At 71.8% G+C, this 56,932-nt stretch carries 56 protein-coding genes and 1 riboswitch (2 of these 57 cut by a window edge); of the genes, 41 read left to right on the forward strand and 15 right to left on the reverse strand.

Going from position 1 to position 56,932, the window contains the following annotated elements; translation table 11 throughout:
- Both BLR90_RS12880 and BLR90_RS12885 read left to right on the forward strand, forming a co-directional pair.
- Positions 1-182 carry the 3' portion of a DUF3263 domain-containing protein gene (locus tag BLR90_RS12880; protein WP_091025633.1) on the forward strand. 115 nt of this gene lie to the left of the window's left edge, so only the last 182 of its 297 coding nucleotides appear in the window; its start codon lies beyond the left edge, outside the window; the stop codon is at positions 180-182.
- Positions 183-184: 2 nt separating this feature from the next.
- Entirely contained in the window at positions 185-676 is a 492-nt protein-coding gene (locus BLR90_RS12885; protein WP_245715299.1) for a LytR C-terminal domain-containing protein, read from the forward strand.
- Here the strand turns inward: BLR90_RS12885 and BLR90_RS12890 are convergent.
- The gene (locus BLR90_RS12890; RefSeq protein ID WP_091025634.1) at positions 673-1,464 is read right to left on the reverse strand and encodes a hypothetical protein; all 792 of its coding nucleotides are present in this window, start codon (positions 1,462-1,464) and stop codon (positions 673-675) included. The two genes, BLR90_RS12885 and BLR90_RS12890, sit on opposite strands and share 4 nt — an antisense overlap.
- Before the next feature lie 64 nt (positions 1,465-1,528).
- On the opposite strand from BLR90_RS12890, the gene otsB reads away from it, so the two are divergent.
- Positions 1,529-2,374, forward strand: coding sequence for a trehalose-phosphatase (gene otsB, locus BLR90_RS12895; protein WP_091025635.1), 846 nt, complete (start codon positions 1,529-1,531; stop codon positions 2,372-2,374).
- On the opposite strand, the gene BLR90_RS12900 is transcribed toward otsB, so the two are convergent.
- Positions 2,371-3,372: a hypothetical protein gene (locus BLR90_RS12900; protein WP_091025636.1), complete on the reverse strand. Its 1,002-nt coding sequence runs from the start codon at positions 3,370-3,372 to the stop codon at positions 2,371-2,373. The two genes, otsB and BLR90_RS12900, sit on opposite strands and share 4 nt — an antisense overlap.
- 161 nt (positions 3,373-3,533) lie before the next feature.
- Between BLR90_RS12900 and BLR90_RS12905 the strand changes: the two genes are divergently transcribed.
- From BLR90_RS12905 to groL, 10 genes are all read left to right on the forward strand, one after another.
- Positions 3,534-4,226 (forward strand): hypothetical protein, encoded by a 693-nt coding sequence (locus BLR90_RS12905; protein ID WP_091025637.1) that lies wholly within the window; start codon positions 3,534-3,536, stop codon positions 4,224-4,226.
- Positions 4,227-4,298: 72 nt separating this feature from the next.
- Positions 4,299-6,629, forward strand: a complete 2,331-nt coding sequence (gene lon / locus BLR90_RS12910) for an endopeptidase La (protein ID WP_091025638.1) — start codon at positions 4,299-4,301, stop codon at positions 6,627-6,629.
- A gap of 57 nt (positions 6,630-6,686) precedes the next feature.
- A riboswitch (SAM riboswitch) is annotated at positions 6,687-6,818 on the forward strand.
- A gap of 9 nt (positions 6,819-6,827) precedes the next feature.
- The gene (gene thrC / locus BLR90_RS12915) at positions 6,828-8,120 is read left to right on the forward strand and encodes a threonine synthase (protein ID WP_091025639.1); all 1,293 of its coding nucleotides are present in this window, start codon (positions 6,828-6,830) and stop codon (positions 8,118-8,120) included.
- A gap of 40 nt (positions 8,121-8,160) precedes the next feature.
- Complete coding sequence (locus BLR90_RS12920; protein WP_091025640.1) at positions 8,161-8,439, forward strand: MoaD/ThiS family protein; 279 nt, start codon at positions 8,161-8,163, stop codon at positions 8,437-8,439.
- A 65-nt stretch (positions 8,440-8,504) separates the two neighbouring features.
- Positions 8,505-9,329 carry a TylF/MycF family methyltransferase gene (locus BLR90_RS12925; RefSeq protein ID WP_091025641.1) on the forward strand — a complete coding sequence of 275 codons (825 nt, stop codon included), beginning with the start codon at positions 8,505-8,507 and terminating at the stop codon, positions 9,327-9,329.
- Positions 9,326-9,622 carry a hypothetical protein gene (locus tag BLR90_RS12930; RefSeq protein WP_091025642.1) on the forward strand — a complete coding sequence of 99 codons (297 nt, stop codon included), beginning with the start codon at positions 9,326-9,328 and terminating at the stop codon, positions 9,620-9,622. Before BLR90_RS12925 ends, BLR90_RS12930 begins: the two co-directional genes overlap by 4 nt.
- 55 nt (positions 9,623-9,677) lie before the next feature.
- Complete coding sequence (locus tag BLR90_RS12935; protein ID WP_091025643.1) at positions 9,678-10,520, forward strand: ATP-grasp domain-containing protein; 843 nt, start codon at positions 9,678-9,680, stop codon at positions 10,518-10,520.
- A 180-nt stretch (positions 10,521-10,700) separates the two neighbouring features.
- Entirely contained in the window at positions 10,701-11,198 is a 498-nt protein-coding gene (locus tag BLR90_RS12940) for a SigE family RNA polymerase sigma factor (RefSeq protein WP_091025644.1), read from the forward strand.
- Entirely contained in the window at positions 11,198-12,352 is a 1,155-nt protein-coding gene (locus BLR90_RS12945) for a hypothetical protein (RefSeq protein WP_091025645.1), read from the forward strand. Before BLR90_RS12940 ends, BLR90_RS12945 begins: the two co-directional genes overlap by 1 nt.
- 196 nt (positions 12,353-12,548) lie before the next feature.
- Positions 12,549-14,177 (forward strand): chaperonin GroEL, encoded by a 1,629-nt coding sequence (groL, locus tag BLR90_RS12950; RefSeq protein ID WP_091025646.1) that lies wholly within the window; start codon positions 12,549-12,551, stop codon positions 14,175-14,177.
- A 107-nt stretch (positions 14,178-14,284) separates the two neighbouring features.
- Here groL and BLR90_RS12955 read toward each other — a convergent pair whose 3' ends face one another.
- A complete protein-coding gene (locus BLR90_RS12955; protein ID WP_245715300.1) occupies positions 14,285-16,867 on the reverse strand; it encodes a multicopper oxidase domain-containing protein in 2,583 nt (860 codons plus the stop codon).
- Complete coding sequence (locus BLR90_RS12960; protein WP_245715301.1) at positions 16,864-17,562, reverse strand: helix-turn-helix transcriptional regulator; 699 nt, start codon at positions 17,560-17,562, stop codon at positions 16,864-16,866. Before BLR90_RS12960 ends, BLR90_RS12955 begins: the two co-directional genes overlap by 4 nt.
- A 60-nt stretch (positions 17,563-17,622) precedes the next feature.
- Here BLR90_RS12960 and BLR90_RS12965 point away from each other — a divergent pair, with 60 nt between their 5' ends.
- From BLR90_RS12965 to BLR90_RS13040, 17 genes are all read left to right on the forward strand, one after another.
- Entirely contained in the window at positions 17,623-18,396 is a 774-nt protein-coding gene (locus tag BLR90_RS12965) for a DUF2249 domain-containing protein (protein ID WP_091025647.1), read from the forward strand.
- A 28-nt stretch (positions 18,397-18,424) separates the two neighbouring features.
- Positions 18,425-18,877: a hemerythrin domain-containing protein gene (locus tag BLR90_RS12970; RefSeq protein ID WP_170254398.1), complete on the forward strand. Its 453-nt coding sequence runs from the start codon at positions 18,425-18,427 to the stop codon at positions 18,875-18,877.
- Between the two features lie 12 nt (positions 18,878-18,889).
- On the forward strand, positions 18,890-19,444 hold the full coding sequence (locus tag BLR90_RS12975) for an RNA polymerase sigma factor (RefSeq protein WP_091025649.1): 555 nt from the start codon (positions 18,890-18,892) through the stop codon (positions 19,442-19,444).
- Entirely contained in the window at positions 19,441-20,082 is a 642-nt protein-coding gene (locus tag BLR90_RS21480; RefSeq protein WP_245715302.1) for a hypothetical protein, read from the forward strand. Before BLR90_RS12975 ends, BLR90_RS21480 begins: the two co-directional genes overlap by 4 nt.
- Positions 20,079-20,639: a nucleotidyltransferase family protein gene (locus BLR90_RS21485; protein WP_245715303.1), complete on the forward strand. Its 561-nt coding sequence runs from the start codon at positions 20,079-20,081 to the stop codon at positions 20,637-20,639. Before BLR90_RS21480 ends, BLR90_RS21485 begins: the two co-directional genes overlap by 4 nt.
- Before the next feature lie 94 nt (positions 20,640-20,733).
- A complete protein-coding gene (locus BLR90_RS12985; RefSeq protein WP_091025650.1) occupies positions 20,734-21,606 on the forward strand; it encodes an AAA family ATPase in 873 nt (290 codons plus the stop codon).
- A gap of 2 nt (positions 21,607-21,608) precedes the next feature.
- Entirely contained in the window at positions 21,609-22,703 is a 1,095-nt protein-coding gene (locus tag BLR90_RS12990) for a vWA domain-containing protein (RefSeq protein WP_091025651.1), read from the forward strand.
- Complete coding sequence (locus BLR90_RS12995; RefSeq protein ID WP_091025652.1) at positions 22,696-23,835, forward strand: XdhC family protein; 1,140 nt, start codon at positions 22,696-22,698, stop codon at positions 23,833-23,835. The genes BLR90_RS12990 and BLR90_RS12995 overlap by 8 nt, the downstream gene beginning before the upstream one ends.
- Positions 23,832-24,893 (forward strand): alpha/beta hydrolase family protein, encoded by a 1,062-nt coding sequence (locus BLR90_RS13000; RefSeq protein WP_091025653.1) that lies wholly within the window; start codon positions 23,832-23,834, stop codon positions 24,891-24,893. The genes BLR90_RS12995 and BLR90_RS13000 overlap by 4 nt, the downstream gene beginning before the upstream one ends.
- A gap of 43 nt (positions 24,894-24,936) precedes the next feature.
- Positions 24,937-25,272 (forward strand): cupin domain-containing protein, encoded by a 336-nt coding sequence (locus BLR90_RS13005; protein ID WP_091025654.1) that lies wholly within the window; start codon positions 24,937-24,939, stop codon positions 25,270-25,272.
- Positions 25,273-25,321: 49 nt separating this feature from the next.
- Positions 25,322-26,554, forward strand: coding sequence for a helix-turn-helix domain-containing protein (locus tag BLR90_RS13010; protein ID WP_091025655.1), 1,233 nt, complete (start codon positions 25,322-25,324; stop codon positions 26,552-26,554).
- A 179-nt stretch (positions 26,555-26,733) separates the two neighbouring features.
- Positions 26,734-27,204, forward strand: coding sequence for a (2Fe-2S)-binding protein (locus BLR90_RS13015; protein ID WP_091025656.1), 471 nt, complete (start codon positions 26,734-26,736; stop codon positions 27,202-27,204).
- Positions 27,201-29,702, forward strand: coding sequence for a xanthine dehydrogenase family protein molybdopterin-binding subunit (locus tag BLR90_RS13020; RefSeq protein WP_245715304.1), 2,502 nt, complete (start codon positions 27,201-27,203; stop codon positions 29,700-29,702). The genes BLR90_RS13015 and BLR90_RS13020 overlap by 4 nt, the downstream gene beginning before the upstream one ends.
- A complete protein-coding gene (locus BLR90_RS13025; protein WP_091025657.1) occupies positions 29,699-30,553 on the forward strand; it encodes an FAD binding domain-containing protein in 855 nt (284 codons plus the stop codon). The genes BLR90_RS13020 and BLR90_RS13025 overlap by 4 nt, the downstream gene beginning before the upstream one ends.
- A 4-nt stretch (positions 30,554-30,557) precedes the next feature.
- Positions 30,558-31,244 (forward strand): SRPBCC family protein, encoded by a 687-nt coding sequence (locus tag BLR90_RS13030; RefSeq protein WP_091025658.1) that lies wholly within the window; start codon positions 30,558-30,560, stop codon positions 31,242-31,244.
- 56 nt (positions 31,245-31,300) lie between these two features.
- Positions 31,301-33,052, forward strand: coding sequence for a DUF2207 domain-containing protein (locus BLR90_RS13035; RefSeq protein WP_091025659.1), 1,752 nt, complete (start codon positions 31,301-31,303; stop codon positions 33,050-33,052).
- 49 nt (positions 33,053-33,101) lie between these two features.
- Positions 33,102-33,662, forward strand: a complete 561-nt coding sequence (locus BLR90_RS13040; RefSeq protein WP_091025660.1) for a LemA family protein — start codon at positions 33,102-33,104, stop codon at positions 33,660-33,662.
- 517 nt (positions 33,663-34,179) lie between these two features.
- Here the strand turns inward: BLR90_RS13040 and BLR90_RS20710 are convergent.
- Entirely contained in the window at positions 34,180-34,725 is a 546-nt protein-coding gene (locus BLR90_RS20710; protein WP_143016211.1) for a hypothetical protein, read from the reverse strand.
- Positions 34,726-35,485: 760 nt separating this feature from the next.
- Positions 35,486-36,205 carry an SDR family NAD(P)-dependent oxidoreductase gene (locus BLR90_RS13050; RefSeq protein ID WP_170254397.1) on the reverse strand — a complete coding sequence of 240 codons (720 nt, stop codon included), beginning with the start codon at positions 36,203-36,205 and terminating at the stop codon, positions 35,486-35,488.
- A gap of 293 nt (positions 36,206-36,498) precedes the next feature.
- Between BLR90_RS13050 and BLR90_RS13055 the strand changes: the two genes are divergently transcribed.
- A complete protein-coding gene (locus BLR90_RS13055; RefSeq protein ID WP_091025663.1) occupies positions 36,499-36,750 on the forward strand; it encodes a hypothetical protein in 252 nt (83 codons plus the stop codon).
- 151 nt (positions 36,751-36,901) lie between these two features.
- Here BLR90_RS13055 and BLR90_RS13060 read toward each other — a convergent pair whose 3' ends face one another.
- Positions 36,902-37,516 carry an alpha-ketoglutarate-dependent dioxygenase AlkB gene (locus BLR90_RS13060; protein WP_091025664.1) on the reverse strand — a complete coding sequence of 205 codons (615 nt, stop codon included), beginning with the start codon at positions 37,514-37,516 and terminating at the stop codon, positions 36,902-36,904.
- A 145-nt stretch (positions 37,517-37,661) separates the two neighbouring features.
- Between BLR90_RS13060 and BLR90_RS13065 the strand changes: the two genes are divergently transcribed.
- From BLR90_RS13065 to BLR90_RS13075, 3 genes are all read left to right on the forward strand, one after another.
- A complete protein-coding gene (locus BLR90_RS13065; RefSeq protein WP_091025665.1) occupies positions 37,662-38,435 on the forward strand; it encodes an ABC transporter ATP-binding protein in 774 nt (257 codons plus the stop codon).
- A 5-nt stretch (positions 38,436-38,440) separates the two neighbouring features.
- Complete coding sequence (locus BLR90_RS13070; protein WP_091025666.1) at positions 38,441-40,978, forward strand: ABC transporter permease; 2,538 nt, start codon at positions 38,441-38,443, stop codon at positions 40,976-40,978.
- 96 nt (positions 40,979-41,074) lie between these two features.
- Positions 41,075-41,779, forward strand: a complete 705-nt coding sequence (locus BLR90_RS13075; protein ID WP_281245402.1) for a GntR family transcriptional regulator — start codon at positions 41,075-41,077, stop codon at positions 41,777-41,779.
- Here the strand turns inward: BLR90_RS13075 and BLR90_RS13080 are convergent.
- Positions 41,776-42,126 (reverse strand): hypothetical protein, encoded by a 351-nt coding sequence (locus BLR90_RS13080; RefSeq protein WP_174812394.1) that lies wholly within the window; start codon positions 42,124-42,126, stop codon positions 41,776-41,778. The genes BLR90_RS13075 and BLR90_RS13080 overlap by 4 nt on opposite strands.
- 232 nt (positions 42,127-42,358) lie before the next feature.
- Between BLR90_RS13080 and BLR90_RS13085 the strand changes: the two genes are divergently transcribed.
- A complete protein-coding gene (locus BLR90_RS13085; RefSeq protein ID WP_091025669.1) occupies positions 42,359-43,066 on the forward strand; it encodes a copper homeostasis protein CutC in 708 nt (235 codons plus the stop codon).
- Positions 43,063-43,323: a DUF4031 domain-containing protein gene (locus BLR90_RS13090; RefSeq protein WP_091025670.1), complete on the forward strand. Its 261-nt coding sequence runs from the start codon at positions 43,063-43,065 to the stop codon at positions 43,321-43,323. Before BLR90_RS13085 ends, BLR90_RS13090 begins: the two co-directional genes overlap by 4 nt.
- 26 nt (positions 43,324-43,349) lie before the next feature.
- On the opposite strand, the gene BLR90_RS21050 is transcribed toward BLR90_RS13090, so the two are convergent.
- Genes BLR90_RS21050 through BLR90_RS13105 form a run of 3 tightly spaced genes read right to left on the reverse strand, consistent with a single transcriptional unit; the run spans position 43,350 to position 45,797 of the window.
- On the reverse strand, positions 43,350-43,970 hold the full coding sequence (locus BLR90_RS21050; RefSeq protein ID WP_371863185.1) for an HD domain-containing protein: 621 nt from the start codon (positions 43,968-43,970) through the stop codon (positions 43,350-43,352).
- 17 nt (positions 43,971-43,987) lie between these two features.
- Positions 43,988-44,860: a hypothetical protein gene (locus BLR90_RS13100; protein WP_091025671.1), complete on the reverse strand. Its 873-nt coding sequence runs from the start codon at positions 44,858-44,860 to the stop codon at positions 43,988-43,990.
- A 58-nt stretch (positions 44,861-44,918) separates the two neighbouring features.
- Positions 44,919-45,797 (reverse strand): oxygenase MpaB family protein, encoded by an 879-nt coding sequence (locus BLR90_RS13105; protein WP_091025672.1) that lies wholly within the window; start codon positions 45,795-45,797, stop codon positions 44,919-44,921.
- A gap of 117 nt (positions 45,798-45,914) precedes the next feature.
- Here BLR90_RS13105 and BLR90_RS13110 point away from each other — a divergent pair, with 117 nt between their 5' ends.
- Positions 45,915-48,647: an alpha/beta hydrolase gene (locus BLR90_RS13110; protein WP_091025673.1), complete on the forward strand. Its 2,733-nt coding sequence runs from the start codon at positions 45,915-45,917 to the stop codon at positions 48,645-48,647.
- A 4-nt stretch (positions 48,648-48,651) separates the two neighbouring features.
- On the opposite strand, the gene BLR90_RS13115 is transcribed toward BLR90_RS13110, so the two are convergent.
- On the reverse strand, positions 48,652-49,848 hold the full coding sequence (locus tag BLR90_RS13115; protein WP_091025674.1) for a carboxypeptidase-like regulatory domain-containing protein: 1,197 nt from the start codon (positions 49,846-49,848) through the stop codon (positions 48,652-48,654).
- Between the two features lie 73 nt (positions 49,849-49,921).
- On the opposite strand from BLR90_RS13115, the gene BLR90_RS21055 reads away from it, so the two are divergent.
- The gene (locus BLR90_RS21055) at positions 49,922-50,167 is read left to right on the forward strand and encodes a hypothetical protein (RefSeq protein WP_091025675.1); all 246 of its coding nucleotides are present in this window, start codon (positions 49,922-49,924) and stop codon (positions 50,165-50,167) included.
- Here BLR90_RS21055 and BLR90_RS13125 read toward each other — a convergent pair.
- The 3 genes from BLR90_RS13125 to BLR90_RS13135 form a co-directional block, all read right to left on the reverse strand.
- Complete coding sequence (locus BLR90_RS13125) at positions 50,164-51,816, reverse strand: DNA repair helicase XPB (protein ID WP_091025676.1); 1,653 nt, start codon at positions 51,814-51,816, stop codon at positions 50,164-50,166. The genes BLR90_RS21055 and BLR90_RS13125 overlap by 4 nt on opposite strands.
- A gap of 96 nt (positions 51,817-51,912) precedes the next feature.
- Positions 51,913-52,443: a CGNR zinc finger domain-containing protein gene (locus BLR90_RS21490; protein WP_091025677.1), complete on the reverse strand. Its 531-nt coding sequence runs from the start codon at positions 52,441-52,443 to the stop codon at positions 51,913-51,915.
- Between the two features lie 9 nt (positions 52,444-52,452).
- The gene (locus BLR90_RS13135; RefSeq protein WP_091025678.1) at positions 52,453-54,717 is read right to left on the reverse strand and encodes a helicase-associated domain-containing protein; all 2,265 of its coding nucleotides are present in this window, start codon (positions 54,715-54,717) and stop codon (positions 52,453-52,455) included.
- Positions 54,718-54,759: 42 nt separating this feature from the next.
- Here BLR90_RS13135 and BLR90_RS13140 point away from each other — a divergent pair, with 42 nt between their 5' ends.
- The 3 genes in view from BLR90_RS13140 to BLR90_RS13150 are tightly spaced (at most 19 nt apart) and all read left to right on the forward strand, a layout consistent with a single transcriptional unit that may run on beyond the window.
- A complete protein-coding gene (locus BLR90_RS13140; RefSeq protein ID WP_091025679.1) occupies positions 54,760-55,581 on the forward strand; it encodes a PP2C family protein-serine/threonine phosphatase in 822 nt (273 codons plus the stop codon).
- Positions 55,578-56,759: an FHA domain-containing protein gene (locus BLR90_RS13145; RefSeq protein WP_091025680.1), complete on the forward strand. Its 1,182-nt coding sequence runs from the start codon at positions 55,578-55,580 to the stop codon at positions 56,757-56,759. Before BLR90_RS13140 ends, BLR90_RS13145 begins: the two co-directional genes overlap by 4 nt.
- Before the next feature lie 19 nt (positions 56,760-56,778).
- A protein-coding gene (locus BLR90_RS13150; protein ID WP_091025681.1) for an RDD family protein crosses the window boundary here: on the forward strand, positions 56,779-56,932 show its start. 977 nt of this gene lie beyond the right edge of the window; 154 of the gene's 1,131 nt are visible here — the first part of the coding sequence; the start codon lies at positions 56,779-56,781; its stop codon lies beyond the right edge, outside the window.

Below are 56,932 nucleotides of genomic sequence, written 5' to 3' on the forward strand. Positions count from 1 at the left end.
AGGAGACCGCGGTCCGCGAGAAGTTCGACATGAGCTCCACGCGCTACTACCAGGTCCTCAACGCGCTGATCGACCGTCCCGAGGCCCTCGAGGCCGACCCCCTGCTCGTCCGTCGGCTCCGCCGGCTGCGCTCGCAGCGCCAGCGTCAGCGCTCCGCGCGCCGCCTGGGCTTCGAGGTCTGACCGTGCGCTCCGGACGCCTCGACGAGCGCGGTGTGGTGCTGCCGTCGCCGGTCGTGATGCTCAGCGTCGTCGCCGTCGCGATGGCGAGCGTGGCGTTCGTGGCCACCCGCGGGGGAGAGCCCACCGAGCGCGAGGTGGTCACCCCGACCGCCCAGACGCAGCCGTCGGCCACCCCGACCCCGACCGACAAGCCCAGCAAGCCGACGCCCCCGCCGATCAAGCGCGGCAAGACCTACGTCGAGGTCTACAACAACTCCGGCATCACCGGTCTGGCCGGTCGCGTGGCCACCCGCGCCACCGAGGCCGGCTGGAAGGTCGTCGGCACCGACAACTGGTACGGCTCCGTGCCGACCTCCACCGTCTACTACCCCAAGCGGCTCAAGGCCGAGGCCGAGCTCCTGGCGCTCGACCTGGGCATCGAGCGCACTGCCCGGGCCGTCGACCCGATGCGGCTCGACCGGCTCACCGTCGTCCTCACCGGCGAGCTGCGCTAGAAGTCCCTCCGGACCTGGATCCGCAGCTGGCTGGTGTCGCCGGTGGCCTCGAAGAACATGTCGAACCCGTCGACCACGAGGTGGTCGCAGACGGAGTCGGGTGCGCAGCCCTCGGCGGCCTCGCTGACGACCGGGCTCAGGGCCAGCACCCGGGTGGCCGCCGCCAGTGCCTTCGGGGTCGGCGCGGTCACGACGACCTCCACCTGGTCGCCGCGTACGACGGTGCCGTCGCGACCCGGCGGTCGGCAGTCGACGGTGAGCTCCTCGAGGCAGGTCCAGCCGGCGCGCGTCAGGCCGCGGTTGAGCAGGTCGACCTCGAGCTGCCTCAGGTAGGGCATGCCCTGACCCAGGGCGATCCCGGTGCTGGTGCCGGGGGCGCACGGCTGGAGCCGGACCCCGTCGAGGGTGGGGATCTCCGTCAGCAGGTCGGGGGAGCCCACCTCGCCGAGGAACGCGTCCGACACGGCGGTCACGACCCGCTCCTCCGGTCCGCAGTAGGCCAGCCGGGTGACAGTTGCGCCGTCGGGGGTGCTGGAGAGGCGCACGGTGTCGTCGGCCGCCTCGGGGTAGGCGCCGGGCCGCGTGCACGCGACATGCCGGTCGGTCTCGGGGACCGCGTCGCGGCAGGTGAAGCCGAGGTCCTCGACCTCCGCCACGAACGCGTCGCGCTCCTCACCGGTCAGGGTGACGGTGGTCGGCTCGTCAGGTCGCTCGGGCTCGTCGTCGGAGGTGCAGCCGGCGGTGAACGCGAGCGCGGCAAGGCAGAGCAGGGCCGGCAGGGTGCGCATGGCCTGGATCCTGCCGCATGGGCCACCCGCGCAAACCCCGCACCGGACATGGTTGGGTTGGCGTGTGGAGTTCACCTCGGCGGCAGGCGAGCAGAAGTACGCCGCACTCGTGCGTGTGGCGGCCGAGACCATCGTCGGGCTCGACTTCGACGGCACGCTGTCGCCGATCGTGGACGACCCGGCGGCGGCGCACATCCACCCCGACGCGGGTGAGGTCCTGCTCGAGCTGGCGTCCCAGGTCGCCGCGATCGCCGTCATCACCGGTCGCCCGGCGCGCGCGGCCCTCGACCTCGGCGGTCTCGAGGAGGTCGGCAACGCGATCGGCGACGCCGGCAAGGAGCTCTACCTCTTCGGCCAGTACGGCAACGAGCGCTGGAGCTCGACCAACCGCCGGGTCATCGGCCCCCGGCCGCCCGTGGGGCTCGCGAGCTTCGAGCGTGAGCTGCCGCGGCTGCTGCGCCGCCTCGACGCCGCCGCCGCCCACGTCGAGGACAAGGTGCTCTCGGTCGCGATCCACACGCGTCGCCTGCCCGACCCCGAGGCCGCGTTCGCGCGGCTGCTGCCCGAGCTGGAGTCGCTGGCGGCGCGCCACGATCTGGTGGTCGAGCCCGGGCGCAACGTGGTCGAGGTGCGTTCGGCCGGAGTCCACAAGGGCCTGGTCGTCGAACGCCTGGTCGAGGACCTGCACGCCGGCGGCTTCCTCTTCGCCGGCGACGACCTCGGTGACCTCGAAGCCTTCGACGCGGTCGACGCGCTGGCCAAGGACGGACTGCCCACGCTGCTGGTCTGCTCGGCCTCCGACGAGGAGAGCGCCCTGGTCGCGCGCGCCGACGTCGTCGTCCACGGCCCGGAGGGCGTGCTCGCCCTGCTGCGCCAGCTCGCCGCCGACGCCCGCGACCTGCGCGCCTAGCGCTTGACGGTCACCGTGTCCTGGGCACGAGAACCGCTGACCGTGGTGCGCAGGTCCGGGCGCGGCGTGAAGACCGCCCGGTAGGTGTGCCGGCCCGGGGTGGTCTTGATGACGTCGTGCCCGACCCGACCCGCGGGCAGGTACTTGAACACCGCGACGACCTTGTTGGTGGCGGTGTCCCTGACGGTGATCGTGCCGGTGGACTTCTTGGGGTAGTAGACGCCGGTGAAGGTCTCGACCAGGACCTCGCCTCGCTTGGTCGAGGACAGGTAGAGGAAGGTCATGCTCACGTGCTTCTTCTTGGACAGTACGGCGGTCGCCCGGTCGGACGAGCCGGCCCAGGTCGGGCCGGCCGCGAGGGTGGCGGTCACGTCGTAGCTGCCCATGGCCAGGCCCCCGACGTCGACGACCGCCTCGTAGGCGGGTCTCCTGCCGCTCCAGCCGTCGAGCCCGATGAACCTCCCCCGCTCCCCGACCACGGGGGGATGCCCGGCGATCTCGAAGAGCACCTGGTCCTGGTCCTCCACACCGTCGACGACGGCGGAGAGCCGCAGGACCCCGCCGCCGAGGTCCTCGGTGCTGAGCACGATCTCGGTGGGGTGGCCAGCCACCACGGCTGTGCCCGCGCCCTCGGACGGTGCCCACAGCTCGGGGATCGAGGGCACGTACGTGACCCTCCACGTGGTCTCGCCCGAGGTCGGGACCCCCCACTCGAAGACGGCGCTGCCGTCCGAGACGGAGTGGTCGAGCAGCCAGTTGCCCTGCGCGTCGTACACCTGGAGCATCCCGGACGGCGCCGAGCCGTCGGCCGCGGTGACCGTGACCTCGACGTGGGCGGCCATCGGGCGGGGCGCCGTCATCGCGACGGACGTGGTGGTGACGACCGGGTCGGGGGCGGCCGAGGCGGCGGCCGAGGTGGCGGTCGCGAACCCGAGCATGCCGACGAAGAGCAGCAGCGCGGCGGTGAGGGCGGTGACGCGGGTGCGGGTGGTCGACATGGCGTCCTTCGAGACGGGCGGGACCGGAGCTGGACAGGCGACGGCCGTGATCCTCGCCCCCGCGGCCCCAGTAGAACCCGCGCCGACGATCCGCGTGGGGGTTTTGGGGACAATGGTGGCGACGCACCAGCAGCCGACGGCCGGGACGTAGTCTCCGGGCCATGTCACCGGCCCTCCTGAGCGCCTGGGCCCGGTTGGCTCTCGGGCTCGGATGGGTCGCGTTGCTGGTGCTCACGTTCGGGTTCGGTGAGCGGGAGTCGTCCCTGGCGGAGCTCGAGGACGCCGTGCGCGCGGGCGAGGTGAGCGACATCGTCGTGTCCGGGGGTCTCAGTGCCCGCGGTCGAGGGATGGCGACCGTCGAGCTCCACTGGCGTGAGGGGATCACGCGCTACTCGGCCACGGTCATCGAGGCGCGTCCTCGGAGGTCGGCGCCCCCTCCGCAGCGGCTCGACGGGGCCGACGTCGTGGTCGGCGACGTGGAAGATCGGCTGGCCAGGATGCAGCCCGGTCTGACGTTCCACCGTGAGGACTACGACCCACCTGGGGTGTCCACGAGCCTGCTGGGTACGCCGGTGCACGACGGGGCGGCGATGGCGCTGCTCGGGCTGTGGGGGAGCACCGTGCTGCTCCTGGTGCTCTCCCCGCAACCGTGGCGCGCGACGCGCTGGGCGTGGTTCTGGCTCATGTGGGTGCCGGTCCCCCTGGGGCAGCTGGCTTACCTGCTCCTGTCCGGACCGGCGCCGGGCATGTCGCCGCCGCGCGAGGGGAAGCGACTCACCGGTGGCCAGGGCTTCCTGCTGGCCATTGCCGCCGGGCTCGCGGCCAACCTGATGATCGCGGTCCTGCGAGGCTGACTCGGGTCACGCATGGTGTTCGCCCAAGACGAACACCGGAACACCCGCCGCTGCGCCCGGCGTTGAGCCGACATGTCCCTGGCCCGTCTTCCTGTTCTCTTCCTCACCGACCTCGTCGTGCTGCCCGGCATGGTCGTGCCCGTCGAGCTCGACGAGGCCGCCCAGGCCGCCGTCGACGCCGCGCGCGCCGGCAGCGACAACCAGCTCCTCGTCGCCCCGCGGCTCGAGGACCGCTACGCGTCGTACGGCGTGGTGGCGACCGTCGAGCGGGTCGGCAAGCTCGCCGGTGGCGCACCGGCCGCGGTGCTGCGCGCGGAGACGCGCGCCCGGATCGGCAACGGCGTCACCGGGCCCGGAGCCGCCCTGTGGGTGGAGGTCGAGACCGTCGACGAGGCGGTGAGCGACCACGCCCGTGAGCTCGCCGAGGACTACCGGCGCCTGGTGGTCGCCGTGCTCCAGCGCCGCGAGGCGTGGCAGGTCATCGACTCCGTCAACCGGCTCACCGACCCCAGCGAGCTGGCCGACGCGGCCGGCTACGCGTCGTACCTCTCGCCCGAGCAGAAGCGTGAGCTCCTCGAGACGCCCGACGTCGAGCAGCGGCTCGAGACGCTGGTCGCCTGGACCCGCGACCACCTCGCCGAGGCCGAGATCGCCGACAAGATCGGCACCGAGGTCCGCGAGGGAATGGAGAAGACCCAGCGTGAGTACCTGCTGCGCCAGCAGCTCGCCGCGATCCGCAAGGAGCTGGGAGAGGGTGAACCTGAGGGCGCCGACGACTACCGCGGCCGGGTCGAGGCCCTGATCGAGTGGGGCGTGCCCGACGCTGTGGGCCAGGCACTGCTGCGCGAGGTCGACAAGCTCGAGCGCTCCAGCGACCAGAGCCCCGAGACCCCCTGGATCCGCACCTGGCTCGACACGGTGCTCGACCTGCCGTGGGCCGTGCGCACCGACGACTCGACCGACGTCGTCGCCGCCCGGGCGGTCCTCGACGCCGACCACCACGGGCTGGACGAGGTCAAGGAACGGATCGTGGAGTACCTCGCGGTCCGCGCCCGGCGTGCCTCGCGCGGCCTCGATGTCGTGGGCGGCCGCGGCTCCGGTGCCGTGATCCTGCTGGCCGGCCCTCCGGGGGTCGGCAAGACCTCGCTCGGGGAGTCGGTCGCGCACGCGCTCGGCCGCAAGTTCGTCCGGGTCGCGCTCGGCGGCATCCGCGACGAGGCCGAGATCCGCGGCCACCGCCGGACGTACGTCGGAGCCCTGCCGGGCCGCATCGTGCGCGCGGTCAAGGAGGCCGGGTCGATGAACCCGGTCGTGCTGCTCGACGAGGTCGACAAGGTCGGCGCCGACTACCGCGGCGACCCGGCCGCGGCGCTCCTCGAGGTGCTCGACCCGGCGCAGAACCACACGTTCCGCGACCACTACCTCGAGCTCGACCTCGACCTGTCCGACGTGCTGTTCATCGCCACCGCCAACGTGGTCGAGCAGATCCCGAGCGCGCTGCTCGACCGGATGGAGCTGGTGACCCTCGACGGCTACACCGAGGACGACAAGGTCGCCATCGCCCGCGACTTCCTGCTCCCGCGCCAGCTGGAGCGGGCCGCGCTGACGCCCGACGAGGTCACGGTGACCGACGACGCCCTGCGCGAGCTCGCGGCGCGGTACACCCGCGAGGCCGGCGTCCGGCAGATGGAGCGGCTGCTCGCCAAGGCGCTGCGCAAGGCGGCGACCCGGCTGGCCACCACGGACGCCACGACGGTCACGGTCGACACCCCCGGCCTCAAGGACCTGGTCGGCCGCCCGCGGTTCACCCCCGAGGCGCACGAGCGCACCTCGGTGCCGGGCGTGGCCACCGGCCTCGCCGTCACCGGCCTCGGCGGCGACGTGCTGTTCATCGAGGCCTCCGCCTCCGACGGGAAGGCAGGGCTGACGCTGACCGGTCAGCTCGGCGAGGTGATGAAGGAGTCGGCGCAGATCGCGCTGTCCTTCGTCCGCGCGCACGCCGACCAGCTGGGCGTGGACCCGGCGTTCTTCGACCAGGCGATCCACGTGCACGTGCCGGCGGGCGCCGTACCCAAGGACGGGCCGTCCGCGGGCATCACCATGGTCACCGCCCTGGCCTCGCTGGCCACCGGTCGTCCGGTGCGCGGCGACGTGGGCATGACCGGCGAGGTCACGCTCAACGGCCGGGTGCTGCCGATCGGGGGGCTCAAGCAGAAGCTGCTCGCGGCCCAGCGCGCCGGGCTCACCGACGTGTTCGTGCCGCTGCGCAACGAGCCGGATCTCGACGACGTACCGGCGGACGTGCTCGAGGCAGTCACGGTGCACCCCGTCGCCGACGTCCTCGACGTCGTGGCGGGGGCCCTGGAGCCGCTCGCCCAGGGCGCCGCGGGCGCCGCTGCCTGAGTCCGTATGGCGGACACGATGTGCACATCGTGAGACGGGCCCCGTACTGTTTCCACCAGCTCATCAAGAGGGACTGAGGGTACGGCCCAGTGAAGTCCCGGCAACCGCCGCGTGCCCCCTGCCATTGGCAGTCGCGGAAACGGTGCTAATTCCGTCCCGGTGCGAGGTACGCGCCGGGGAAGATGAGAAGGAGGACTCATGAGCACTGTCGTCGCCGAGAAGGTCGACCTCACCCCCACCACCGCCGGCCCCGCGATCCGCGAAGGTGCCTTCGGCAACGCGCGGGCGCTGGCCTGCCGCGAGTGCGGCCACGAGATCGAGCTGGGCCCCCACTACGCGTGCTCGGAGTGCTTCGGCCCGCTCGAGATCGCCTACGACTTCCCGGTCGTCACGCGTGAGGAGATCGAGGCCGGTCCCCGCAACATCTGGCGCTACAAGGCGCTGCTGCCGGTGCCGACCGACATCGAGCAGAGCCCCAACATGGAGCCCGGGTTCACCCGGCTTCTCAAGGCGGGCAACCTCGGCCGCGAGCTCGGCATCGACAACCTGTGGGTCAAGGACGACAGCACCAACCCCACCAACTCCTTCAAGGACCGGGTCGTCGCCTGCGCGCTGAGCGCCGCGACCGAGTTCCACTCGAAGGTCTTCGCGTGTCCGTCCACCGGCAACCTGGCCAACGCGGTGGCCGCGGCCGGCGCCCGCGCCGGCATCAAGACCGTGGTGTTCATCCCCAGCAACCTCGAGACGCCCAAGCAGGTCAACTCGGCGGTCTTCACCGAGTCGCTGGTCGCCGTCAACGGCAACTACGACGACGTCAACAAGCTGGCCTCCGAGATCGCCGGCGAGGAGGAGGGCTGGGCGTTCGTCAACGTCAACGTCCGTCCCTACTACGCCGAGGGCTCCAAGACGCTGGGCTACGAGATCGCCGAGCAGCTCGGCTGGCGGCTGCCCGACCAGATCGTCATCCCGGTCGCGTCCGGCTCGCAGCTGACCAAGGTGCACAAGGCGTTCCAGGAGCTGATCAAGCTCGGCCTGGTCGAGGACAAGCCCTACAAGGTCTTCGGTGCGCAGGCCGAGGGCTGCTCGCCGGTGTCCGCCGCCTACAAGACCGGCACCGACGCGATCCGTCCGGTCAAGCCCGACACGATCGCCAAGAGCCTCGCGATCGGCAACCCGGCCGACGGCATCTACGTGCTCGACATCTGCCGCCAGACCGGCGGCGCTGTCGAGGACATCACCGACGACGAGGTCCGCGCCGGCATCGTCCTGCTGGCCCGCACCGAGGGCATCTTCACCGAGACCGCCGGCGGCACCACGGTCGGCGTCCTGAAGAAGCTCGTCGAGACCGGCCAGCTCGACACCACGCTCGAGACCGTCGTCATCAACACCGGTCACGGCCTCAAGACGCTGGACGCGATCGCCGGTCAGGTGGGGCCCGCGGCCACCATCGACCCGTCGTACGCCGCCTTCCGCGCCACCGGCCTGGCCTGACCCCGCAACCCACGCAAGCCGTCGAGAAGAGGAACCACCCGTGAGCGTCTCCGTCCGCGTCCCCACCATCCTGCGCACCTACACCGGCGGCGAGTCCGAGGTCACCGCGTCCGGGTCGACCCTGTCCGAGGTGCTGGACGACCTGGACTCGAGCTACGCCGGCATCAAGGCGCGGATCCTCGACGACAACGGTGCCCTGCGCCGCTTCGTCAACGTCTACGTCGGCAACGACGACGTGCGCTTCCTGGACGACCTCGCGACGCCCACGCCCGACGGCACCCAGATCTCCGTGATCCCGGCCGTCGCCGGAGGCTGCTGACCGTTGGCCCGCGGTCGCCCGCCGGTACTGTGCTCCGAGCCCGACCCGGACCCAGAGGAGCACGTGTGACCACCAGCCCCGCCGTCGACCTGTATCTCGACGTGATGGCCAAGATGCTGACCCGCTACGGGTTCGAGGGTCGCAACGTGACCGTCAAGCTGCCGTCCCGCTCCTACGAGTCCTACCTGTGGGACCTCACCCGGGGCGCGATGAAGGGCCGCGACATCCGGATGGTCGAGGCGGCTGAGTTCGACCGCGAGGCCCGCGAGGTCGGCCGCGACTGGCCCGCCGACGCCGAGACGATGATCGGCCTCAAGCGGCTGGCCAACGTGCGGGCCTGCGTCGGGAGCGTGATCGCCGACGGCGTGCCCGGCGACCTGATCGAGACCGGCGCCTGGCGCGGCGGCTCCACCATCTACATGCGCGCGATCCTCAAGGCTCACGGCGACACCGACCGCACCGTGTGGGTGGCCGACTCCTTCCAGGGCCTGCCGGAGTACGACGGTCGCTACGAGGCCGACGCCGGGGACCAGCACCACACCCGCGACGAGCTCGCGATCTCGGTCGAGAGCGTCGAGGAGAACTTCCGCCGCTACGACCTGCTCGACGACCAGGTCAAGTTCCTCGTGGGTTGGTTCAGCGACACCCTGCCGACCGCGCCGATCGAGCGGCTCGCGGTGCTGCGCCTCGACGGGGACATGTACTCCTCGACGATGGACGCGCTCGACGCCCTCTACGACAAGGTCTCGCCCGGCGGCTACGTGATCGTCGACGACTACGGCGCGGTGCGCGCGTGCGCGCAGGCGATCCACGACTTCCGCGACGCACGGGGCATCACCGACCCGATCGAGGAGATCGACTGGGCCGGCGTGTTCTGGAGGAAGTCGTGAGCGAGAGCAGCGAGGGCTACGTCCGGCTCGAGCAGGAGCTGCGGGTCTCGCGGCGCTGGGGGCAGCGAGCCGTCAAGGAGATGCACGCGGTCATGCTGAAGGACCTGCGGGCCGCCGAGGGACGCGCGCGCCGCGCGGAACGACGTACGGAAGAGGCGCGCAAGCGCGCCAAGCGGGCCGAGCAGCGCGCCACCCGCGCCGAGCGCGAGCTGGCCGAGCTGCGGCAGAGCGCGACCTGGCGGGCCGGGCGGGCCCTGCTCGCCGTCCCGTCGCGGCTCAAGCGGCGCTCCTAGCGCTGACGTCCGCGTCTCGCCACAATTGGCGCTGACGTCCGAAAACGGGGGACCAATGACGACCGCACCACAGGTACTGCTGGTGACCGACCGCGAGCACGAAGAAGGCGAGCCCGGCCACGAGGTGCTCGACGAGGCGCTGGCCGAGCGGGGGATCCCGAGCCGCTGGGCGGTGTGGGACGACCCGTTCGTCGACTGGAGCGAGCCCAAGATCGTGGCCGTCCGCTCGACCTGGGACTACGACACCCGGCTCCCCGACTTCCTCGGCTGGGCGGGCTCGATCGGGCCGAGCCTGCTGCACGGGGTCGAGGTCTTCCGCTGGAACACCGACAAGTCCTACCTGCTGGACCTCGTCCAGCTCAGCAACGTGCCGGTGGTGCCGACCACGCTGGCCGACAACCTGGTCAACCTGCGCGCCGCGATCGGCCGGGTCCGTCCGGCGGTGGTCAAGCCGCGGGTGGGTGCGGGTGGCCGCGGCATCGTCGTGGTCTACGACTCCGAGACCTGGCTGCCGGTCGACAAGGGCCCGTGGGTGGTCCAGCCGCTGGTCGAGTCGGTCATGACCGACGGCGAGGAGTCGGTGTTCGTGATCAACGGCCACCCGGTCAGCCAGCTGCGCAAGGTGGCCGGCTCGCAGGACTTCCGCGTGCACGAGGAGTACGGCGGCACGTCGTACAACACCCCGCTCATGCACGACACCGCCCTGCTCGCCGCCGAGGCGGTGGCCGCCACGACCGAGATCCTGGGCTGCGAGATCGTCTACGCCCGCGTCGACATGATGCGGCTCGAGGGCCGGCTCGTCGTGAGCGAGGTCGAGGTTACCGAGCCCGGTCTCTACCTCGACCTGATGCCCGAGAACGCCGCACTCTTCGCCGACGCCATCGCCGCCCGCCTCTAGGTCTGCCGGGATAGTCCCCAACCCCAGGGCGACTAAGAGGGCTCTCATTCGCTCTGGTGTTAGGGACTATCCCGACGACGGGCTCCCTGGTGACTGACCGCACCCTCCAACCTTTCGGGCCGGCCGGGCGTTTGATGGGGTGCGGGGCCGACCCGAGCGGGGCGACCGGAGGGAGGGGCGGTGGACGAGCGAGAGACGTTCACGCGCTGGGCGGGCGAGCGGCAGCTCGCGCTGCTGCGGACCGCCGTACTCCTCACCGGCGACCACCACCGGGCCGAGGACCTCGTGCAGGACGCGCTCACCAAGGTGGCGGTGCGCTGGCGCCGGCTGCGTGACGGCAACCCGGAGGCGTACGCGCGGCAGGTGATCGTGCGCGGCAACATCTCGTGGTGGCGCAAGCATCGCCGCGAGCAGGTCGCGGAGGTGCCCGACCGCACCGACGTCACGGACGGGTACGGCGTCGCCGACACCCGCCGCCTGCTCAACGACGCACTCGCCGCCCTCACCCCGCGGCAGCGCGCGGTGGTCGTCCTGCGCTACTACGACGACCTGTCCGAGCGCGACACCGCCGACGTGCTCGGCGTCAGCGTCGGAACCGTCAAGAGCCAGACCCACCTGTCCCTGCGCCGGCTGCGCGAGGCCGCGCCCGAGCTCGCCGACCTGCTCCAGGAGCTGTGATGACCACCGAGAAGCTGCGCGACCTGCTGCACGAGCAGGTCTCCGACGTGACCATGACCGACCTGTCCGTCACCGCCTGGCGTGACGGCCAGCGGATCCGGCGGCGCCGCAGCGTCGCCGTGGTGGGAGGTACGGCGGCAGCGGCCCTGGCCGTGACCGCCGGGGTCAACATGCTGCGTGAAGACCCCGACCGCTCCTCGTCCGAAACCCTCACTTCAAGCCCGACTCCTGAGATAGACCCCTTCCACGAACAGCCGATCTTGACGGAGCCCGACGGGAAGTACGCCGGGGTGCCGCTCTGGGTGGCCCCGCGGGTGGCCGAGGAGGCCGCGCTGCCCGTCCTCGAGGGCACCGGCCTGCCCGCCGAGATCGACCTGTCGCCCGGAGCGCCCCCGGCGGTCGGGATCGGACGGGCCGTGGCCGTCCTCGGGGTCTGGCCCGACGGTGACCTCTCGCGCGTCGTCGCGGTCGGGGCGGACGGAGGCTCCTACTCCGTCGAGATCGACGGCAGGGTCGGTCACCTCACCGACGAGCAGGGCAACGTGATCTCCTCGCTCACGTGGGATGGCCTCTCGCCGCGGGGTCGCCGGGTGTTCTTCGTCCAGGAACGCTCGCTGGAGGTCTACGACTTCCAGAGCGGCGAGTGGACCAGTATCGCGACCCCGCCGTGGCTGGCCGAGGGCGCCCGCTGGATCACCGACACCGAGATCTGGGTGCCCGAGCGGCTCGGCGAGACCGGCAGCGGCACGTCGTACTACGTCGACGGGGGCGATCCCGTCGTCTCGATGGTCCGCTGGCTGGGCATGAGCTGGCCGGGAAGCGACTCGAGCGAGGCGTTCGGGCCGCTGAAGTCGACCTCCGACGGCCTGGCCCAGAGCCACTTCCTCTCCGACGGGACCGACGCCGTGGTCGCGGTGGTCGCCGACAAGCCGAGCGTGCTCGGCTTCGACGGTCTCGACGAGCGGTGGAAGGGCTGCTGCCCGGTGGTGGGCTGGTCGGACGCCGGCACCGTGCTCTTCGAGTCCCGGACCGCCGACGCCCGGGTGCTGGCCTGGCGCGTGGGCAGCCACGACGTACGTCGGGTCTCGACCATCGTGGGCTGGGTCCCGGGCGAGGAGTCCTTCGTCGCCTCGTGGTCGCTTCCCGAGGCCTGAGCACTGTTTGCACTCGCCTTGCCCGAGTGCTAAACATGAGGCTGGCACTCTCGTCAGGAGAGTGACAACATCCCCGGTCCGGGGAGCTGAGGTCCGAAGCGTCGGTGAGAAGGGTTCGCCGAGTCAGCCTGACCGTCCGTCGCGGGCAGCGCACCCGGACCGTCCACAGTTCTGAATGCGAAGGATCGCAGCCGTTATGTCGAAGCTGATCGCTTTCAACGAGGAGGCCCGGCGCGGCCTCGAGCGTGGCATGAACACGCTCGCAGACGCCGTCAAGGTCACCCTCGGTCCCAAGGGCCGCAACGTCGTGCTCGAGAAGAAGTGGGGTGCTCCCACCATCACCAACGACGGTGTGAGCATCGCCAAGGAGATCGAGCTGGAGGACCCGTTCGAGAAGATCGGGGCCGAGCTCGTCAAGGAGGTCGCCAAGAAGACCGACGACGTCGCCGGTGACGGTACGACGACGGCGACCGTCCTGGCCCAGGCAATGGTCCGCGAGGGCCTGCGCAACGTCGCCGCCGGTGCCAACCCGATGGGCCTCAAGCGGGGCATCGAGGCAGCCGTCGAGGCCGTCTCCGAGCAGCTCTCCAGCATGGCCGTCGAGATCGAGACGAAGGCGCAGATCGCGTCGACCGCCTCGATCTCCGCCGCTGACCCCGTCGTCGGCGAGATCATCGCCGAGGCGATGGACAAGGTCGGCAAGGAAGGCGTCATCACGGTCGAGGAGTCGAACACGTTCGGCCTCGACCTCGAGCTGACCGAGGGCATGCGGTTCGACAAGGGCTACATCTCGGCCTACTTCGTCACCGACCCCGAGCGCATGGAGACCGTGCTCGAGGACCCCTACATCCTCATCGCCAACCAGAAGATCTCCAGCGTCAAGGACCTGCTGCCGCTCCTCGAGAAGGTCATGCAGTCCGGCAAGCCGCTGCTGATCCTGTCCGAGGACGTCGACGGTGAGGCCCTGTCCACGCTGGTCGTCAACAAGATCCGTGGCACGTTCAAGTCCGTCGCCGTCAAGGCGCCGGGCTTCGGCGACCGCCGCAAGGCCATGCTCCAGGACATCGCGATCCTGACCGGCGGCCAGGTCATCTCGGAGGAGGTCGGCCTCAAGCTCGAGTCGACCGGCATCGAGCTGCTCGGCCAGGCCCGCAAGGTCGTCATCACCAAGGACGAGACCACCATCGTCGAGGGTGCCGGTGACGCCGACCAGATCGCCGGTCGCGTCAACCAGATCCGCGCCGAGATCGAGAAGTCGGACTCCGACTACGACCGCGAGAAGCTGCAGGAGCGCCTGGCCAAGCTGGCCGGCGGTGTTGCGGTGATCAAGGTCGGCGCGGCCACCGAGGTCGAGCTCAAGGAGCGCAAGCACCGCATCGAGGACGCCGTTCGCAACGCGAAGGCGGCCGTCGAGGAGGGCATCGTCGCCGGCGGCGGCGTGGCGCTCGTGCAGGCTGCTGTCGTCGCTTTCGACAAGCTCGACCTGACGGGCGACGAGGCGACTGGTGCCAACATCGTGCGCGTCGCGACCGAGGCCCCGCTCAAGCAGATCGCGATCAACGCCGGCCTCGAGGGCGGCGTCGTGGCGGAGAAGGTGCGCAACCTGCCCTCGGGCCAGGGTCTCAACGCGGCCACCGGCGAGTACGTCGACATGATCGCCGAGGGCATCATCGACCCGGCGAAGGTCACGCGCTCCGCCCTGCAGAACGCCGCCTCCATCGCGGCGCTGTTCCTCACCACCGAGGCCGTCGTGGCCGACAAGCCGGAGAAGGCGGCGCCCATGGGCGGCGACCCGTCCGGTGGCATGGGTGGCATGGACTTCTGAGCACCACAGCACCACAGCACCACAGGAAAGCCCCCGGTCTCCGACCGGGGGCTTCTCCCTTTGCGCGTGAGGCAGTGCCCTCCCCAGCCCGCGGCGCCCCGCCCGCCCTACCGAACGACGGCGAAGATCCCGTGGGCGCCGCGTTCGGCGTCGACCATCACGTGCGAGACGAACGGGTAGCGGCCGGGCTCGTCGAACGTCAGTTCCACGAACCCACCCTGCGACGGCGCGAGTGCCAGGGCCTGGCTGCCGCCGGACGAGCCGGGACGCAGCAGCCACGCCCCTTCGGCGTACGTCGCGTCGAACTGGCCGCCGACGACGTGGAACGACGTGGCCCGGCTCGGGCCGGCGTCGAGCACCCAGATGCGCACCCGCTCGCCCACCCGGGCGGGGAGCGGCTGGTGGTCGTACTGGTTGGCGTAGCCGTTGAAGACCACGTGGTCGGGCGTCTCGGCGTTGACCTTGTCGGCATCGACCTCGCCGCCCTCCGGGCCGAGGTAGAGCTCCGACTGGAGCAGCACGTAGGTCCGGTCCACGGGCGGCAGGCCGGGTGGGTCGATCACGACCGCGCCGAACAGGCCGTTGGCGATGTGCGCGGACATCGGCATCGTCGAGCAGTGGTACATCCAGATCCCGGCCCGGGTGGCCGTGAACCGGTAGACCAGGCGCCCGCCCGGCGGGATCGTGCGCATCACCCGATCGGGTGCGCGCGACCCGGCGTGGAAGTCGATGGAGTGCCCCACGGACGCCTCGTTGACCAGCGTGACCACGAACCGGTCGCCGACCCGGCCGTGAAGGGTGGGGCCGGGCACCGAGCCGTCGAAGGTCCACGACGTCTGGGTGACGCCGGGCGCCACCTCGCGGACGGTGTCCTGCACCGTGATCGTCCGCCGGTGCACCCGGCCGGGAGGTACGGCGGGCAGTCGCGCGTCGTGCGCGACGAACCCGGGGGCGGGGCCGTCGGGGTCCGAACCGTGGTGGTGGCTCCCGTGTACGTCGTCAGCGGCCGGGGAGGCCTCGGGGCCGGGCGTCGCTGACGCGGGCGCCCCGATCGCCCGGATCGTCAGGACCATCCCCATCTGGTGGTGGCCGATCACCGAGCACCAGCCGGCGACGTCACGCCCGACGATCCCGACCTCCATCGTCGTCGAGTCGCCGGGTGCCAGCCGGCCGCTGTCCGTCTCGTCGTCGAGGACCAGGTCGTGCACGTCCTCGTCGTCGGTGTTGGTCAGCTCGATCACCAGGGCGTCGCCGGCGGGCACGTCGACGGTGTCGGGGAAGAAGCGCATGTCGTGCGCCTCGATCTCGACCACGGTGGTGTGGCCGGTCGGGGTCACGCCGGCGGCCACGGGCTCCTCGCGGAAGCTGGCCAGGCCGGCCTGCTCGGTCACGGCTCCGGCGGTCACGGCGACCAGGACGACGGCGAGGGCCAGGGCCGCCTGGCGGGGCCGGTGAGCCGGTCGCGCCGGAGGAGGCTCGGCGCCGCCGCGGACCTTGCGGGAGGCGCGCAGCCCCCGCACGAGCAGCGGCAGGAAGGACGCGAGGGCCACGAGCACCACGGCGGAGGCGAGCACCCGGACCGGGACCGGCACGGGCAGCAGGCACACCAGGAGCCCGGCGTTGGTGGCGACCACGCGGGCCGCGGCGCCGCGGTCCAGCTCGGCGGTGGCGGCGCGCACCGGCGCCGGCCCGCCGCCGAGGGCCACCGGCACCAGGTAGGACAGCGCGCCGAGGAGCAGCTGTGCCCCGAACCCGGCCGCGAGGTAGGGCGTGAGCCAGGTGAAGCGCTCGTCGGCCCGGGCCCACGACCCCGCGGATGCGATGGCCACGACGAGGACGAGCAGGCAGCCGGTGAGCCACAGGGCCGCCGCCCCCACGGAGTACGTCGCGAAGCCGTTCGGCGGGTGCTGGCGGGCGGCGGTGACGAACGGCCGGGCCATCAGGGCCAGTCCGGCCAGGTAGAGCGCGAACCCGGCCGCCGCCAGCAGCCGTACGTCGGCCAGGGCGCCGCCACCGGCGACCAGGACTCCGAGCACGAGGAGCGGGAGCGCCCGGGCCGCGGCGCGCTCGCTGCCGGGTGCCACCCGGGTGCGCAGCATCGTCGGCCAGAGCGTCACCAGGGTGCCGACGGCCGTGATGCCGATCCAGCCCAGCAGGTTGACCGACGCGTGAGCGACCAGGAGCCGCTGGTGCCACGGGTCGGTCTGGACCTTGGCCAGGACGACGCCCACGGTGATGCCGACCGGCAGGAGGGCCGCGGAGGCGACGTAGTAGCGGACGGTCACCGCGAACCGGGCCGGCAGCGCGGCCCGCAGCCGCGCGACCAGGGTGGCGCCGTGCCAGACCACCGCGAGCGCGACCGCCGTACCGCCGGCGATGGTGACGGGCCAGGCCGAGGCCAGCACGCCGGTCACCACGACCACCACGCCGGCGTTGAGCAGCACCAGGCGGCGGTTCTGGCGGCGCCGGTCGTCGGGGTCGTCGGGGCTGTGCAGCAGGGCGTCGGTGAAGTAGCGGCTCCACACCAGGATCGAGTGGGTGGCGGCACCGAGCAGCAGGAGGTGGATGAGCAGCCACCGCGGCGCGGGCACGAACGGGTGGAGGAGGGCGATGGCCACCGTGGCCAGCAGCCAGCCGACGACCGGAAGGTCCCGCATCGGCCAGAAGCCGCGGGGCCGCTCCGGGGTCACGACGCCTCGGCGGCGAGCGGGGGTACGACGAGCCGGCAGGCGCCGGGCTCGGCGAACGGCAGCAGCGTGGTCCCCTCCGTGGGGGCGCCGTGTGCAGAGAGGGCGCCGCGCACGATGCCCAGGTGCACCGCGCAGACGACGTCGGGGTGACGGTGGGCGGCCTCGAGGAGCGGGCAGCGGGTGAGCCGGACGTCGGTGGGCTGGGCCGGAGCCACCTCCGGGGAGAAGCCGAGGTCGTCCAGCAGCGAGACGACCTGCGTGCGCGCGGCCTCGGGTGTCGTCGCCGCGGCACCACGGTCGGTAGCGAGCTGCCGCCCCCACTCCTCGCCGGCGTCGGTGGCCAGCTCGACCGGGGCCGGCGTACGGGCCAGCGACGCGGCGAGGGCGGCCGCCAGGCCGGCGTACTCGGAGGGGCCCGACCCGGTGCCCACCGCTTCGTAGAGCCAGGCCGGCCGGCCCCGCCCGGACGGCTCGGCCCGGTGCTGTCGCACCAGGCCGCGTCGGACGAGCCCGTCGACGTGCTCGCGCACGGTGTTCTCGTGCAGGCCGGTCGCGGTGACGAGCGCGGCCAGCGTGAGTGCCTGGGGCTGGTCACGGAGGCGTTCGAGGATCGCGGCGCGAGACCGCGAGAGGGGCGGCGTGGTGGCGGCGTCCCGGGGTCCCAGGCGACCGCTGGCTCGCGCATTGTTTTCCACGGAGCAAATTGTAGTAAAAAGGAACCGAGGGGGCCAATCGGCCACCACGAGGAGGACGAGATGGACAACCTGACCTTCGCTTCGACCGAAGCCGACGCCCGTGCGGTGGAGGCCGTCGAGGCGCACCATGCCGCGCTCGCCGGCGCCCTGACCGTGCAGGCCACCGCGCTGGCCGACCTGGCCCGGGCCGGACGCGCGGACGACGCCGAGCACGCCCGCACGCAGCTGCTGGCCTGGTGCCGCGACGAGCTGGTGCCGCACGCGCTGGCCGAGGAGGGGTCGCTCTACCGCGCCGCCGCCGAGCAGGCCGAGGCCCGGCTCCTCGTCGAGGCCATGCTGGCGCAGCACCGCGCGATCGTCGGGCTGGTCGACGCGCTCGAAGCCGCTCGGGACGCCGTGTCCGCGGCCGTCGCGGCCGGCGCGCTGCGCTCGCTGTTCGAGGTGCACCTGGCCGCCGAGAACGACCAGATCCTCCCGCTGCTCGTGGCCGCGCCCCACGTCTCGGTGGCCGACCTCCTCGGCGACCTGCACGAGATGGTCGGTGGCAGCGGCGAGGCGGCCCACGCGGAGAGCGCCTGCGGCTGCCACGAGGTGGACCCGGCGGGCTGGCCCGAGCTGGACGCCCGGCTGGTGCCGCACAAGATCCGGCACGCCACGGTCTTCGGCGCGCTGGACGCCGTGGCCCCGGGCGCGAGCCTGGTGCTGCTGGCCCCGCACGACCCGGTGCCGCTGCTCGACCAGCTCCAGGCCCGCGAGCCGGACGCGTTCACGGTCGACTACCTCGCCCGCGGACCCGAGACCTGGCGCCTGCTGATCACCCGGCGGGCCGGCTGAGATGTGCGAGCACTGCGGTTGCCGCGAGGTGGAGTCGATCCGGGAGCTGCGCGACGAGCACGACGCGCTGTCCGGGCAGGCCTTCCACGTGCGCCATGCGCTGGCGTCCGGTGACCGCGGTGCCGCCCGGGTGCTGCTGGACGAGCTGGTGAGCCACCTCGTCCAGCACGTCACCCGGGAGGAGCTCGGCATGTTTGCGGCGCTGCGCACCCAGGGCGAGTTCGCCGACGAGGTCGCGGCGCTCGAGGGGGAGCACCGTGCGATGGACGCCGTCGTCGCGGACCTCGACCTCGACGGCCCCGACTTCGTGGCCCGGGTGACGGCGCTGCTCGACGACCTCGAGGCCCACATCGAGCGCGAGGACCTCGGCATCTTCCCGGTCGCCGTGGTGACGCTCGGCGCCACCGGGTGGGCGACGGTCGAGGCCGCCCACGAGCAGCACCCGACCTTCCTGGCTCCCGACGTCCGGTCCGACGTGTGACACCGTAGGGGCGTGCCCGACGACGCCAGCGCCGCCGAACGCCGAGCCCGCTTCGAGGCGCTCGCGCCCGAGCTCGTCGAGCCGCTGCGGCGGTTCCTGGTACGACGTACCGACCAGGCGACGACCGACGACGTGCTCGCCGAGACCCTGCTCGTGTGCTGGCGGCGCCTGGACGACGTACCGGCCGACGCGGCGCTCCCCTGGGCGTACGGCGTCGCACGCAACTGCCTCGCCAACGCGCAGCGGGGCGCCCGGCGCCAGGAGCGGCTCGCCGTCAAGGTGGCCGTGGTCGACCCGCCGGCCGACCACGTCCCGGGACCCGACGACGGCGACGTCGACGGGCGGCTCGAGGAGGCCCTGTCCCGGCTCACGGAGACCGAGGCCGAGCTGGTCCGGCTGTGGGCGTGGGAGCAGCTCACCCCCGCCGAGATCGCGACCGTCCTGGACATCACGCCCAACGCGGTCAGCATCCGCCTGCATCGGGCCCGCGAGAAGCTGCGTGGCCTGCTGCGAAAGAACGACGCCGCGTCCGGACATGAGGAGACAAGAGAAGGGAGAGCACCGTGACCGACGACGAGCTGCAGCAGTGGCTTCAGGCGCGCGACCCGGCGTCCTCCCTCCCACCGGCCGACCCCACCTGGGTGGCCCGACTCCTGGAGGACACCATGAGCGCCGACCTCGAGACCCACCACACCGAGACCCGCGAGAGCGGCACCCGCAACCGCAGCCCGCTCACCTGGCTGGTGGCCGCGGCCGCGGTGCTGGTCGCCGGGCTGGGGGTCTTCTCGCTGGTCACGGACGACCCGGAGTACCCCAACGTGCCCGCCGCCGGCGACAGCCCGTCGGTCTCGAGCCCGCCCACGGTCACCGAGCTCGCCGCGGCACCGCCGACCAGCGCCAAGTGCATGGTCCCCAACGCCGAGATCCTCTCGCAGGCGGGCATCGCCTTCTCCGGCACGGTCCAGGAGGTCGCCGACGACGTCGTCGTCCTCGCGCCCGACCGCTTCTACACCGGGGAGCCCACCGCGCTCGTGGAGGTCCGCTCCGACCCGGCCATGCTCCAGGCCCTCATCGGTGCCGTCGAGTTCAAGGAGGGCCAGCGCTACCTGGTGAGCGCCACCGACGGCCGGGTCACCGTCTGCGGCTTCAGTGGCCCCTACGCCGAGGACCTCGCCGCCCTCTACACCGCGGCGTTCCCGGGGTGAGCCTCACCGGCCTCCTGCTCGCCGCCGGGGCCGGCAGCCGGTTGGGCACGCCCAAGGCGCTGGTCCACGATGCCGCCGGCTCCTGGCTGACCCGCGCCGCCGAGACCCTGCGCGACGGGGGCTGTGACGACGTGACCGTGGTGCTCGGCGCGGCCGCCGACGAGGCGCTCACCCTGCTCGACGGGCTCGGCGTCGACGTGGTGATCGCCTCCGACTGGGCCGACGGGATGTCGGCGTCCCTGCGCGCCGGGCTGCGCGCGCTGCCGGCCGAGGCCGAGGCCGCGGTCGTCCTCCTGGTCGACCTGCCCGACGTCACCGCCGAGGTCGTACGGCGCGTGGTCGCCGCCGGGGCCGGGCCCGACGCCCTGACGCGGGCGACGTTCGACGGGCGGCCCGGGCACCCGGTGCTGCTGGGCCGTGGTCACTGGGCCGGGGTGACCGCGACCGCCGCGGGCGACCGCGGCGCGCGCGACTACCTCGCCGGGTCCGACGTACTCCTGGTCGAGTGCGGTGACCTCGCCACCGGCGACGATGTCGACGCCTTTCGCGTCGAGTGACGCGGCGGGCCGGCGAATCCGGCCCAGGAACCGTCCCCACCCGTCACTCGACGAGCCAACACGCGGCCAACCGCAGGCTGAGTAGCCTGGCTGGATGGAGCCGACGTCCGCCCCCGAGGTGGCTGCACGCCTGCGCGAGACCGGCTACCTCAGCGACGACGACCTGGCCACGGTGGTGTTCCTGGCGCTGCGCATGCAGCGCCCGCTGCTGCTCGAGGGCGAGCCCGGCACCGGCAAGACCGCGCTGGCCGAGGCGGTGGCCGAGTGTCTGGGGCTGCCGCTGGTGCGGCTGCAGTGCTACGAGGGCATCGACGCCACGCAGGCCCTCTACGACTGGGACTTCCCGCGCCAGATCCTGCACCTGCGCGCGCTGGAGGCCGCGGGAGGTGCCGAGGTCGAGGAGGCCGAGAAGAGCCTGTACGACGAGCGGTTCCTGCTCGCCCGCCCGGTGCTCGCTGCGCTCCAGCAGGCCCCGGCCGTGCTGCTGGTCGACGAGGTCGACCGGGCCGACGACGAGTTCGAGGCGTTCCTGCTGGAGGTGCTGTCGACCTACCAGGTGACGATCCCCGAGCTGGGCACGGTCAAGGCGGCCACGCCGCCGATCGTGGTGCTCACGTCCAACCGCACCCGCGAGCTCCACGACGCGCTCAAGCGGCGCTGCCTCTACCACTGGATCGACCACCCGGGCCTCGACCGTGAGGTCGAGATCCTGCGCTCGCGAGCCCCGGAGGTCTCCGAGCAGCTGGCCCGGCAGGTGGCCACCGTCGTGCAGCAGCTGCGCGACCGCCACGACCTCGAGAAGCCGCCCGGCGTGGCCGAGACGCTCGACTGGGCCCGGGCGCTGCACCACCTCGGCTCGACCGACCTCGACCTCGACTCCGCGTCGCGCACCCTCGGCGCGCTGGTGAAGTACCGCGAGGACACCGAACGGGTCCGGCACGCCCTCGACCAGATGCTGCGCACGTGACCATGAGTGACGCCGACGAGATCCTGGTCGGGTTCGCCCGCGCGCTGCGTGCCGCCGGCGTCCCGGTCACCCAGGACCGCACCCAGTCGTTCGTCGCCGCGGTCGCCGTCGTCGGCGCCGACGACCAGCGCGCCACCTACGCCGCCGGCCGGGCCACCTTGTGCGGGTCGCCCGACGACCTGGCCCGCTACGACCAGGTCTTCACGGCCTGGTTCAACGCCCGCGACGGGTTGCCGCGGCCCCGGCCCGCAGCGCCCTCGGTCCCGTCGTTCTCCGACCTGCCCGCCGACGAGCAGCCGGGCTCCGGCGACGTGCCCGGCGAGACCGTCCGGGCCCGCGCCAGCGCCGCGGAGGTGCTGCGCCACCGCGACGTCGCCACGCTCTCGGCGGCCGAGAAGCACCGGCTCGCGGCGATGTTCGCGACCCTGCGGCCGCGGGCACCGGTCCGACGTACGGCGCGACACCGGGCGTGGCACCGCGGCCGGGTCGACGCCTCGCGCACCCTGCGGGCGAGCCTGCGGCGGATGGGCGAGCCGGCCGACATCGTGTGGCGGCGCCGCGCGGTGAAGCCGCGCCGGATCGTGCTGCTGATCGACGTGTCCGGCTCCATGAACGGCTACGCCGACGCGCTGCTGCGGCTCGCGCACCGGATGTCGCAGGGGCCGGGCGTGGTCGAGACGTTCACCGTCGGGACCCGGCTGACCCACCTCACCCGGGCGCTGCACAACCGCGACGCCGAGCGGGCCCTGGTGGCCGCCGGCGACGCCGTGCCGGACTGGTCGGGCGGCACCCGGCTCGGCGAGACCCTGCGGGTCTTCCTCGACCGCTGGGGCCGCCGCGGGCTGGCCCGGGGGGCCGTGGTCGTGGTGTTCAGCGACGGCTGGGAGCGGGGTGACGCGTCGCTGCTCGGTGAGCAGATGGCCCGGCTCCACCGCATCGCCCACCGCGTCGTGTGGGTCAACCCCCACCGCGGCAAGGACGGCTACGAGCCGGTGCAGCAGGGCGTCCTGGCCGCGCTGCCGCACGTCGACGACTTCGTCGCCGGCCACTCGCTCGCGACGTTCGCCGAGGTCCTGGAGGTGGTCGCCCGTGCGTGACGTCCTCGACCAGCTGCTGCCCCGCTGGGAGGCCGGCGAGGTGGTGGGCGTCGGCACCGTGGTCGCGACGTTCCAATCCGCGCCACGGCCACCGGGCGCCTCGATGCTGGTGACCACCAAGGGCGAAGCCGTCGGTTCGGTGTCCGGCGGCTGCGTCGAGGGCGCGGTCTACGAGCTGGCCGAGACGGTCATGGGCACCGGCACCCCGGTGCTCGAGAGGTACGGCGTCTCCGACGACGACGCGTTCGCCGTCGGCCTCACGTGTGGCGGGATCCTCGACGTCTACGTCGAGAAGGTGTCGCGCGAGACGTTCCCCGAGCTCGGCGACCTGGCCGCCGACATCGGGGCCGGCCGACCGGTGGCGCTCGCGACCGTGATCGAGCACCCCGACCCGTCGTGGCTGGGGCGACGCCTCGTGGTCCGCCTCGAGGCCGGCGACAACGAGGGCAGCCTGGGCAGCGAGCGGGCCGACGCCGCCGTGCACGACGACGCCCTGGGGCTGCTGGCGGCGGGCCACAACGCGACCCTGACCTACGGCCCCGACGGCGAACGGCGAGGCGAGGGCATGCGGGTCTTCGTCTGGGCGTTCGCGCCCAAGCCGCGGCTGCTGGTCTTCGGCGCGATCGACTTCGCGGCGGCGGTCGCCAAGGTCGGCACCTTCCTCGGCTACCAGGTGACCGTCTGCGACGCCCGTCCAGTCTTCGCCACCAACAGCCGCTTCCCCGACGCCGACGAGGTGGTCGTCGACTGGCCCCACCGCTACCTCGAGGCGGAGCAGGAGGCCGGCCGCATCGACGGCCGCACCGTGCTCACCGTGCTCACCCACGACCCCAAGTTCGACGTACCCCTGCTCGAGGTGGCGCTGCGGCTGCCCGAGGTCGCGTACGTCGGTGCGATGGGCTCGCGGCGCACCCATGACGACCGCCTGGCCCGGCTGCGCGAGGCGGGCCTGACCGCCGACGAGATCGACCGGCTCTCGAGCCCGATCGGGCTCGATCTCGGCGCCCGGACCCCCGAGGAGACCGCGATCAGCATCGCCGCCGAGATCATCGCCGGCCGCTGGGGCGGCAGCGGCGAGCGCCTCGCGATCACGGAGGGCCGCATCCACCGCGACATCGACCACGTCCCATGAGCCGAGCGCCGGCCTGGCTCGGGCTCCCGCTGGCGCTGCTGCTCGTGGTGACCCTGGCCGCGTGCAGCGACGAACGCGACCCGGGCCGGGAGCCGGGTTCCCTCCCGGTCCTGTCGCCGTCGGCTCCGGTGTCGGCCCCGTCGTCCGCCCCGACTCCCGCCCCGCCCGACCCCACCGGGTCGCTGCCGCCGGTGACCCACCGGCGCTCGCTGGCGGCGCTGATGCGTGAGGACTGGCGCGCGAGCCGGATCCGCTACGGCGACGTGATCGAGCAGACCGACACCTACACCCGCTTCGAGGTCACCTACCGCAGCGGACCGGTCACCGTCTCGGGCGTGCTGCTGCGGCCGCGGGGGCGCGGCCCGTTCCCGGGCATCGTGCTCAACCACGGCTACATCGACCCCGCCATCTATGTCACCGGCCAGGGCCTCGCCCGCGAGCAGGTGTGGCTGGCCGAGGCCGGGTTCGCAGTCCTGCACACCGACTACCGCGGCCATGCCGGCTCCGACCCGGCCGGCGACCTGGAGCGCGAGACCCGGCTCGGCTACACGCGCGACGCCGTCAACGCCGTGCTCGCCCTCGAGCGCGAGCCCTACGTCGACGCAGGCCGGATGGCGATGCTCGGGCGGTCGATGGGCGGGGGAGTCACCCTCAACGCCCTCGTCGTCCACCCGGGCCTGGTCGAGGCCGCGGTCACCTACGCGTCGGTCTCGTCGAGCTACCTCGACAACCTGCGCCACTTCACCGTGCCCAACCGGCCCGAGGCGGTGCAGGCCATGTACGCCGAGTTCGGCACGCCCCGCGAGGAGCCGGGCTTCTACCGGGGCCTGTCCTCGCGCACCTACTTCGACCGGATCGACGTACCCGTCCTCATGCACCACGGCACCGACGACGAGTCGTGCCCCTTCCCGTGGGCGCGCGAGACCGAACGGCTGCTGCTGCGCGCCGGTGTTGACGCCCGGCTCGACGTCTACCCGGGGGAGCGCCACTCGTTCGTGCCGCAGTGGCAGGAGTCGATCGAGCGCACCGTCCGCTTCCTGCGGCGGCGCCTGGGCTGAGGTCCGGTGTTAACGTCGCAAGACCCCATCACCAGGAGCCACCATGCACGCCGCGTCCCTCATCGCCCTCGCCGACAGCCAGCTCGCCGCGGCCCGGGAGGCCTCCAGCGGACGCAGCGCGGTCACGGTGTTCGGAGGCCGCGAGCACGACCTGCGCCAGACCCTGATCGCGCTGGCCGAGGGCCACGCGCTCGGCGAGCACGAGTCGCCCGGGGAGGCCACCCTCCAGGTGCTGCAGGGCCGGGTGCGCCTCTCCAGCGCGGAGGAGTCGTGGGAGGGCCAGGCCGGCGACCTGCTCGTGATCCCGCCCGCACGCCACGACCTCGCGGCCGTCGCCGACTCGGTCGTCCTGCTCACGGTCGCCACCCGCGCCAACTGAGCAGGTTCGGGCGCAGTGACGCCCATCACACCCCTGTTAGCGTGGTGACATGCAGCAGGGCGATCTGCAGGAGCGTCACCGCGAGGCGATGCGCGCCTGGACGACGTTCGTCGAGAGCGGCGACCTCGCCGAGCCCGTCGTACGCCCCGAGATCCTGAGCAGCTGGGCCCGCTCCACCGCCGCGATCACCCCCGACGTCGTCGAGGCGCCGCTGGCCGACGAGGACGAGACCGCGTCGATCTGGAAGGACTCCCCGCTCCAGGCGGCGGTCGAGAGCGTCGAGGCCGAGCTGCGCCGTACCGCCGAGGACGGCGACCTGGTGCTCGCTGTCACCGACGCGCAGACCCGGATCCTGTGGACCTACGGCGGCCGCGTGATGCGGCGCAAGGCCGAGACCGTCAACTTCGTGGCCGGCGGCCGCTGGGACGACGAGTCGGTCGGCACCAACGCGCTCGACCTCGCCAACCGGCTGGGTGAGCCGTCGATGGTGTTCAGCGCCGAGCACTACGCCTCGATCGTGCACAACTGGGTGTGCTGGGCCGCGCCGGTCTTCGACCCCGCGACCCGCCGGCAGGTCGGCGTCATCGACCTCTCGACCACCTGGGAGCGCACCCACCCGATCGGCCTCGCCACTGCCCGGGTCATGGCCCGGCTGATCGAGTCGGCGCTGCCACACTCCAGCCAGCACCCCTCGGCCTATGCCGACCTCACCCAGGACCCCGGCCTGGTGATGACGCTGCTCGGCACCGCCGAGGTCCGCTTCGACGGCCAGCGGCTGCTGCTCAACCGCCGCCAGACTGAGATCCTGGCCCTGCTCGCGCTGCACCCCGAGGGGCTCTCGCTCGAGCAGCTCCACGCCCTCGTCTACGGCGACCAGGCGGTGACGTTCTCGACGCTCAAGGCCGAGGTCTCCCACCTGCGGGCGGCGCTGGGTGGCCAGCTCTCCTCGCGCCCCTACAAGCTGCTGATGCCGGTCGCCACCGACGTCGAGCACGTGCTCGCGCTGCTGCGCGCCGGGCAGGTGGCCGATGCCGTCGACGCCTACGGCGGCGACCTCCTGCCCGGCACCAACTCGCCCGCGCTCGGCGACCTCGCCGAGTACGTCGCGGTCGCCCTGCGCGAGGCGCTGCTCGTCGACCCGGTGCCCGACGCGGTCGTGCGCTACAGCGAGCTCGCGCCGTACGACGCCCAGGTCATCGAGGTCTGCCTGGCCCGGCTCGCGGGCGGCACCCACCCCGCCGTACCCCTGCTGAAGGGTCGGCTCGCGGTCGCCCGCCGTTGAGCGGTGGATTTCAGCAGATGCTGAGATCCCCGTCGCTCCGGGGAGTTGCAACCCCCCGGAACGACGGCGAAACCCCCGGAACCTCCCGCGCCGGCGGCCCTCCGGCCCGACCCAACCATCGCCCAACCGCTCCCACCTAGCGTGACCCGCATCACACGGACCACGCTGAGGAGCGCTCCATGACCCGGATCAACCTGACCGTCGACGGATCGAATGTCTCCGACGACGTCGAACCCCGGATGCTGCTGGTGCAGTACCTCCGGGAGAAGCTCGGCAAGACCGGCACCGTCATCGGGTGCGACACCAGCAACTGCGGTGCCTGCACGGTCCACCTCGACGGCGTCAGCGTGAAGTCGTGCAACGTGCTCGCGGTCCAGGCCGACGGCCACGAGGTGACCACGATCGAGGGCCTCGCGCAGGACGGCGAGCTGCACCAGATGCAGAAGTCGTTCCGTGAGTGCCACGGCCTCCAGTGCGGCTTCTGTACGCCGGGGATGATCATGCAGAGCGTCGACCTGCTGAAGAACAACCCGCACCCCTCCGAGGAGGAGATCCGGGTCGGGCTCGAGGGCAACCTGTGCCGGTGCACCGGCTACCACAACATCGTGAAGTCCGTGCAGCACGCGGCGGCCCAGGGCGGTGCCCAGTGACGCTCACCGAGGACGAGATGACCCAGGCCGCGCCCGACGCGACCAAGGAGATCGGCAAGGACCGGCGGCGCAAGGAGGACCAGCGCCTTATCACCGGGCGCACCCGCTGGACCGACAACATCACCCTGCCCGGGATGCTGCACCTCGCGATGGTGCGCAGCCCCTTCGCGCACGCCACCATCACCAACATCGACAAGTCGGCCGCCGAGGCGTCGCCCAACGTCGTACGCGTCATCACCGGCGCGGACGTCGCCGAGGAGCAGGGCGGGCTGCCCAACGCCTGGCCGATCACCCCGGACCAGGTGACCCCCAACCACCCGCCGATCGCCGTCGACCGGGTGGTCTTCGCCGGCGAGATCGTCGCCGTCATCGTGGCCCGTACGCCGGCCGAGGCGCGCGACGCCGCCGAGCTGGTCGACATCGACTACGACGAGCTGCCCGCCGCGCTCGACCTCAAGGAGGCCGCGGAGGACAAGGTGCTGGCCCACCCCGACCTCGGGACCAACAAGTCGGCGTTCTGGAAGTTCGACTCCGCCGAGGCCGGCACCGGCGGCAACGTGGACGAGGCGATCGCCAAGGCCCGCGGCGACGGCATCGTGATCGAGCGGGAGTACCGCCAGCAGCGGCTGATCCCCGCCTTCATGGAGCCGCGCTCCACCGTGGTCGACCCGACCGGCGAGCAGATCACGATGTGGTCGGCGACCCAGATCCCGCACATCCTGAAGTTCCTGCTCGCCGCGGTCACCGGTGTCTCCGAGTCCAAGATCCGCGTGATCGCCCCGGACGTCGGCGGCGGGTTCGGCGGCAAGCTGCAGACGACGCCGGAGGAGTTCATCACCTTCCTGGTCGCGCGCAAGCTCGGCAAGCCGGTGAAGTACACCGAGACCCGCTCCGAGTCGCTGATGGCGGCCCACCACGGGCGCGACCAGTGGCAGAAGCTCACGCTCGCGGCCGAGAAGGACGGCACCGTCACCGGCTTCAAGGTCGAGCTGCTCGCCGACCTCGGCTCGCACGTCTCGCTCGTCGGCGGCGGCGTTCCGGTGCTCGGCGCGTTCATGTTCAACTCGATCTACAAGTTCCCCGCCTACCAGTTCAGCGTGCAGACGGTCCTCACCAACAAGACCTGGACCGACGCCTACCGCGGCGCCGGGCGACCCGAGGCCACGTACGCGATCGAGCGGATCATGGACGAGCTCGCCGCCGAGGTCGGCGTCGACCCGCTCGTGATCCGTGAGCAGAACTGGATCACCCACGAGGAATTCCCGTTCACCTCGGTGGCCGGGCTCGAGTACGACTCCGGCAACTACGAGGCCGCCACCGCGCGCGCCAAGGAGCTCTTCGGGTACGACGAGCTGCGGGCCGAGCAGAAGCGGCGCCGGGAGTCCGGCGACCAGGTCCAGCTGGGGATCGGCGTCTCGACGTTCACCGAGATGTGCGGGCTCGCGCCCTCGCGGGTGCTCGGGTCGCTCGACTACGGCGCCGGCGGCTGGGAGCACGCCAGCGTGCGGATGCTGCCGACCGGCAAGGTCGAGGTGCTCACCGGGACCTCCGCTCACGGCCAGGGCCACGAGACGGCGTTCAGCCAGATCGTCGCCGACCGGCTCGGGGTGGCGTTCGAGGACGTCGAGGTCCTGCACGGCGACACGATGGTCAGCCACAAGGGCCTCGACACCTACGGCTCGCGCTCGCTGGTCGTGGGCGGGGAGGCGATCGTCAAGGCCGCCGACAAGGTGATCGAGAAGGCCAAGCCGATCGCGGCGCACCTGCTCGAGGCGTCTGTCGACGACATCGAGTTCGAGGCCGGGCGCTTCTCGGTGAAGGGCACCGACCAGGGTCTGGCGATGGCGGAGATCGCGTTGGCGACGTTCGCCGCGCACAACCTGCCCGACGGCGTCGAGCCCTCGCTCGACTCCGACGCGACGTTCGACCCCGTCAACTTCAACTACCCCCACGGGACCCACCTCTGCGCGATGGAGGTGGACACCGAGACCGGCCAGGTCAAGATGCGCAAGTACGCCGCCTGCGACGACATCGGCAACATCATCAACCCGCTGATCGTCTCGGGCCAGGTGCACGGAGGGCTCGTGCAGGGCATCGCGCAGGCGCTCTGGGAGGAGGCGGTCCACGACGACGCCGGCACGCTGGTGACCGGGTCGTTCGTCGACTACCTGCTGCCGACGTCGGCCGACACGATCAGCTTCGACCTCGACCACACGACGTCGCCGTCGACCACCAACACGCTCGGCACCAAGGGTGTGGGGGAGGCCGGCACCATCGCCTCGACCCCGGCGGTCGTCAACGCCGTCGTGGACGCCGTACGCCATCTGGGCGTCAACGACGTCCGGATGCCCTGCACGCCCGAACGGGTGTGGAAGGCCATCAACGACGCCAGAGGCGGCGCGCAGGCCGAGACCGTCGGCGCCGCGGCGCCGCACTTCGACGAGTCGACCGGCATGGACGGCACCGTGGACCGCACGACCGGAGGGACCGACTCATGATTCCCGCACAGTTCGACTACCTGGCTCCGACCACGGTCGAGGAGGCCCTCGCGGCGCTCGGCCAGCACGGTGACGACGCGAAGATCCTGGCCGGCGGGCAGAGCCTGCTCCCGGTGCTGCGGATGCGCCTCAACGCGCCCGAGGTCGTGATCGACCTCGGCAGGATCGAGAGCCTGCGTGGCATCCGTGACGACGGTGACGCCATCGTCATCGGGGCGATGACGCAGCACTCCGTGGTCGAGCACGACCCGTTGGTCGCCGAGCACGCCGCGCTGATCTCCAAGGCGGTCGAGCACCTCGCCGACCACCAGATCCGCCACCGCGGCACGTTCGGCGGCGCGCTCGCCCACGCCGACCCGGCCGGCGACCTCGGGGCGCCCGCGCTCGCGCTGGGTGCGCAGTTCGTGATCCAGGGGCCTGGCGGCAGCCGTACGGTCGCGGCCGACGACTTCTTCGTCGACCTCTTCGAGACCGCGATCGGGGAGGACGAGATCCTCACCGAGGTGCGCGTCCCGAAGCACACCGGCTGGGGTGCCTGCTACGAGAAGTTCGTACGCGTCGCCCACCAGTGGCCGATCGTCGCCGTCGCGGCGACGGTGCGGGTCGAGGGCGGCACCATCGCCGAGGCGAAGATCGGGCTGACCAACATGGGCTCCACCCCGCTGCGCGCCCGCGCCGTGGAGTCGGCGCTCGTGGGGCAGCCTGCGACCGAGGACGCCGTACGCGCGGCTGCCGCGCAGGCCGCCGACGGCACCAACCCACCCTCGGACCTCAACGGCGAGGCGGCCTACCGCAAGCACCTGGCCACCGTGCTCGTACGTCGGGCCGTCCTCAACGCCTCGGGAGCCTGACCTCGTGGACCTGACCCATCGCTTCACCGTCCCCACCGGCGTCGAGGAGGCGTGGGCCCACTTCCAGGACATCGAGGGCGTGGCCACCTGCTTCCCGGGAGCTGTCGTCACGTCCGTCGAGGGGGAGACCTTCCACGGCTCGGTCAAGGTCAAGCTGGGGCCGATCGCGCTGGTCTACAACGGCTCGGGGACCTTCGTGGAGAAGGACGAGGCCGCGCACCGGTTCGTGGTCGACGCGAAGGGCAAGGACAAACGCGGCAACGGCACCGCCGGGGCGAAGGTGACGCTGCAGATGACCCCTTCGGTGGCGGGGGACTCGACCGACGTCGAGGTGGTCACCGACCTCGCGATCACGGGCAAGCCCGCGCAGTTCGGTCGCGGCGTGATGCAGGACGTCTCCGACAAGCTGCTCGGGCAGTTCGTCGACTGCATCGAGCAGCGCCTCTCGCCCGACGCGGTCACCGCGGAACCCGTCGCGGAGCCTGCTGCCGAACCGGTGGGGGAGGCTGTCCCCGCGGCCGCCCCACGTCCGGTCGCCGTCGCGGCTCCCGCGCCCCGCGACGACAACGCGCTCGACCTCGGCGCGACGGTGCTGCCCGTGCTGCTCAAGGCCTACTGGAAGCAGGCGCTCGGCGCCGTCGTGGTGCTCCTCGTCCTGCGGCGACTGCTCCGCCGCAGAGGTGCGGGCTAGACCAGATAACCCGCGAGGCGCTCCCGGACGGGCCGTCGTGGCCCTAGGCTCCCGGCATGCGGCGCCTGGTCACGATCATCATCAGCCTGCTCGTCATCGTGGGCATCCTGTGCATCCCCGTCCTCTTCTTCGGCGACTCCGGCAGTGACGACGGGACCTACGAGGAAACCAACATCACGACGTACGTCGCGACGTTCGACGTGGCCTCCAACGGCGACCTCGACGTGGTCGAGACACTCACGGTCAACTTCCCGGGCTCCGGCAAACACGGCATCTTCCGCTTCTGGGACCGCGTCGACCCCAACACCGACGGCGCGCGCCGCACCGTCGAGGACGTCGAGATCGCGCTGGACGGGCGTGAGGTTGAGTTCGAGATGTCCCGCGAGGACGGCGGCCGCATCCAGGTCGCCAAGATCGGGGACCCCGACAGCTTCGTGTCGATCGGCCAGCACACCTACGAGATCAGCTACCACATCGACGGCGTGCTCATCGAGGGCGCAGGCGACGCCCCGACGCAGTTCTACTGGAACCTGACCCCCTCCGGCGAGACGATCGACGAGGCGCGGCTGACGGTCAACCTGCCCGCGGCCGCCGAGGACGTGCGCTGCGGCGTGGGCGTCGGCGACAACCCGGCGCCCTGCGCGGCCATCGAGGGTGACGGCACCCAAACCCTCACCATCACCGCGAGTGACCTGGCCCGCAATACCCCCGTGACCCTCCAGGCAGGGCTCGACATCGCCACGCCGCCGGAGGGCAACGCGCTGCCCTGGGCGCCCAAGTGGGACGTGGTGCTCGGCAACAGCCTGGTGGTGCTCGGCCTCGTCGTCCTGCTGGCCATCGGTGCTGCGGTGCTCGGCATGATCCTGGCCCGCAAGACCTACGAGGCCAACCCGCAGTTCCCGTTGATGTACGCCCCGCCGGACGGGATCGGCCCGGCCCAGGCGAAGTACATCCTCACCGAGTCTATCGACCGCGAGGCCTACGTCGCGACCCTGATGCACGCCGCGGAGAAGGGCGCGATCAACCTGCAGAAGAACGGCGACGCGTGGGTGATCTCCGACAAGGGCGGAGCCGACGGCTGGGCCGGGCTCGACCCGGTGACCACCGGGGTCGCCCACCTGCTCGGCGGTCCCGGCACGTCGTTCACCGCCTCGCCCAAGGACGTGAAGGCCGGCGAGCGTCTCAAGACCGAGATCGCGTCGTTCGAGTCGAGCACCAAGGACTGGGCCAAGAACGAGGGCCACCTGGTCTCGGCCGGGATCGGCGGCCTCGGCGGGCTGATGGTCCTCGGCGCGTTCATCCTCGTGATCGTCATCGCCATCACCAACCCCCTCGACATGTCGCTGTGGGGGCTGATCCCCGGTGCCTTCGCCATCTTCGGCACGCCGATGCTGCGCACCGGCGCCAGCACCCGGCGTACCAAGTCGGGTCGCGACCTCTGGTCGCGCGTCGGCGGTTTCCACCGGGTCATGTCGACCGACTCCAGCATCGAGCGGTTCGACTTCTCCGGTCGCCAGGAGCTCTACACGAAGTACATCCCCTGGGCCGTCGCGCTCGGCGTCGCGGACCAGTGGGCAGCCAAGTACCGCACCGAGATGGGCGCCGAGCCGCCGACGCCGAGCTACTTCGGCCCGGGCTACGCCGGCGCCTACGCCGGCGGGGCGATCGGCTCGATGGTCAGCGACTTCGACTCGACCGTCAGCAGCGCCATCTCGTCGTACCAGGCCACGCAGTCGTCCTCCTCGTCCGGCGGCGGAGGGTTCTCCGGCGGCGGCGGCGGCGGTGGCGGTGGCGTTGGTTCATGGTGAACACTCACAGCGGCGCACCAGCGTCATCTATCCGAAAGAAGGCACGTCAGTGATCTACGTCCTCATCGCCATCGTCGTCGTCGTGCTGATCGTGGGCTTCGTCGTCGTCGGCTTCAACAAGCTGCGCACGACCGACGTGGGCGCGGAGGAGGCGCTGGGCGGCATCGACGTCCAGCTCACCCGACGGGCCGACCTGATCCCCAACCTGGTCGAGACGGTCAAGGGGTACGCCGCCCACGAGAAGGGCGTCTTCGAGGAGGTCACTCGAGCCCGGGCGGGCGTCCAGGCCGCCGCGGCCGGCAACGACGTACCCGCGAAGGCCGCGGCCGACGCAGCCCTCCAGCAGGCGCTCGTCAAGGTCAACGCCGTCGCCGAGGCCTACCCCGACCTCAAGGCCAACACCAACTTCCTCGAGCTCCAGCGCCAGCTGGCCGAGACCGAGAACCAGATCTCCTTCGCGCGCCAGTACTACAACGACGCCGTCGCCACCCTCAACAAGCTGGTGCTCACCATCCCGTGGATGTTCCTCACCGGCATCGCCAACGTTCACAAGCGCGAGTTCTACGACGCGCCCGAGGGCCAGCAGGTCGCGCCGAGCATCGAGTTCTGACCGAGCAGGATCGCGCGAGGCACCGAGCGCGCCCGTGGGCGAGGTCAGGTTGAGCAAGCGCCGCGTGCCGGCTGTAACGCGGGGTCACCCGCTCTAGGGCCCGTCTGCAGGGATGCCGGAGTCAACCGGGCTACTTGTCATGCGAACCTCGTCGGCGCCCTAAGCCAAATTTTGGCTGATCGGGGGGTGGTCCACCTTGGTGGGCCACCCCCCGCTTTCTTCAGTTTGAACCCTAGGGTGCGTCTTCGTGCTGGCGCCTGCGCGTCCGAACCAGGGTCCTGCCCGTAATCCACAGCAGTTCCCCGACGATGATGGCTGCCGCAAACACAAGACCGACGTCGAGATTGTCTAGGGCGGCTGACACCAAGATCGCGACGGCTGCTAAGCCGGCAACCTGCAACACCCTGAGGAGGGGGCCGCGAGTTGCGCCGCCTTGGTTCTCTACCAAGAAGCACCTCCGCTGCCGACGAGGGGGCGCCGTCTGCGGCGCCGACAATGTCCGGACTTCTCGACGAGGTCAGCCTAGGGGCAATCCCCGCATCTGTACTGGCGATATCGCTTGCACCAGCGGTCGATGGGCTTGGCGCCACGACCCGCCGCCGCCTCCTCCGCCTCCGCCGCCACCGCTGCCGCCGGCGCAGCACTGGATATCGAAGTTGCACGCCACAGCCTTCGCACCCCCCTGCGCAACTTGACCGGGTGTCGTTGTATACATGCGGGTGGCGACGCACTTGTTCGAATCTGCGGCTGCGTTGTTGATCGCCGCACGGGCTTTCACGGCGTTGTACGTGATCCATGCAACGCATGTGCCTTCGGCGATCCAGGTGGGGATCTTGGAGCATGCCCAAACGGCGATGGCAGTGACTGTCTCCCCGTCGCTGAGTCGCTCCTTCATTTGCTTGCTGACCCACTTCGTCATAGTCAGTTGGCAGTACCCGCCCCACGGGAAGTCGGCACCGCAGCTGTACTTGAAGTTGGTGCCGTAGGTGTCGGTCGCGTGGGCTGCTGGGGCTGTCATGGCAGTCGTGCCCATAACGACCGCGATCACGGCGGTGAAACTCACGAGGAGTCTTTGAATTCGTTTCATCTGCGCTCCTTCTTATTGAATGGACGCACAGTCTTGCGTGATGCCCAAGACGGCACTTCCTTTTGCTGCCTCAATCTTCTGCAATGCGTATATCTGCATCTGACATACTTTCGGCGACTATTTCGAAAGATTTTCGCGTTTGGGTGTATCCTCCGCACTTTTCCAAGAGCGATTCCTTCTAAACCGTGGAGTAGTGGCAACCAAAGATCACGACTGTTTATCACGCGATTAATCGGACCGACGGTTACGTCTATAAAGGGTTCCGGGACTCGCTCACCGGACAAGTTGTTATGCACGCGGGTCAGGCGCGAGTGACACCACGAAATTCCAGGTATGGACGATTGGCCGATGGAGACGTATCCATTTTGAGACCTGGGTAGGAGTAGCTCGTGTCTTCTAGGTCGCTTGCATAGGCAGCAGCAGCCGCCGCCGCCGCCGACGACGGATATGATGTTTCATGCTCTGCAGCAGTGTCGTGACATCAAGGCGGTTCCGAACGCCGTCGCGACGGCGGAAAGGCGACGACGAGGCGCCAAGGCCGAGATGGTCCGGAAGTCGTTCGGTTCTTCGAAGTCTAGTGCGACGTCGGCGTCCGTCTCCGCGCAGCCTTGGTGCACGGCGACCGTAGACCGACGTACCTATCGACCCCACCCGAGGCCGGCGCCCGCTGGGTGACGATCGGCTCGGCGCCCATAGGCCCGTCGGACTACGAGGGCCGCGATCGTGACGTGTCTGGTCAGCAGGCGGTGCCGCGGTCGACCGAGAGCACGGCGCCGGTGACGGAGGAGGCGGCATCGGAGGCGAGGTAGGCGACGGCGTCGGCGATGTCGCTGGGCGGCATGAAGCCGTACCTGGCGCCCGCGGTCTCCATCAGCAGCCCCCAGTCGAGGTCGGAGTCGGGGTGCTCGGCGGCGGCGTTGGTCGGCAGGTCGGTCTGGACGCCGCCGGGGCAGATGGTGTTGACCCGGATGCCGTCGGCGGCGAGCTCGAGCGCCAGCGACTTCATCAGCAGGATGACGCCGGCCTTCGAGGCGCAGTAGGCGGCTTGGTAGGGCTGGGCTCGCAGGCCGGCGATGGAGGCGATGGTGACGATGTTGCCCTTGCTGGCGCGCAGGTGGGGGAGCGATGCCTGGCTGACCAGCATCGGGCCGGTGAGGTTGACCCCGAGGTGACGCTGCCAGGTGGCGACGTCGAGGTCCTCGAACCTGCGGAACTGGTCGATGCCGGCGACGTTGACGACGATGTCGAGCCCGCCCATCCGCTCGGCCGCTTGCTCGACGGCCGCGCGGACGGAGGTCTCGTCGCTGACGTCGCAGGCCAGGATGTCGTCGGAGGGACTCAGGTCGAGCCCCACGACCACGGCGCCCTCGTGGGTGAGGAGCTCGACCGTGGACTGTCCGACGCCGCCGGCTGCTCCGGTGACCAGTGCGCGCTTGCCTTCAAACCGTGTGCTCACGAAGGGTTCCTGTCGTTCGTGCCCTGGTTGGCCTGGATGCCGTGCAGTTCGCGCACAGAGCGTAGCCATCGCCGGGCACCGGAGACGGCGAGCACTCATCGCGGCCTGAGTGGACGTCACGGGGGCGGCGATCGACTCGTCCTGTCGTTCGCCGATCATGAACCTCGTGGAGAACCAGCAGACCCCGCAGTCGGCCCTGGGGTGAGGCGAAGGTCGTCACGCTCTGCGGCTCGACCAAGTTCGAGGCCGAGTTCGCGGAGGTCAACCAGCGGCTCACGATGGATGGTTGCGTCGTGATCAGCCTCGGAATGTTCGGCCTCCCCGACCTGCCGGACTACGCCTGGGCAGCCGACTCCTCGGACCTGAAGGGGCGGCTCGGCGCCGTGCACTTCCAGAAGATTCGCATGGCTGACGAGGTGTACATCGTGGATCCGGGCGGTTATGTCGGTGCGTCAACCCGTCGGGAGATTGCGTACGCGGAGTCGCTCGGCAAGCCGGTTCGGTACCTGAGTCGCGAGCGTTCGGCTCAAGCGGGGGACGAGTGAGTCAGGCGGGCGATCCGCTCCTCGGCAGGTCAGTGCGCGGAGATGTTGCTGGCACGGAACTGGGTTTCGACGCGCTGCCGCGACCTCGCAGGCTCGGTCGGCGGCGCTTGCTCAATCTCTTCTGAGTCGCTCCTTCGCAAGCTCAGGAGCGTCAGAAGACGTTGAACGGGCGGAACTGGATGGAGATCCGCGGGCCGGCGCTCGCGACCTTGGGTACGGCGTGCTCCCAGGTGCGCTGGCAGCTGCCGCCCATCACGACGAGGTCGCCGTGGCCCATCTCGATGGCGATCGACTCGCCGCCGCCGCGGGGGCGCAGGCACAGCCGGCGCGGGTCGCCGACCGAGACGATGGCCACCATCGTGTCCTGGCTGCTGCCGCGGCCGATGGTGTCGCCGTGCCAGGCGACGCTGTCGCGGCCGTCGCGGTAGTAGCAGCAGCCGGCCGTACGGAAGGGTTCGCCGAGCTCGGGCAGGTAGTGCTCGCTGAGCGCGTCGCGCGCCTCGGTGAGGACGGGATGGGGGAGCTCCTCGCCGATCATGTAGGTGTAGACGAGGCGGGGCACGTCGACGACGCGGTCGTACATCTGGCGGCGCTCGGCACGCCACGGCACGGTCGACACCATCGTGGTGAAGATGTCGTCGGCCTCCGGCGCCCACGAGCGGAGCACGTCGACCCAGGCGCCGTCGGACAGGGGGCGGCGCTCGAGGCCCTCGAAGGACCGGAGCCGCTGCGGCGGGGCCGCGAAGAGCGAGGTCTGGAAGTCCATGCCCCGATCGTACGACGAGTTCGAACAGATGTTCGACACCTTCGCCGTACTTTTGTCGGAGAGGCGGAGCAAGGCGGAGCAACTCAGGGTCGTCTCGGGGTCAAACCCGCTGGCCCCGCTCGTCCGGACAGGACAGGCTAGGGCCATGACCTCTCCCGCGGCCGAGGCCGCCGACGCGAGCGCACCACGCATCCCGGCAGCCCGTGTCCAGAACCTCACCAAGGACTACGGCTCGGGCCAGGCGCTGGTCCGCGCGCTCGACGACGTGACCCTAAACATCTACGCCGGCGAGTTCACCGCCGTCATGGGGCCGAGCGGGTCGGGGAAGTCCACCCTCATGCACCTGTGCGCGGCGCTCGACACCGCGACCAGCGGCACCGTCACCGTCGGTGACCGGAGCCTGAGCCAGCTGGGCGACAAGGAGCTCACCCGGCTGCGTCGCGACGAGATCGGCTTCGTCTTCCAGTCGTTCAACCTGGTGCCGACGCTGACCGCCGAGGAGAACATCCTGCTCCCGCTGTCGATCGCCGGCCGCAAGCCCGACCGCGAGTGGTACGACACCGTGATCGCGACCGTCGAGCTCGGTGACCGGCTCGCCCACAAGCCCAACGAGCTGTCCGGCGGGCAGCAGCAGCGGGTGGCCGTCGCCCGTGCGCTGGTGAGCCGGCCGCGGATCGTGTTCGCCGACGAGCCCACCGGCAACCTCGACTCGCGCTCCGGGGCGGAGGTGCTGACCCTGCTCCAGCAGAGCGTCCACCAGCACGGGCAGACCGTCGTGATGGTCACCCACGACCCGGTGGCCGCCGCCTACACCGACCGCGTGGTCTTCCTGGCCGACGGCCGGGTCGTCGACGAGATGCGTGACCCCGACCGGGATCGGGTCATCGAGAAGATGACGCACATGTCCCCGGAGGCCTGACCGGCATGTGGCGCGCTGCCCTCAAGAGCCTGCTCGGGCGCAAGGTCCGCCTGCTCATGAGCACGTTCGCGATCGTGCTCGGCGTGGCGTTCGTGGCCGGCTCGCTGATCTTCTCGGACACCCTCAGCCGCAGCTTCACCGCGCTGTTCGCGTCCACGGTGGGGGACGTCGTCGTACGCCCCGTCGGCGGCCAGACGGCCTCCGGCACCCTGTCGTCCCTGACGGTCCCGGCCTCCGTCATCAAGGAGCTCGAAGACGTCCCCGGCGTCGCCCGGGTCGACGGCAACGTCAGTGCGTTCGGCGTCTACGTCGTCGGCGAGGACGGCAAGGTCATCGGCGGCCTCGGGCCGCCGGCGCTGGGCGTCAACTACAACGACGCCCCCGCCGCCGGCGGTGAGGGGCTGGAGCTGGTCGAGGGCGAGGCGCCCTCCGGCATCGACGAGATCGCGCTCGACGAGGCCACGGCCGAGAAGGCGGGCTACGAGATCGGCGACACCGTGCCGCTGCTTACGCCCCGCGGCGACAGCAAGCTCTCGCCCACGCTGGTGGGGCTGGCCGGTTTCCCGGACGGTGGCTCGCTCAACGGCGCCACCCTCACGATGTTCGACACCGCGACGGCGCAGGAGCTGTTCCTCGAGGGACGCGACGAGTACAACGACGTCTGGGTGACTGCCGAGGACGGCGTCTCCCAGGAGGAGCTGCGAGATGCCGTCGAGGACCTGCTGCCCGACGGCATCGAGGCGGTCACGGGTGACGAGGCGGCCGACGAGTCGGCCAGCCAGCTGCTCGAGGCGGTCTCGTTCATCACGACTTTCCTCTTGATCTTCGCCGGCATCGCCCTGGTGGTCGGCTCGTTCCTGATCGTCAACACGTTCTCGATCCTGGTCGCCCAGCGCAGCCGTGAGCTGGCGCTGCTGCGGGCCCTGGGCGCGTCCAAGCGGCAGGTGGTCCGGTCGGTCCAGCTCGAGGCGTTCGTGCTCGGCGTGATCGGCGCGACGATCGGTCTGGGGCTGGGAGTCCTGCTGGCGATGGGGCTGCGCGTGCTGTTCGCGCAGTTCGGGCTCGACCTGTCGGGCCAGCCCATGGTCTTCGGGGTACGCACCGTGCTCGCGTCCTACCTCGTCGGCGTCCTCGTGACCATGGCTGCCGCCTGGCTGCCCGCCCGTCGTACCGCCAAGATCTCGCCGGTCCAGGCGATGCGCGACGACATCGCGCTCAGCGAGAGCTCGATGACGACCCGCTTCTGGCGCGGGCTGGCGCTCGCCGTCGTCGGCATGGTCCTGCTCGCAATCGGCCTCGGCGACATCGTCGACGACGTGCCCTACAGCGGCCAGATGATCGGCGCCGGCGTGCTGTTCATCCTGCTCGGCGTGGCGGCGATGAGTCCTGTGATCTCGCGGCCGTTCCTCTCGGCGGCCCGCGCCCTGTTCGCCCGGCTCTTCGGCTCGATGGGCAACCTGGCCGGCCAGAACTCGCTGCGCAACCCACGCCGTACGACGGCCACCGCCTCCGCGCTGATGATCGGGCTGGCCCTGGCCTGCACGATGGCGATCGTCGGCGACTCCGCGAAGGCGTCGGTCGACAAGTCCGTCGAGGAGAGCTTCGTCGGCGACTACGTGGTCAGCAACGTCTTCGGTGGCGAGTTCAACCCCAGCATCGCCGACCAGATGGCGGGCGTCGACGGTGTCGAGGCCGTGCTGCGCCAGCGCTACCAGTTCCAGGACTTCGGCGGCGAGGGCATCTCCGCGATCGACCCGGCGACCGTGGACCTGCTCGAGCTCAAAGTCGTCGACGGCGACCTCGCCGACTTCGAGGACGGCTCCGTCATCGTCCAGGAGTCCTACGCGGAGGAGGAGGGGCTGGACGTCGGTGACCCCGTGGAGGTCGAGGTGCCGACGGGGAAGACCAAGTGGCCGGTCGCGGCCATCTACGAGGACAACCCGATCATCTTCCTGCCGGTCGTGACCACGCTGACCATGATGGAGAAGGCCGGCTACGAGCCGGCCGACAACGCGCTGACCATCTTCGCCGAGCCCGGCGCCGACGACCTCCAGGCGGGGCTCGACGCGGTCGTCGCCGAGCTGCCGATCGTGACGGTCAAGGACCAGGCGGCGTTCGCGAAGGAGCAGCGGGAGCCGATCGACCAGTTCGTGCTGATCATCTTCGCGCTGCTCGGACTGGCGTTGATCATCGCGGTGCTCGGCATCGTCAACACCCTGGCGCTGTCGGTGATCGAGCGCACCCGCGAGGTCGGGCTGCTGCGCGCCATCGGGGTCTCGCGTTCGCAGCTGCGCTGGATGATCACCCTCGAGTCCGTCGTGATCTCCGTGCTGGGCGCCGTTCTGGGCGTCATCCTCGGGATCGCGTTCGGTGTCGTGCTGATGTACGCCGTGCGCGACGAGGGCCTCGAGGTCATCAGCGTTCCGTACGGCCAGCTCGGCGTCTTCCTGGCGCTCTCGGTGCTGATCGGCATGCTCGCGGCCGTCCTCCCGGCCCGCCGTGCGGCGCGGCTCGACGTACTCCAGGCGATCGCCACGGAGTAGCCGCCGCCACGTGCGGGCCCGGGGAGGCAAAAGGCCATGTCGTGGATTCCGGGGACGGGGACCGCAGGGCGCCCTTACCCTTCACACGTGGAAGAAGTGCTCCTCTCGGACGGGCGGACGCTCAAGCACGTTCAGGTTCGCGAATACGTCCGCTCCTTGGTTACGGGTAGTGCGCCCGGTTCTCCCGCTCCGTCGGAGCGGGAGCTGGTGCACCGCTTCGGCGTCGCCCGGATGACCGTGCGCCAGGCGCTCGACGCCCTCGTGGTCGACGGACTGCTCGAGCGGATCCCCGGTCGCGGCACGTTCGTGGCCCGGCCCCGGCAGGCCGTCAGCCGGATCTCCGGCTACACCGAGGAGATGACCCGCCGCGGCCTCCTCTCCGAGTCGCAGACCCTCCTGGCCCGCCGCGAGCAGGCCGGCCCGGGCGTCGCGAGAGCCCTCAACATCTCCGAGGGCGACGCCGTCATCCACTGGCGCCGGCTGCGCCGCGGTGACGGCGTACCCGTCTGCATCGAGGACGCCTACCTCAACGAGGTGCTGCTGCCGGGCTTCCTGCAGAGCGGCATGCCGACCAGCCTGTACGACGCCCTCGACCAGCGCGGCCTGCGGCCCTCCTGGGCCGAGGACTCCATCACCGCCGACCGGCCGACCGCCGAGGAGTCCGGCCTGCTCGAGCTGCCGCCCGGTGGCGTCGTGCTCCGCCAGTCGCGCCGTGCCCTGTGCGGTGACAAGACCGTGGAGGTCTCGCGGTCGGTCTACCGCGCCGACCGCTACACGATGTGGGTCCAGATCGGTTCCTAGCGCTGGTTGAGCTCACCCAGCGCCGCGGCCACCTCGCCGGTCTCCTCGCACACCCACACCGGGTCGGGGCCACCGAGGTCGGGCTGGATGTAGAGCGCGTGCACCGGCCCGTCCTGGCAGGCCAGGCACATCGGCCAGCGCCCGGCCGACTCGAAGAGCGCGTCCTGGACGTCCTGGGCGACCAGCCCGGCGACGTACACCTCGCCCTCCGGCCACTGCTCGGCCCACCACCGGCGCGACGAGCAGGCGTCCTCGAGGACCGACACCGCCTCGGCCGTCGCGAGGTGCCGCGCCAGGAGATCGGCGAGCACGCGCGCTCGCGCCTCCAAGAACAGGGTGTGGTCCACCCCCCCATTGTGCTCGGGCACCAAGGCGCCTCCCTGAGATGGGCGAGTTCGAGGCCTAGTGCCGCGTGTTCGAAGTAGTTGGGTGTTTGGCGTGTTCAGGGTGTGGGCCCTGCAAGGCGGCGGCGCGAAGGCATACCTGGTCGTCTGTTGAGCGTCGCCAACGCAGCGGGGTGCGTGCCTTGGGCGCGCGAAGCGCGCAAGAACTTCGGACACGGGGCACTAGCATCGGCTCATGAGCAGAGGGCTCCTCGAGGTCGCGGTGCGCCACGCGCGCGACGTGCCCGGCTGTGAGCAGGGCGGCGCCGACCGGCTCTCCCTGTCCCTCGAGGGCGACGGTGACGGGCTCTCGCCCGACCTGGCCCTTGCCGCGTCCGTCATCCGCGCCACCGAGCTGCCGGTCCGGGTGATGCTCCGGCTCAACGAGTCGCTGACGACCACCGGCGGTGAGTTCATGCGGCTGATCGGCCTCGCGGAGGAGTACGTCGCTCTCGGCGCGGAGGGTGTCGAGCTCGGCTTCCTCGACGCCGACCTCGAGGTCGACAACGAGACCTGCGTGGCGCTGGCGAAGTCGCTGCCCGGTGTGCCCTGGACCTTCCACCGGGCCATCGACGCGACCCTCGAGCCGGTGCGCGCCTGGCGCCAGGTGGTCGGGCTGCCCGGCCTGACGGCGGTGCGCTCCGGCGGCTCACCCCAGGGCCTCGCGCACGGGTACGACGGCCTGCTGTCGCTCGCCGAGGGCGACCCCGACATCGCCCGGTTGCTCCTGCCGGCGGGCGGGCTGCTCCCCGAGCACGTCCCGTGGCTGCTGCGCGCGGGGGTGGGCCAGCTGCACGTCGACCTCCAGGTCCGGCCCGGCGCCACCTGGCGCAGCTACGTCGACGCCGACTTCGTCCGCTCGTGGCGGTTGATGCTCGACGACGCGGCCGACCGGTCCGCATGATCCTGATCGACCCGCCCAACGTCGAGGGACACGGCCGCATGTGGTCCCACCTCGCGAGCGACGTCTCGTTCGACGAGCTGCACGACTTCGCGCGCGAGCTCGGCATCCCCGACCGCGGCTTCGACCGCGACCACTACGACGTACCTGCCGAGTGGTACGACCAGGTGGTCGCCCTCGGCGCCGAGCCGGTCTCGTCGCGGGAGCTGGTCTCGCGGCTGATCGCCGCCGGGCTGCGGCGGCGTCGCTCGGAGGCGTAGCGCGCGGGCCTCAGTCCCAGAGGCGGCTACGCAGTGCCCAGCGGCTCGAGCCCCGCCAGCTCCGCCTCGACGTTGGCGCGGGCGGGCGCCTCCCAGGTGGCACGCGCGTACGCCGTGTGGAACAGATTGGTCTTGGCCAGCAGGTCGCGGAGCACGGCGACCCGGCCGGTGACGAATAGGTCGTCGGGCACGTGCGCGTAGTCGACCCGCACGGTGGCGACGTACTCCTCGTAGCGCTCGGGGCCGGACGACAGGATCGCGAGGTCGGCGTCGGAGAGCGCGCCGCCGGCCAGGTCGTCGGGCTCGGGGCGGTGGGTCTCGGTGAGCCGCACCAGGCGCGCGACCTCGGCGACGACGGTCCTCTCGACGAGGCCCGGGAGGGCGGCCTCGGCCCAGACGGCAGAGCGTTCCTCGGCGTCGCGCTCACCGTCGTAGACGGCGTCGTGGAACCACGCGGCGAGCCGTACCGGCAGCTGGTCGAAGGAGACCCCGGAGCCGGCGAGCTCGTCGAGCCGCTCCAGGACCTCTGTCAGGTGACGGGTGTCGTGGTAGCCCCGCGCGGGATCGGCGTAGGCGGCGAGGAGCTCGTCGCGCAGGTCGGTGCCGCCGGGCAGGGGCCACGCTCCGAGGAGGTCCACGCGGACCATTAGAGCAAGAACCCGCGTCAGACGCGCGCGCCCGGCAGCTTCATGACGGAGGCGGCACGCACCCGCGGCGCCCACGAGGCGACGCAGGTCGGGGCCAGCCCGACGGCGCCGAGGTCGAGCCGTCGGCCCTCGACGACGCTGACGTCGGCGACGGCGACCCGGGTCACGTGGTGGCGCTCAGGACCGGAGGTGACGACGAGGGTGAGCTCGCGGCTGCTGGGCAGCCCGTGCCCGAGCAGGAAGCGGCCGGCGGCGTCGGTGCGGGTGCGCTCGAGCTCGGTGCCGTCGCCGCCCACGAGGGTGACCACCGCGGCGAGCTGCCCCCGCGCAGAGACCGAGTCGACGACGCGGCCCGTGAGCGTGGCCCCCCGGGCGACCACGACGTCGGCGTACCCGAGATGCTCGGCGGTGACGGCGCCGACCCCGAACGTGCCTCCGAGGCTGCCGTACGACGGCTCGACCACGAGGTCGTAGGGGCCGGGCGTGATCCCGGCGGCGTCGCACCACCCGTCGTGGACGACGGCGGGGTAGCGCTGGTGGGTGTCGAGGTTGACGAAGGTGGCCGTGGCGGTGGGTACGACGCCACCGTCGGGGTGGCGGACGCCGGCCGCGAGGCCGCCGGTCGGGGTGTCGAGGCGGACGACGACGCAGTGGCGGTCGGCGTCGACCGGGACAGGTCGGCCGGACCAGGCACGACGCGCGTCGTGGGCGGTGATGGTCACAGAGCCCGTCGGGATCCCCGCGACGACGAAGCCGCCGAGGGCGTCGGTCCGTACGTCGGCCACGGTGCCGTCCTCGTGGCGCACCTGGACCCGCGCGTAGCGCGCGGGCTCGCCCTCGACCTCGACGAGGCCGGTGACCGCCGCGGGGTGCGACTCGGGTGCTGACATGACCCCGACGCTAGGAAACCCACCCACTGCCAGCGATCTGGCTTGGCGCAAGAAATCCTCAAGAAGTGCGCGCGTTGCGCCCCGGTGCCATCGCCCAGCGGATGGTGCCGGTCGCCAACGTGCCGAGCGCGCGCCCCACGGTCCGCTCCGAGACGGGGAGCCAGGGCAGCCGCAGCGGCCGCCGCGTCCACTGCGGCATCAGGCCGACGCCGGCGGCGACCAGCACGCCGTACGGCGCCCGGGCGGCGAGCGGCAGCGGCGGCTTGAACAGCAGGTAGCGCACCGCCTCGCTGGCCTCGGGGGTGCCGCGGAGCTCGGGCCGGTAGGACTCGAGCGTCTCGGCCAGCTCGGCCTCCGTGGTGGGCGGGTCGACGACACCCAGCCGTCGGGCGATCTCGGCCGTCTGGGCGACGTACTCGTCGCGCCCGGCCTGGTCGAGCGGGTCCTGGCCGTAGACGGTGTGGGCGCGCAGGAAGCTGTCGATCTCGGCGACGTGCACCCACCGGAGCAGGTGCGGGTCGCTGGCGGCGTACGGCGTGCCGTCGGGCATGGTGCCGACTACCCGCTCGTGGATCGAGCGCACGACGTCGACCGCCGTCTGGGCGTCCTCGGCGGTGCCGAACGTGGTGACCGCGAGGAACCGGCTGGTGCGGTTGAGCCGGCCCCACATGTCGCCGCGGTAGCCCGAGTGGTCGGAGACCGCACGCATGGCGGCGGGGTGCAGCGTCTGCAGCAGCAGCGCCCGGATGCCGCCCACGAACATCGACGCGTCACCGTGCACCCGCGCGATCGGGCTGTCGGGCTCGAACCAGCGCGGCCCGGGCCGGCCGTGGATGCGCTTGGCGTGCGCGGCGCCGTCGGGACCCGCCACCCGCAGGAAGATCGCCTCGCCGATCCGGGCGCGGACGTTGCTCACCTTGCTGGTTCCGGGGGCCATCTCCTCATCGTGCCAGCGGTCCCAAGCAACCAGACGGGCCCGAAGGGCGTCCCACAGGGAGACGCAGGGCACTAGGTTGCCTGAGAGGGCGTAGGACGACGACGAGGGAGCACGCAGATGAAGGCACGGATCCGACCGCTGGTGATGGCGCTGACGGCGGCCGCCCTGGTCTTGCCGCTGACCGCCTCGGCCGGGGCCACGGCTCCGTCGAGGGTCACCGCGCCAGGTGCCTCCGCGTCCGTCGAGCCGGCCGCGCAGCGCGGCACGTGGACCGTCGAGCAGACCGGCCCGCAGCGGTACGTCGTGTCGTGGACCTCGCGGGTCCGACTGCCGGTCACCTCCGACCGGCCGCTCATCGTCAGCGCCTCCGTGAGCGTGGCCGGTGGGGCGATCGCCGCCCCCACGGTCTCCGCCGACGGGCGCACCGTCAGCAGCGTGGTGTCCTCCGCCCGGGCGCCGCGGCCCGGCGAGCTGGACGTCGTACTGTCCGGACGGACGCTCGACGACCGCACCAACGACCGCACCGTCACCGGCACGCCGCAACGCACCTCCAGCCTGCCGACCGAGGTCCTGCCCGACGACCCGGGCGCCCCGGGGCCGCACGCCGTGGTGACCAGCGACTACGAGCTCCCCCCGGTCAAGGTGGCCCGGATGGCACAGCCGATCGAGATGGTGGGCCACGTCGTCGAGCCAGACCCGGCCGCCGTGACCGGCCCGCGCCCGCTGGTGCTGCTCATGCACGGGCGCCACCAGTACTGCTACACCGAGGTCAGGGACCCCGACGCCGACCTCTACAGCTGGCCGTGCGTCGCGCCGGCCCTCGAGATCCCGAGCCACCTCGGCTACGACTACATCCAGCGCCGGCTCGCCTCGCAGGGCTACGCCACCGTGTCGATCCGGGTCAACGGCATCAACGCCCAGGACGGACGCGTGCCCGACGCCGGCGCCGGCGCCCGGGCCAGCCTGGTCATCGCCCACCTCCAGCACTGGACCACCATCGCGGCGGCGCACCAGGTCGACCTCGACCAGGTCGTGCTCGTCGGCCACAGCCGCGGCGGCGAGGGCGTCAACCGCGCCGCCATCCGTATCCCCTCCGACGCGCCCTACCGGATCGCCGGACAGGTCCTGCTGGCCCCGACCGACTTCGGCGTCCAGACCGCGCCCTACGTCCCCACCGTGACCGTGCTGCCCTACTGCGACGGCGACGTCAGCGACCTCCAGGGCCAGCAGTTCACCGACGTCGCGCGCGACCTCACCACCGACGACACGTCCCTGAAGAGCTCGGTGCTGGTGATGGGCGCCAACCACAACTACTTCAACAGCGAGTGGACTCCCGGAGTTGCGGCGGCCCCGTCCTCCGACGACTGGTACGGCGCACCCAAGGCGCCGTGCGGCAAGCAGGCGCCCAACCGGCTCCGCGCCTCCGAGCAGCGGGCGGTGGGGCGCACCTTCGTCGCCGGCGCCGTCCGGTTGTTCACCGGTGAGGGCCAGTACCTCCCGCTGTACGACGGCTCCGCGGTCACCGTCACCTCCGTCGGCGACGCCGACGTGCGCAGCCACGCGCTCGGTGGCGGCCGCGAGACGCGCCGCCCGGCGATCGACTCCACGCTGACGCTGCCGCTGGGGGCGGAGGCGCAGCTGTGCACCGGCGTCGTCGGCTTCGAGAACCGCTTCGCCCAGTGCGGGCGGGCCCTCGACAGCGTGGTCGCGCCGCACTGGGCGATGTCCGGTGCGCGGGTGCCGACCCGGCGGTTCTTCGAGATGTCGTGGACGGCGGTCGGCCAGCGGGCCGGCCTGGCCCTCGACGAGCCGCTCGACCTGAGCGCCGGCCGGCTCGAGCTGCGCACGATCGTCGACGCGGCCCGCGGCGACGCACGCCTCGGCGTACGACTGACCGACGCCGACGGGGCCAGCGTCGAGCTGACGCCCGAGGGCGGCGGCCTGGTGCCGGCGCTGCTGCGCGCCGACTTCCTCACCAAGCTGTGGGCGCAGGCGGTGGTCGTGGACCCCTCGGCGGCCGCCGGCATCGACCTCACCCGGATCGCGTCGGTCGAGCTCGTGTCGCGCAACCAGCGCGGCCGGGTGTGGGTCGCCGACGTCTCGCGCGCCCCCGCGGCCCTGGCCGCCGTACCCGACCGCCGGATGCCCACCCTCAGCCTGTCGTCGCTCAAGATCGAGGAGGGCAACGCCCCGGGCACGTTCGTGGCGCGGCTGCCCTACCGCGTCGAGGGTGACGTCTCGCGTCCGATGCGGGTCAGCGTGCTCACCGTCGGTCAGGAGCGCGGCTCCGTGCAGACCTTCACCGTCGACATCCCGGCCGGCCAGACCTCGGGCAGCATCCCGGTGAGCTACTCCGCCGACCAGCGCGACGACTACAGCCCGATCATCACCACGGCCTCGATGTGGGCCACGCGCAACGTGATGACCGACGCCTACGTCGGCGACCTGCGGGTGCTGGACGACGACCCCTTCCCGGCGGTCACGGTGACCCCACGCGCCAAGACGGTGTCTGAGGGCGAGAGCGCCGAGTTCGTGCTGCGGCTCGACCGGGCGGTCGACTACGAGCTCTACGTGCGGGCCAAGGTGGAGATCTCCCCGCAGCCGCTGCGCGCCGGCGACGTACCGACCACGTGGCTGGAGCGCTACGCCCCGACCGACGACCCGGAGGCCACGCTCGCCTCGCTGCGGCCCTACCTCACGGTGCAGGTGCGCTCCGGCGCCAAGCGGGGAGTGCTCAGCATCCCGATCCGGGCCGACGGGGTGGCCGAGGGCCGGGAGTCGCTGCGGCTGGTCTTCATCATGAAGGGCGTGCGGATCACGCGGACGGTCTTCGTGGCCCCGTCGTCGTAGTGCGTCAGTGCTGGAGGCTGATCGTGCCCAGCGGCTTGTCCTGGTTGAGCATGATGTCGAGGTCGCTGATCGTGACCGGCTCGTAGGTCGAGTCATACTTGCTGAACACCACGACCGTCATGCCTGACTGGGCACGCAGGCGTCCGCCGACCAGGAAGCGACCGGTGCTGGGTGTCTCCACCTCGGAGACCAGGGCGCCGGACGCGTCGTACAGACGCACGGCGGCACCCTGCATCGGGGTCGTGCCGTCCTCGCGTACGACGGTGCCGGTGAACGCGCCGCCGCGCTGGGTGAGCCGGAAGCTGCCGAACGCGCCGCGGCCGGACACGACGTAGCCGTTCTTGACCGAACCCGTGCGGCCGAACCAGCGGCCCACGTCGGGGACCACGATCCGGTAGCGGCCGGGGAAGAGGCCGCGGAAGCCGACGGTGCCCTTGCTCAGCTTGGCGGTCCAGAACTGGCCCGTCCGCCGGCTGACCGCGGTGACGTAGGCCGTCCCCTTGAGGGCGGTCCCGCCGGCGTAGACGTCGACGCGTAGCTCTCCGGCCTTGCGGGGCAGGCTGATCTTGACGTTGGCGAAGCCGCCGGCGGCGAGCTTGGGGACGTAGAGGCTCTTGCCGACCCAGACCTTGCGGCGGTCGTAGGTGAAGACCGAGTAGCTGCCGGCCGGAAGCCCCCCGAGGGCGAACTGCCCCTGGTCGTTGGCGACGGTCTCGAAGGACTGCTCGGAGGTGTTGGCGGCCACGACCCGCGCCTTGGCGGCCGGTCGGCCTCCCGCACGGACGGTGCCGGTGATCGCCGCCCCGCGCTTCATCCGGACGTCCTTGACCACGGTGCGGCCCGCCTGGACCTTCACGAAGACATCGCTCGGCGCGAACTTCTTGACGTCGTAGGCCGGACGCTTGTCGACGAACTGGAGGTGGTAGTTGCCCGCCGGCAGCGAGATCGAGTACGTCGAGCCGAAGACGTTGCGGGCCCCGAGGTAGGTCCAGTCGCCCTTGAAGTAGAGCATCTTGAGCCGCATCGGGGAGCCGCCGGTCTTGCCGAAGATGTTGCCCCGGACCTTGCCGGTCTCTGCCGCGGCGGATGCGGCGGGCGCGGCCGGCGCCTCGGGCGTCTGCACCACCAGCATCAGGCAGGCGATGAGCGCGGCGAGCACGGTGGCCACGAGGGAGCGGCGACGGGCGAGGAGGGAAGGCATCAGAGTTCCATCGTAGGTCGGTCTCCGCCAGATCGCGTGGTTTCGGCACTGCCCTTCGGGGCAGGGTCGAGCCATGACCCAGCCCCCGCAGCCCCCCGTCGACCCCAACGCCGGCTGGCTGCAGCTGACCCTCCAGGGCAGTGTCCTCACCAGCAGCGTGGTGCCGCCTACGGTGCGGCTCAACGGCCACCAGGTGCCCACGTCGTACGGGCTGAACACGATCCCGCTCCCGGCCGGCCGGTGGCACGTCGACGTCCACTGCCAGTGGCTGCGGCAGTGCGGGCAGGCGCTGATCGTGGCCGCCGCCATCCTCGGCTAGGACACCGGGCCAGCGGGCAGGTCCTCGGCGTCGATGATCCGGTAGGCGTAGCCCTGCTCCGCGAGGAAGCGCTGCCGGTTCTGGGCGAAGTCCGCGTCGACGGTGTCGCGGCTGACGATCGTGTAGAAGTGCGCCGACTTGCCCTCCGACTTGGGCCGCAGCAGCCGCCCGAGCCGCTGGGCCTCCTCCTGGCGTGAGCCGAACGAGCCGGACACCTGGATCGCCACCTCGGCGGACGGCAGGTCGATCGAGAAGTTGGCGACCTTGCTCACGACGAGCAGCCCGACCTCCCCGGTGCGGAACGCCTCGAAGAGACGCTGGCGCTCCTTGACCGGCGTCTCGCCCTTGATCACCGGTGCGTCGAGGGCGGCGGCGAGCTCGTCGAGCTGCTCGATGTACTGCCCGATCACCAGCGTCGGCTGGCCCGGGTGCTGGGCGACCAGGTCGCGCACGACCTGGATCTTGTGGTGCGTGCACGACGCCAGCCGGTAGCGCTCCTCGGGCTCCGCGGTGGCGTAGACGATCCGCTCGTTGGTCGGCAGCGTGACCCGGACCTCGACACAGTCGGCCGGGGCGATCCAGCCCTGGGCCTCGATGTCCTTCCACGGGGCGTCGTACCGCTTGGGGCCGATCAGCGAGAACACGTCGCCCTCGCGGCCGTCCTCGCGCACCAGCGTCGCGGTCAGGCCGATCCGCCGACGGGCCTGGAGGTTGGCGGTCATCCGGAAGATCGGCGCCGGCAGCAGGTGGACCTCGTCGTACACGATCAGGCCCCAGTCGCGGGCGTCCAGCAGCTCGAGGTGGGAGTAGACGCCCTTCCGACGCGTCGTCATGACCTGGTACGTCGCGATCGTGACGGGCCGGATCTCCTTGACGGCGCCGGAGTACTCGCCGATCTCGTCCTCGGTCAGCGACGTGCGCCGGACCAGCTCGTCCTTCCACTGGCGTGCGCTCACCGTGTTGGTGACCAGGATCAGCGTCGTGGCCTGGGCGTGCGCCATCGCGGCTGCCCCGACCAGCGTCTTGCCGGCGCCGCAGGGGAGGACGACGACGCCGGACCCGCCGTGCCAGAACGACTCGGCCGCATCGCGCTGGTAGTCGCGCAGGTGCCACTCGCTCTCGTCGAGGCTGATCGGGTGGGCCTCGCCGTCGACGTAGCCCGCGAAGTCCTCGGCCGGCCAGCCGAGCTTGAGCAGTGCCTGCTTGAGGTTGCCGCGCTCGGAGGCGTGCACGAGCACGGTGTCGTCGTCGACGCGGTTGCCGAGCATGCCGGCGATCTTCTTGGCGCGCAGCACCTCCTCGAGCACGGGGCGGTCGTTGGAGGCCAGCACCAGCCCGTGGACCGGGTGCTTCTCCAGGCGGAGCCGCCCGTAGCGCGCCATCGTCTCGGCGACGTCGACCAGCAGCGCGTGCGGCACGGCGTACCGGCTGAACGCGAGCAGCGTGTCGATCACCTGCTCGGCGTCGTGTCCCGCGGCGCGGGCGTTCCACAGCCCCAGCGGCGTCAGCCGGTAGGTGTGGATGTGCTCGGGGGACCGCTCCAGCTCCGCGAACGGCGCGATCGCCCTCCGGCACGCCTGTGCCTGCTCGTGGTCGATCTCGAGCAAAAGGGTCTTGTCCGACTGGACGATGAGGGGGCCGTCGTTCACCTCGTGAGTTTACGGGCCGGGGTAGTACGGAACGTTATCGACGCAGATCGCGCCAGATCACGTCGAAAACGTTCCGTACTTTCCGGGAGGAAGAACCTACGCAGACTTGGCGACCGCGCGCTGACGGGCGCGGTAGGCGGCGACGTTGGCGCGCGAGGAGCAGCGGTCGGAGCAGTAGCGGCGCGACTGGTTGGGGGAGGTGTCGACGAAGACGTTGGTGCAGGGGGTCGACTCGCAGACGCCGAGGCGGGTCGGGCCGAGGTCGCACACGAGGGTGGCCAGGCCGAGCAGGGCCTCGCCGATGAGCAGCTCGGCGACCGACGCGGCCTTGGTGGCGACGTGGAGGTGGAGGTCGCCGGGGTCGTGGTCGGAGATCCGGGGCGTGATCGGGTGGCGGACCATCAGCTCGTTGAGGCCCTCGATGACCCCGCGGTGGTCGTCGACCGACGACGCCTCGAACACCGGGCGCAGCTCGCGCTGGAAGCGCCGCAGCTGCTGGCAGTCGCGCTCCGTGCACTGCGAGTGCAGCCATTCGCGGCCCTCGAGGTGGCCTACCAGCGCGTCGACGTCGACCAGCTCCGTGTTGAGGAGACCGGCCGATCGCTCGGCGTACCTGATGAAGTCCACGTCACCAGTCTACGAAGGAACGTCCAACGGTTTGACCGAGGTGATGCGGTGGACAGCGAAGGTGCGTACGTCGTCGGAGCGGTGGTCGCGCGCGGTGAGCTGCCCGCCCTCCACGGAGAGCGGGTCGACGATCCGGTCGGAGGCGCTCCCGTGGTTGTCCACGTAGCTGATCAGGACCGCCCCACCGATCTCGATCGCCTCCCGCAGGGCGGCCAGCGAGCCGCTCGGCGACAGGCTGGCCGAGCCGGCGGGTCGCGAGGCCGCGGCCCGGTCCCCGGCACGTACGGCGGTGATCACCGCCGCCACCCGGGCCGTCTCGTGGGCGCTGGTCGCGGCCGCCCGGCGCACCCGCGGGGTGCGCGCGCGGAGCTGGTCGGGCCGGGTCACGCGCACCGACCCATCGGCCGCCTCGACGACCGGCGCGGCCCCGAGCTCACGCAGCCGGGGGAGCAGCACCTCGATCGGGGTGTCGCTGATCAGCACCGTGGGCGCGAGCCGGCGCAGCCCCAGAGGCCCGACCTTGGGGTGGTGGAGGAGCTCGGTCAGTGCCGTCTCGTCGTCGGAGCGCAGGAACGACTCGGCCTGGCCGACCCGCACCGCCCCGAACGTGCGCACGGTGTCGTCGACGAGGTAGGTCAGCGGCTGCGGCACCGGCGTGCGCGAGACCGTGCCGAGGAACTCGTGCACCTCGGCTGCCGTCCAGCCCACGTCGAGCGCACGTCGTACGGACTGCGGCGTGAAGCGGTAGACCGTCGCGCCACCGCGTGACTCCACGTCGGCGACCAGCTGGAGCTTGCGGGCCAGACCTGTCTCGAGCGGGCCGGGCGCGACCGCGGTGAGGTCGGCCTGCACCAGCACGTGGTCGACCGGCTCGGGCAGCAGCACCCCCAGCGCGTCGCCGGGGTCGTCGCCGGCGAGTAGGAGCCGGCCGTACGACGCCAGAGCGCCGAGGCCGGTGAGGCCGAGCGCCGCGGCCTCGTGGACCGCCCAGGCGGCCTGGTCGGCGCGGGTGCGGGGCCGGCGCGGCCGCAGCCAGGCGAGCCGGGCGACCAGCGACGGCAGCCCGGTGCCGGAGGCGAGCACCTGGCCCGGTGGCAGCTCCGCGAGCACGCGCAGCGTCATCAACCGGGTCTCGGGCATCGAGCGGGAGGTCAGCTCCGGGGTGAGCGCGTTCCACGGCTTGCCCGCCGGGTCGCGGGTGCCGACCAGACCGGGCAGCCGGGGGCTCTCCAGCCACGAGCGGGCCACGAGCGCCCAGCGCTGGGGCAGGTCCTGGGTGGACCAGCCGTCGAAGACGTCGGTCGGCACCCACACCGGGTTGCCGTCGGAGTCGGCGCGCGAGGCCAGCAGCCCCGCCGTCGACGCCGTCTCGATGATCAGCGCCGCGGCCGGCTCGTCGACGTGGAGGAAGGTCGCCGCGGCCTTGAGCTCGCGGACGCCGAGGCCGCCGCTGCGCAGCGCGGAGGGTGGGTGGGTCCCCCAGTGGTCGAGCAGCAGCTCGAGACGCCGGACCAGCTCGAACGCCGCTCCGGCGGCGACCCGGTCGACGAGCGCGGGCTCGCGCGGCGTGGTCGACAGCTCCGGGGGTACGTCGACCGGTGCGGTCGTCGTACGGCCGCCGCGCAGCACCAGGCCGACCTCGCCGGGGAGCACCACCGACCCACCACCGCGTGGCACCAGCAGCCGTCTCGAGAGCAGCTCCTCGGCGGGGTTGGCGGCCTCCTCGGGCAGCACCGTGTGCCGGGCGGCGCTGGTCGTGGCCTGGCCACCCTGCTCGAGGACGTGCTCGAGCAGCGCCCGCGCCGCGGGGGAGAGCTCGGCCAGCCGGCTCGCGACCTGGTCGGGGGTGAGCGGGTCGGCGCTGCGCGGCTGTAGCCCGCTGACGCCGGCGTCAGGCCCCCCGGTCATGCCCTCGGCGACGCCGGTGAGCGGCCGCAGTCCGGCGGTCGACTCCCACACGAGCGCGAGGTCGACGAGACGCTCCAGCGCGGCCTTGACGGCGGCGGTCGTGGCCTGGACTGATGTGCAGAGTTCGGCCGGTGTGGTTTGACCGCTGACCACGAGGGCATCTAGGACACAGAGCTCGAGGCGCGTCAGGCTGTCGAGGGCCCGGACGACCGACGTACGCACAGCAGCTCGCGACGCGAGCTGACCGAAGTCATGAGGGGCGGGAGTGGCCAGATCCGGACGCTCGGACAGCAGGCGTGACAGACGCTCGTCCGGCCAGCTGCGCAGCTGGTCGGCGAGCGACCGGAACCCACTCGTCCTCCCCATCCTTCCCACGCTATCGGCCCGCCCCACACCCGGCGGCCTCGGATGACCGGGGTGGAGCTGCACCACGGTGTCGCCACCGACGTCGGCCTGGTCCGTGAGGTCAACGAGGACGCCTTCCTGGTGGCGCCTCCGGTGTTCGTCGTCGCCGACGGCATGGGCGGCCACGACCGCGGCGACGTCGCCGCCGGGATCGTGGTGGAGGAGTTCGGCCGGCTGGCCGACCAGGGCTACGACCCGGCGCGGGGGGCCGCGGTGATCGCGGAGACCTTCGTCGAGTGCCAGGTCAGGATCGCCGAGTACGACGCCAGCCAGCGCGCCCAGGGAGCCACCGACTTCCACGCCGGCACGACCGCGGTCGTCGCGCTGCTGATCGAGCAGTCTGGGAAGCCGAAGTGGCTGCTCGCCAACCTCGGCGACTCCCGGGTCTACCGCTACAACCACGGCGCGCTGGAGCAGGTCAGCGTCGACCACAGCCTGGTCCAGGAGCTGGTGGAGTCCGGCGCGATCACCCAGTCGGCCGCCGCCGTCCACCCCGAGCGGCACGTGATCACCCGCGCGCTGGGCGGCTCGGGCAGCACCGAGGCCGACTACTTCGTGCTCCCGCTGTCCGCGGCGGAGCGTCTGGTGCTGTGCTCCGACGGGGTCAGCGGCATGATCGACGACCGGCGGATCGAGGAGATCCTGGGCTCCGCGGGCGACCCCCGCGACGCCGCCGACCAGATGGTCGCGGCAGCCGTCGCGGCGGGTGGGCGGGACAACGCCACCGCGGTGGTCGTGGATGTGGTGGGATTGGTCGCCGAGACGCCGTACGACTCCGAGCGCCAGCGGGTGAGTCTCGAGACGAAGTTGGGAGCCCTGCCATGAGCGACGACAGCGTGTGGTCCTACCGGCCCGGCGACTGGTTGGCGATCTTCGGCGCCGCCACGACGCTGCTGCTCCCCGCCAGCGAGAAGGCGCGTGCCGCCCAGCTGTGGGATCTCGTCGACGGCGGCGCCGGCTTCGACCAGACCCTCGACTGGGTGCTCGCGCCGGGCCTCAGCGTGCTGCCGGCGTTCGTGCTGATCGCCACCGACGAGGGACCCACGAAGGTCATCGTGCGCGGCCAGGGCGTGCGCGCCACGCTGACCACCGAGGCCGAGACGGTCGTGCTCGACGGGTCGACGGTCACCACGTGGGTCGAGCGCACGCTCGACCGGGTGACGGCGCTGTCCGTCGAGGTCGGCGACGGGGTCGACGGACCCGACCACCTGATCCGCGGTGGCCTGGTGCGGGTCGCCCGGATCGACCTCCCTCCCTACAGCCCGCCCGTCGAGGAGCAGCCCGAGCCCGTGCTCCCGCCCCTGGACCGGCCGGACGCCGACCCGGTGGACGCCGATCCCGTGGACGATGAGTCTGAGGAGTCCGGCCCTGAGGAGGCCGTCGAGCCGCCCGAGCTGCTCACCGAGCCGATGCCACTGCCTATCTCGGAGCCCAGCCCGGTCTGGGACGACGACGCCGCCACGGTTCCGCCGCCGCCGCCGCCGCCGCCGGCCCCGCCGCTGCCGCCGCCGTACGTGCCGCCGGTGCTGCCTCCCGGTGACCTGGCCGGCGGCGACCACGACGGGATGACCCAGGCGGGTGAGAGCTCCGACGAGTTCGCCCACCCCCAGCCGGGGATCCCGGGCCAGCCTCCGGCGCCCAGCGTCACCCGGCCCGTGGCCAAGCTCGTGATCTCCAGCGGCGAGACCGTCGCTGTCGACCGGGTCGTGCTGATCGGCCGCGCCCCCGAGGCCCGCCGGTTCACCGCGACCGAGCAGCCCCGGCTGGTCACCGTGCCCAGCCCGCTGCACGAGATCTCCTCGACCCACGTCGAGGTCCGCCCGGGCACCGGCGCCGACCACGGCAGCGCTGTCGTGACCGACATGGGCTCGACCAACGGCACCGTCCTGGCCCAGCCCGGCCTCGGCCCCGAGGACCTCAAGCCGGGGATCGCCGTACAGCTGATCCCCGGGGCGGTCATCAACCTGGGCGACGGGGTGACCATCCAGGTCACCAACCCCTGACCACCGTGACGGTGACCCGATGAGTCACGCGCCGACGGACGCCGCGACCTACCCCCCTGCCGAGCTCGACCGGCGCTTCTACGCCTTCGCCGTCGACCGGCTGGTGGCATGGGGCCTCTACGCCGCGGCGTCGTACGCCGCCTGGCGCTACCTGATCGAGCCCGGCGACGTGG

It is taken from the genome of Nocardioides szechwanensis, from assembly GCF_900103935.1.
In the GTDB taxonomy this organism is placed as follows: Bacteria; Actinomycetota; Actinomycetes; order Propionibacteriales; family Nocardioidaceae; genus Nocardioides; species Nocardioides szechwanensis.

Excerpts from the sequence above, each read along its gene's own strand:
- BLR90_RS13090 (WP_091025670.1), top strand. The coding sequence starts at position 43,063 with ATGATCCTGATCGACCCGCCCAACGTCGAGGGACACGGCCGCATGTGG.
- groL (WP_091025646.1), top strand. The coding sequence starts at position 12,549 with ATGTCGAAGCTGATCGCTTTCAACGAGGAGGCCCGGCGCGGCCTCGAG.
- BLR90_RS13140 (WP_091025679.1), top strand. The coding sequence starts at position 54,760 with ATGACCGGGGTGGAGCTGCACCACGGTGTCGCCACCGACGTCGGCCTG.
- BLR90_RS12945 (WP_091025645.1), top strand. The coding sequence starts at position 11,198 with ATGACCACCGAGAAGCTGCGCGACCTGCTGCACGAGCAGGTCTCCGAC.
- lon (WP_091025638.1), top strand. The coding sequence starts at position 4,299 with ATGTCCCTGGCCCGTCTTCCTGTTCTCTTCCTCACCGACCTCGTCGTG.
- BLR90_RS13010 (WP_091025655.1), top strand. The coding sequence starts at position 25,322 with ATGCAGCAGGGCGATCTGCAGGAGCGTCACCGCGAGGCGATGCGCGCC.
- BLR90_RS13100 (WP_091025671.1), bottom strand. The coding sequence starts at position 44,860 with ATGTCAGCACCCGAGTCGCACCCCGCGGCGGTCACCGGCCTCGTCGAG.
- BLR90_RS12900 (WP_091025636.1), bottom strand. The coding sequence starts at position 3,372 with ATGTCGACCACCCGCACCCGCGTCACCGCCCTCACCGCCGCGCTGCTG.
- BLR90_RS21055 (WP_091025675.1), top strand. The coding sequence starts at position 49,922 with ATGACCCAGCCCCCGCAGCCCCCCGTCGACCCCAACGCCGGCTGGCTG.
- BLR90_RS13015 (WP_091025656.1), top strand. The coding sequence starts at position 26,734 with ATGACCCGGATCAACCTGACCGTCGACGGATCGAATGTCTCCGACGAC.
- BLR90_RS13070 (WP_091025666.1), top strand. The coding sequence starts at position 38,441 with ATGTGGCGCGCTGCCCTCAAGAGCCTGCTCGGGCGCAAGGTCCGCCTG.
- BLR90_RS13135 (WP_091025678.1), bottom strand. The coding sequence starts at position 54,717 with ATGGGGAGGACGAGTGGGTTCCGGTCGCTCGCCGACCAGCTGCGCAGC.
- BLR90_RS12965 (WP_091025647.1), top strand. The coding sequence starts at position 17,623 with ATGGACAACCTGACCTTCGCTTCGACCGAAGCCGACGCCCGTGCGGTG.
- BLR90_RS12985 (WP_091025650.1), top strand. The coding sequence starts at position 20,734 with ATGGAGCCGACGTCCGCCCCCGAGGTGGCTGCACGCCTGCGCGAGACC.
- BLR90_RS12990 (WP_091025651.1), top strand. The coding sequence starts at position 21,609 with ATGAGTGACGCCGACGAGATCCTGGTCGGGTTCGCCCGCGCGCTGCGT.
- BLR90_RS21050 (WP_371863185.1), bottom strand. The coding sequence starts at position 43,970 with ATGGTCCGCGTGGACCTCCTCGGAGCGTGGCCCCTGCCCGGCGGCACC.
- BLR90_RS12890 (WP_091025634.1), bottom strand. The coding sequence starts at position 1,464 with ATGCGCACCCTGCCGGCCCTGCTCTGCCTTGCCGCGCTCGCGTTCACC.
- BLR90_RS13060 (WP_091025664.1), bottom strand. The coding sequence starts at position 37,516 with ATGGACTTCCAGACCTCGCTCTTCGCGGCCCCGCCGCAGCGGCTCCGG.
- thrC (WP_091025639.1), top strand. The coding sequence starts at position 6,828 with ATGAGCACTGTCGTCGCCGAGAAGGTCGACCTCACCCCCACCACCGCC.
- BLR90_RS12905 (WP_091025637.1), top strand. The coding sequence starts at position 3,534 with ATGTCACCGGCCCTCCTGAGCGCCTGGGCCCGGTTGGCTCTCGGGCTC.
- BLR90_RS13025 (WP_091025657.1), top strand. The coding sequence starts at position 29,699 with ATGATTCCCGCACAGTTCGACTACCTGGCTCCGACCACGGTCGAGGAG.
- BLR90_RS13145 (WP_091025680.1), top strand. The coding sequence starts at position 55,578 with ATGAGCGACGACAGCGTGTGGTCCTACCGGCCCGGCGACTGGTTGGCG.
- BLR90_RS13105 (WP_091025672.1), bottom strand. The coding sequence starts at position 45,797 with ATGGCCCCCGGAACCAGCAAGGTGAGCAACGTCCGCGCCCGGATCGGC.
- BLR90_RS13110 (WP_091025673.1), top strand. The coding sequence starts at position 45,915 with ATGAAGGCACGGATCCGACCGCTGGTGATGGCGCTGACGGCGGCCGCC.
- BLR90_RS13035 (WP_091025659.1), top strand. The coding sequence starts at position 31,301 with ATGCGGCGCCTGGTCACGATCATCATCAGCCTGCTCGTCATCGTGGGC.
- BLR90_RS13085 (WP_091025669.1), top strand. The coding sequence starts at position 42,359 with ATGAGCAGAGGGCTCCTCGAGGTCGCGGTGCGCCACGCGCGCGACGTG.
- BLR90_RS13065 (WP_091025665.1), top strand. The coding sequence starts at position 37,662 with ATGACCTCTCCCGCGGCCGAGGCCGCCGACGCGAGCGCACCACGCATC.
- BLR90_RS13005 (WP_091025654.1), top strand. The coding sequence starts at position 24,937 with ATGCACGCCGCGTCCCTCATCGCCCTCGCCGACAGCCAGCTCGCCGCG.
- BLR90_RS12935 (WP_091025643.1), top strand. The coding sequence starts at position 9,678 with ATGACGACCGCACCACAGGTACTGCTGGTGACCGACCGCGAGCACGAA.
- BLR90_RS13000 (WP_091025653.1), top strand. The coding sequence starts at position 23,832 with ATGAGCCGAGCGCCGGCCTGGCTCGGGCTCCCGCTGGCGCTGCTGCTC.
- BLR90_RS13115 (WP_091025674.1), bottom strand. The coding sequence starts at position 49,848 with ATGCCTTCCCTCCTCGCCCGTCGCCGCTCCCTCGTGGCCACCGTGCTC.